The sequence below is a fragment of the Streptomyces altiplanensis genome (assembly GCF_053591575.1).
The window spans coordinates 57,342-115,012 of record NZ_JBSFUB010000003.1 but is presented as its reverse complement, the minus strand read 5'-3'; the positions used below and the strand labels follow the sequence as shown (position 1 = coordinate 115,012).

Sequence of the window (57,671 nt, the reverse complement as noted above, 5' to 3'; positions counted from 1 at the left end):
CGAGGCCCGCCTGCCCCGGAGCGACGTTCTTGTGCGCGCTGTCCTGCGGGATCGAGTACGGGAAGCGCACCGAAGTCACCGCTCCCGTCGCCAGCATCGCGCCCAGCAGCGCGAAGGACAGTCCGAGCGCCTCGGGAAGGGCCCGCCAGTCCCCCACCAGCGCCGCCGTGACCACGGTGACCAGCGCCGTGTACGGAAGCGTGATCACCAGCAGCGCCAGGGCGCGCGCCCGCAGTTCCTCGTACGCGTCCCGTGTGGTGGAGATCGTCGCCGCGACCATCCAGAAGGCGGACGTGTCCTGGCCGAACTGGTTGTACATCTGGATGCCGAGCATCCCGGCCGCGAAGCACGCGAAGTAGACCGTGCCCGTTCCCTGGAGCGCGTTGAACACCGGGACGATCAGCCCGATCGCCAGTGAAGTCACCCACGCGGCCTTGGTCTTGGGGTCCCGCCGCACGTACCGCAGGCTGCGCTCGATCACCGTGCCCGTACGCCCGCCGGGCAGGAACCGGCCGCCGAACCCCGGCGACGACTCCTTGCGGGCCGGCTCGGCGGCCTGGAGCGTCGAACCGTCCGGGGACGTCATCAGCCTGACGAGACTGCGCTCCCAGGACCACAGCAGCGCTGCCAGCGCCGCCACGGCCAGCAGCAGCTGGGCCGCGCCACGGCCGTACGCCCCGTCGCCCACCGCGTCCACGGCGCCGATCGCCGACGCCGGCGGCACCCAGCTCAGTACGTCCGCGACCGGATCGAGCCTCGCGAGCCCGCCCGCGCTGGAGAGCCGCTGCGCGCCGAAGTTGACCACCTGGATGCCGACGGCGATCACCAGGCCGCTCAGCACGGCCAGATCGCGCCCTTTGCGGCTGGTCAGCAGCCGCACGTTCGCCGCCGCCACGGCCCGCGCCAGCGCCACGCACAGGAGCAGCGTCAGCGCCACGGCGAGGACACCGACGGCGGCGGCCGCCGCGCCGCGCGCCACGGCGATCACCGTCCCCAGAGCCAGGCAGAACGTGAACAGCGGTCCGATGCCCACGAGTGACGCCGTCAGCAGCGCCCGGACCAGCGGCCGGGGCCGCAGCGGCAGCATGACCAGGCGGGACGGGTCGAGCGTTTCGTCGCCGCTGGGGAAGAACAGCGGCATCACCGCCCAGCCGACCCCGGCAAGGGCCGTCAGCAGCACCACGACGGTCACCGCGTGCTCGTTCCCGCGCAGCACGATCAGGCCGATCAGCTGGAGCGCCGCGAAGAGCAGCGCGAACACCGCGGACGCGATGTACGCGGCCCTGCGGCCGGACGACTGCCGCAGCCCGTTGCGCAGCAGCGACAGCTTCAGCCGTACGAAGACGGAGGTGATCCCGGGGACGCCCGGCGTGCCCTTCCCCGGAACGGCCGGTTCGCTCTTCCCGGGAACGGCCGTGGCGCCCGCGCTCACCGGGCGCCGCCGCCCAGCCAGTCGAGGCTCTCCCCGCTGTCCCGCCCGTTCGCGCCGACCAGTTCGAGGAAGGCCCGCTGGAGGGAGGGCGCGTCGCCCCGTACCTCTGCGAGCGTTCCCTGGGCGCGGATCTGCCCTCCCGCCATCACCGCGACCCAGTCGCACAGCGACTCGACGAGCTCCATCACATGGCTGGAGAAGACGACGGTCGCGCCGGACGCCGTGTACCGCTCCAGTACGCCGCGGATCGTCTGCGCCGACACGGGATCGACGCCTTCGAAGGGCTCGTCGAGGAAGAGCACTTCGGGATTGTGCAGCAGGGCGGCGGCCAGGCCGGTCTTCTTGCGCATGCCGGTCGAGTAGTCGACGACCAGTTTGTGCTGCGCGTCCGCCAGGTCGAGTACGTCGAGGAGCTGCGTCGCCCGCTTGTCGACCTCGTCGCCGGGCAGCCCCCGCAGCCGGCCGGAGTAGGCGAGGAGTTCACGTCCCGACAGCCGCTCGAAGAGCCGTAGCCCTTCCGGCAGTACGCCGATCCGGGCCTTGACCGCGACCGGGTCCCGCCACACGTCGTGCCCGCCGATCAGGACCGTTCCCGCGTCGGGGCGCAGCAGCCCCGTGACCATCGACAAGGTGGTGGTCTTGCCCGCCCCGTTCGGCCCGACCAGGCCGATGAACTTGCCCGCGGGCAGCTCCAGATCGATGCCGGCGACGGCGATCTGTTCGCCGAACCGCTTCCACAGGCCCTCTGCACGTACGGCGGCGGGCGGCGCAGTGTGCGCTCCGCCCGCCTCTTCCGGTCCCACTGCCCGGTCACGCATGCAGCACAGCCTCCAAGTGTCCCCGTCCCGCTACGGGGAACACCCTACGGTCGGCGTGTGCGCGCCGCGGCTGCCTCTCGCCCGCAGGAATAGGCGAGGGGACTGATCAGTTCCTCCACGTCCGGCAGCCACCGGTTGGCCGGTGTGGGGCGGCGCGCCCACTGCACCGCGCCCATCCCGCCGAGCCGGGTCGGAGGCGCCGCGACGTAGTCGCCCTCGCCCCGCGTCGTCAGGTCGATCGCGGTCGGTGTCCAGCCCAGCTTGCGTACCAGGTCGGGCACCTTGGCACCGGCTCCCGGCAGGACGAAGAACAGCATCCTGCGGTCGGGGGTGCAGGTCACGGGACCGAGCGTCAGCTCCATGCGCTCCATCCTGGCCAGCGCCAGGAACCCGGCCGACTCGGGTACGTCCAGGGCGTCGAAGGAGCGGCCCGTCGGCAGCAGGATCGACGCTCTCGGCTGTTTCGACCACAGGCGGCGTGCCGCGGTGGCGCTGCCCGTCGCCTGGGCCGCCCAGTCGGCGGTGGCGGGGTGCGCGCCGGGAGAGGCGCAGGAGGGGACGCCGCACGAGCAGCGCTCGACCCCCTCGTCCGCCTCCAGCCAGGTACCGGGGAACACGTCCCAGTGCCGTTCTTCCGCGTACCGCACGGCGCTGTCCAGCAGTTGATCGCCGCGCTGATGGGGGATCTGGGCGGCGTCCGTGACTCCGATGGTCTCTTCCACGAACAGCTCAACTCCCGCCGTCACCGCGGGTTACGGGCGTGCGCCGCCTTGCGGGAGGAGCATCGATCCTGCACGCGGGGCGCACCGGTGCATGGCCGGGGGCGCGCATGCGGCTGGAGGGCTGCGGGCGGGTAACCACAGGTACGGAAGCCCGGGAATGACGGCCAAAAGGCCGCCAATACCGTTCTCTTCCGGCATGTTCGGCATTCTCTGCATATCCGCCGGGCAGTGATCAGCGTGATTCAGTCCATGATTCACGGACCACTGCGGCACCAGGGGGTAGTCAATGGCAGCCAGGCCTCTCGTCGCCCGCCAGCCCAACGAACGGTTGCAGGCGCTCATTCAGGAAGCCGGGTGCTCCAACGCCGGGCTCGCCCGCCGCGTCAACATGTGCGGCGCCGAACACGGTCTCGACCTGAGGTACGACAAGACATCGGTCGCCCGCTGGCTGCGCGGACAGCAGCCGCGCGGGCGCGCACCCGGCATCATCGCCGAAGCGATCGGGCGCAAGATCGGCCGTACGGTCACGATCGACGACATCGGCATGGCCAACGGCAAGAACCTGACCTCCGGGATCGGCCTCCAGTTCTCGCCGACCGTGCCCGGCGCGATCGAGCAGGTCTGCGAGCTGTGGCGCAGCGACGTGGGGCGCCGCGATTTCCTGTCGGGCACGACGGTCGCCGCGTCGGCGCTCGTCGAGCCGAGCCGTGACTGGCTGATCACGGGCGCGGACACCCAGGTGGCCAGGACGGCGGGCGGCGGCCGGGTCGGCGCGTCGGACGTGGCGGCGGTACGGGCGACCACGGAAGCCCTCGTGGAGCTGGACCACCGCTTCGGCAGCGGGCACGTCAGGCCGGTCGTCGTGCACTACCTCAACAGCGTCGTGTCCGGTCTGCTCTCCGGTTCGTACCGCGAATCGGTCGGCCGGGACCTCTTCGCGGCGGTGGCGCGGCTGACGGAGCTGGCCGGTTACATGGCCGTCGACACCGGCCAGCCGGGGCTCGCGCAGCGCTACTACATCCAGGCCCTGCGGCTCGCCCAGGCGGCGGACGACCGCGGCTACGGCGGGTACGTACTGGCCGCGTCCATGAGCCACCTGGCCGCCCAGCTCGGGAACCCGCGCGAGATCGCGCAGTTGGCGCGGGCGGCGCAGGAGGGGGCACGGGGACGGGTGACACCGCGCGCGGAGGCGATGTTCTGCGCGGCGGAGGCGCGCGGGCACGCGCTGATGGGCGACGCGCGGGCCTGCGACGCGATGGCGGCCAGGGCGCTGGGCGCGCTGGAGCGTTCCGGGGACGGCACGGGCGACGACCCCGCGTGGATCGCGCACTTCGACCACGCCTACCTCTGCGACGAGCTGGCGCACTGCCACCGCGACCTGGGGCAGGGGGAAACGGCGGCGCGCCGCGCCCAGGAGGCCCTGGACGGTCATCCGGAAACGCGGACGCGGCGCCGGGCGATCGGTCTGGTCGTACTGGCCACGGCGCAGGTCCAGCAGCGCGAGATCGAGCAGGCCTGCGACACGGGCACGCGCGCGGTGGAGCTGCTGGGCACGGTGCGGTCGAACCGGGGGGCGGAGTACCTGGAGGACTTCCAGCAGCGGCTGGAGCCGTACCGCGACGAGCCCGCGGTGCGGGAATTCGGCGCCCGGCTGGAGATGCAGGCGGCGTAGGGACTTTTCCGGGAGCCCGGCGGGGCCCGGCTGGGCCCGGCGGGGCCCTGACGGGGTCCTTAACGGGGCCTTAAGGGCACAACCTGTCACAGGACTCCCCGCCGGACCTCCGGCGGTGTGTGTGGGGACGGTGGGCGCGTGGCAAAGGCGCGGTGTCACCCGGTAGCGTGAACCGACGGTTCCGTAGGTCCACACATACGTCCACACGTAGGAGTCCCGGTGACGCAGAGCGGACAGGGTGACGAGTCGCAGCTTCCCGCTGCGCGGCCGCCCGCGCACGAGGGTGTCGTGCTGCCCGCGGACGGCAGTGGCCCCTGGGTGCCCGGGGCACCCGAGGAGCGGGTGGCTCCGGCGGGTGGACAGCCGTGGGGCGGGCCGTGGGGCCCTCAGCAGCCCGCTGCCGCCCCGCAGCAGCCGCAGCAGCAGTACGGCGCGCCGCAGCCGCAGCCGCAGCCGCAGTACGGGACGCAGCAGTACGGCGCCCAGCAGCCCGGCGCTCTGCCGCAGCCGCAGCCGGGAACGCAGCAGCACCAGCCGCAGTACGGCGCGCAGCCCCTGCCCCAGCAGCCGCAGCCGCAGTACGGTGCCCAGCCGGCACAGCAGCCGCAGCAGCAGTACGGCTCCCAGCCCCTGCCCCAGCAGCCGCAGCAGCAGTACGGCGCTCAGCAGCCGCAGCCCCTGCCCCCGGAGGCCCCCGCCGGAGGCCCGGCGGGCGACGCGGACGCCACGCAGTACCTCCCGCCCGTGCCGCCGGCCGGACCCGGCGCCCTGCCGCCCGAGAACCCGGCGGACTCGACGCAGTTCCTCGGCCGGCACCAGAACGCGCCCGCGCCCGCTCCCGGTGGAGGCCCGGCGGGCGACGCGGACGCCACGCAGTACCTCCCGCCCGTGCCGAACGCCCAGGGCGTTCCCGAGGCGCCCGCCGGCGCCCCCTTCGGCATCCGCCCCGGCGGCCCCGAAGACCGGCAGCCGCCCGCCGAGTTCGACAACCTCTTCCGGGCCGGCACCGGGCCGCAGGCGGCGGAGGCCACCCGGCAGATGCCGCACTTCGACGGACAGCCCCAGGCGCAGCCTCAGCAGCAGCCGCCGTACCAGCAGCCGCAGTTCGGGGCCGCCCCCCAGGGCCGTGCCGCGCGCCGCAACGCCGCCGCGCAGGCTCCGGCCGCGATGCCCGTGCCTCCCGCGGCCCCCATGCCCGCGGCCCCCGCAGGGGGCGCAGGGGCTGCCCCGCGCCGGCGCAACTCGCCCTTGGTGCTGATCGCCGCGGTCGTCGTCGGCTGTTCCGTGCTCGGCCTCGGGGCGGGCGCGCTGCTCAGTGGCGGCGAGGAGGAGAAGCCCGAGGACAAGAAGCCGGTCGCCGCGGTGAGTTCACCGGCGGGCGAGACCTCGCCGCAGGCCGCCCCCGACCCGGCCGAGCCGCAGGCCGAGTCGCTCGACGCGCTGCTCGCCGACAGCAACGACAGCCGCGCCTCCGTCATCAGCGCGGTCCAGTCCATCGGGGCCTGCAAGAACCTGCCGAAGGCGGCGAGCGACCTGCGGGCCGCCGCCAAGCAGCGCAACGAGCTGGTGACCCGCCTCCGGGGCCTGGCCGTCGACAAGCTGCCGAACCACACCGAGCTTTCGGCCTCGCTCACCAGCGCCTGGAAGGCGTCGGCCGCGGCCGACAACCACTACGCCGCCTGGGCCGACCAGGTCGCGGGCAAGAAGGGCTGCAGGAAGGGGCACGCGCAGTCGACGCCGCAGCAGCAGGCGGGCAACCGCGAGAGCGGCAAGGCGTCGCAGGCGAAGAAGGAAGCCGTCGGCATGTGGAACGCGATAGCGAAGCGCTACGGCTTGACGGAGCGCGACGCCACGCAGCTCTGACCGCGGCCGGCGAGCAGGAGCCAGGACGGCAGGACGGCAGGAACAGGGAGGGGGACGGACGCCCGGTCCGGGCGTCCGTCCCCCTCCTCCCGTCTCCCGGTGCGTCAGCCCGCGGAAGGCGCCTGCACCAGCGTCTCGCCCACGTCCACGAAGCCCTCCTTCACCGACACCAGCCGTCCCCGGCGCACCACTTGGAACGTCACGTACCTGTTGACGATGCGCGGAAAGTCCCGTGCCGCCAGCAGGTGATCCAGGCGCCAGCTGAGCGTGGGCGTGAGGCCGCCCGTCTCCACTCCCTCGTTCTGGTTCAGGGCACCGACCACGTCGGACGCCGCAACGCTGTCCGTGCCGTCCTCCGCGAGCGATTCGATGATCCCCTTGAGCACGGTGTACGCGATCCAGGTGGTCTGCACCCCGGTGTCGGCCGGGTCGATCCGGTTGTCCGCGAAGGCGTGTTCCCGGATCACCTTGCGCATCGGGTCCCAGCGCGCGTCGCTCGCCACCGGGTACCAGCCCGTGACGTACGCACCCTCGAAGGGCCCGTCCTTGCCGCCCGTGCGGTCGAGGAGCGGCTGCCCGACGCTGCCGAGGACCGACGCGACCCGGACGTTCCCGTGAACCTCCGGCTCCAGCCTCCGGAACGAGTCGAAGAACGTCTCCGTACGGTCGCCGAGCACCGCCGTGACGCAGCCGGTCCCGGTCCCGTACGCGTCGAAGGCGCCCGCGCTGCTGAGCGCCTCCCGTGCCTGCGCGGTGTAGTCGTTCGCGTCCTCCGCCGCCAGGATGTCGGTGGCCGCCCTGCGGTCGCCCTCCGCGAGGCCCGAACCGAGGAGCGTCGCCAGGTCGTCACCGGCGACCGTGTCGGGGCGTACCAGGGCCACGCGGTCGCAGTCGCGGGCGAGCTGCCTGCCGCTGCCCGCGAGGAGGGCCGCCTGGCCGCCGTTGACGGGGTACGAGAGCGGGCTGTTGAACTCCTTGTCGGAGGCGCCGTAGCCGCCGAGGTAAGGGATTCCGGCGGTCTCCAGCGGCGCCATGAAGGCCCGGCCGTGCTGGCTGTACGAGCCGACGACCGCGATCACACCCTGCCGCACGGCCTGTTTGGCGCACTGGGCCGCGCCGACGGTGGTGTTGTGCTCGTTGCAGGTGACGACCTTGAGCTCGTGACCCGCGAGACCGCCGTTCGCGTTGGCCCAGCGGGCGTAGGCCTTCGCCATGGCGGGCATGCCCGGCATGTTCGTGGCCGGGGTTCCTTCGGGGGCCCACGTCATGACGGTCACGGGCTCCCTGGAGTCCCCCGAGGCCCCAGGGAGCAGTGCGCAGCCGGCGAGCATCGACGCCCCTACCGCCGTCGCCGTACCCGCGGCTATTAAGGCCGCGGCCTTCGAGAGAAATGTGCGGGGAGAGGAAGGGCTTCGCCGTCCGGTCATGTGCGCACACACTTCCGCCCCATGGGTAACGGAGGAGTGAGCATGTCTCAACGAAGAGTGACGCCGAAGTGAATTGCGGGGGCCCGTACGCCCGTGCCGTCAGGGAACGTACGATTTGCAACCGTGCAAGGTTCGATGAACTCTTCCCGTCGCGGCCGTCGCTCCCCCACCATGGGCGGCATGCCGCTCAATGACATGCCGTGGTGGCGCTGGCGCACGAACGTGCGATCCGCGCTGCACATGCTCTCCGACCCCGTCTTCCAGCAGCAGTGCTGGCTGGCGGGCATCGAGGGCTACGGAGACGTGACAGACGCCGTGTACCGGCTGGTCGAGGACACCTGGCTGGACAACTGGTCGGCCGAGAAGTACGTCGGCACGATCTTCCGGGACTCCCAGGAGGCCTCGCTCGTCGACGCCGCGGTCCTGCGGGTGCTGAAGATCATGCACCAGGTGGGCGCGGACGCCCCCGTTTCGGCGTACCTGGAGCACCACGCCTGGCCGGAGGCGGTACGGGCGGCGCGCGAGGCGCATGTACGGCTGGCGGCGAACGACGGGGACGACCCGGACACCGAACCGCGCACGCTGGAGGTCATCCGCATTCTGACCGGGGCGGCCTGACCTCCGCCGGATGTGGAATCCTCGGAGGCATGAGTGCCCCGCAGCCCGCCCCGTCCCTCCTGCCCCCGTCGGACCGGCCCTCCTCGGACCAGTACGTCCTCACCCTCTCGTGCCCGGACAAACAGGGCATCGTGCATGCCGTGTCGAGCTACCTCTTCATGACCGGATGCAACATCGAGGACAGCCAGCAGTTCGGTGACCACGACACGGGCCTGTTCTTCATGCGGGTCCACTTCTCGGCGGAGGCTCCGGTGACCGTGGAGAAGCTGCGGGCCAGCTTCGCCGCGATCGGTGACTCCTTCCGGATGGACTGGCAGATCCACCGCCCCGAGGAGCGGATGCGGATCCTGCTGATGGTCAGCAAGTTCGGCCACTGCCTGAACGACCTGCTCTTCCGGTCGCGGACCGGCGCCCTGCCGGTGGAGATCGCGGCGGTCGTCTCGAACCACACGGACTTCGCCGAGCTGGTCGGCTCGTACGACATCCCCTTCCACCACATTCCGGTGACGCGGGACAACAAGGCGGAGGCGGAGGCGCAGCTCCTCGAGCTCGTACGTTCCGAGAACGTCGAGCTGGTCGTCCTGGCCCGCTACATGCAGGTCCTCTCGGACGACCTGTGCAAGCAGCTGAGCGGCCGGATCATCAACATCCACCACTCCTTCCTGCCGAGCTTCAAGGGCGCCAAGCCGTACCACCAGGCCCACGCGCGCGGTGTGAAGCTCATCGGCGCCACGGCGCACTATGTGACGGCCGACCTCGACGAGGGCCCGATCATCGAGCAGGAGGTCGAGCGGGTGGGCCACGACGTGACGCCGGAGCAGCTGGTGGCGATCGGCCGCGACGTGGAGTGCCAGGCGCTGGCGCGGGCGGTGAAGTGGCACAGCGAGCACCGTGTCCTGCTCAACGGCCGCCGCACGGTGATCTTCGCGTAGGCGCGTAGGCGCGTAAGGCCGGTGAGGCGGGCCGGGCCCACGGGCCTACAGGCGGCTCAGGGACGCCGCCGCGAAGAGCACGTCGCGGATCGCCTCCCGGTCGCCGTTCTGTCCCGCCGCCGCGTCCTGCGGCGGCACGTGGCCCGAGGCCAGCTGGCAGAACTCGACGCCGTCCAGAGCGACATGGGCCACCTTGTGCGCGGCCGAGCCGACCGCCGCCGGGGAGTCCAGCGGGATGTACCAGTCGCCGCCGCCCGCGCCCTCGATCTCCAGGTGGAGCGAGCGGCCGGGCGAGCCCGGCGTCACCAGGTGCCGGGCCGGGGCCGCGAGACCGGCTCTGCGGCGGGCGGCGAGGGTCGCCGGGATCAGCCGGGCGGCCAGATCGATCATGCGGTTGAGGTGCGCGGCGGTCGGCGGCTCGTACGGATAGTGCACCGCGTCCGCGATGTCCTCGGCGTGCACCCAGCACTCGAAGGCGCGGTCCAGCAGCGCGTCGCGCAGGGGCAGGGCGAAGTCGCCGTACGAGACGGAGAGCTCGGCGGCGCCGCGGCCCGCGAAGGACACCGTGCGGATGAGGGCGTGGCTCTGCTCGCGCCACGGTTCGCGGACGGTGCGGGTCGGCGGGAAGCGGGAGGAGCGCCAGTACGACTCGGTGCGCTCCGACGGCGATTCCGGTCCTGCCGCGCCCATCGGGTCGTCGAGGCCGAGCGCCTTCGCGACCAGGCCGTCGACGGTCATCAGGTGGCCGATGACCCCGGCGACGGTCGTTCTGCGGGTCGTCGCCTCCTCGCCGGCGAACCACTTGAGGCGCACCGGCGCGTGCCACTCCGAGTCGCCGATGTCCCGCAGCAGGGCGTCCAGGCGCGCCGTCTCGGCGTCGTACGGCGTGGTCCAGCCGGGGACGGGGACGCGCGCGGGCCGGCGGCCCAGGCAGCCGTCGAGCACGCGGTTGCGCAGCAGCGGGTCGAGGTCCAGGCTGCGCTCGGTGTGGAGCAGGCCGACCGCGTCCCGCAGCCGCAGGGCCTCCTCCGCGCAGGGGGCGCACTCGGTGAGGTGGTCCTCGACCGCCTTGGTCTCGTCGGTCGCGCACGCGGACAGCGCCCAAGCGCCCAGCAGCGACTTGAGCACGTCGTGGGAGAGGGCCTCGGGCGGCGGGGGCGGGACCGCCACCGCCGCCGGCACGTCGAGGTCGTCCGCCGCCGCTCTCGGCGCCGGGATGCGCGGAGTCCGGTCCTCCGGCGGCTCCGGTCCGTCCGGCCCGTGTCCCCCGCTCATCCGTGCTGTCCGCATCCGGGAGGGAACGGCAGACCGTCCTGGTGGTGCGGGTTCGCCGTGGACAGCAGTTGCAGCCCGAGCCGCAGCCGCCTGCGCGCCTCGTCCTCGGTGACCCCCAGGTCGGCCGCCGTCTGCCGGTAGTCCCTGCGCTGGAAGTACGCGAGCTCCAGCGCGGCCCGCAGCGGCGCCGGCATCGACGTCACGATGTAGTCCGCGCGGGCGGCGGCCGAGGCCCTGCGGACCCTCTGCTCCAGCTCCTCCGAGGTGCCGTCGCCGCCGTCCGTCAGTGCCGCGGCCCCGGTCTGCCGCAGCCGCTGCACGGCCTGCCGGTGTGTGAGCCCGGCCACCCAGGACCTCATCGAGCCCTGTTTGGGGTCGTACGCGTCCGGGTTCTCCCAGACGTGACCGAAAACCTCGCGTGTGATCTGGTCGGCGGCCGCGTCGTCGTCGAGCACCCGGTGGGCGAGGCTGTGCACCAGCGAAGCGAACCTGTCGTACAGCTCGCCGAGCGCCGCCGCCTCGCCGCGCGCGAGCCGCTGCTGCATCCTGCGGTCCCAGCGAGGCGGTGCGTCCTTCCCCATGCGGCCCCCAGCCCTGTGATCCTGCCCACCACGTGCCCTGCGCCCCTCGTCACTCCTTTTCGAATGTAGTGCGAGCCGCTGACAACGCATGCCCCTTTACGGTAAGTGTGTCCGCGTCCCGGTCCGGGATGATAATGATCCGGCCCCTCGTTCCGGTCCTTCCGGGGCAGGGAGTGTTTCGTGGGAGAGCGGCGGGGCAGCCGCGAGTGGAAGGACGACTTCCGCATCGGCAGAACGAAAGGTCCGGACGCGTGACGCTGAAGGTGATCGAGGCCGAGCACAACGCCTGGGCCGTACTGCACGTCTCCGGAGAGCTGGATCTGGTGACCTCGCCCGCCGTCCGCCAGCACGTGCACGAAGCCGTCGCGCACGGCCGCCACCGCGTGGTGCTGGACCTGTCCGAGGTTCTCTTCTGCGATTCCAGCGGGGTCGGCGTCATGATCGCCGCCCGCCGTCTGATGCACTCCTGCGGCGGCGACCTGCGGCTGATCCTGCCCGCCCGCGGCGCGGTCGACGGTTCGCACGTCAACCGGGTGCTCGCGGCCCTCGGCGTACGCCGCCTCTTCGAGGTCTTCCCCGACGTGGCAACGGCCGCCGACGACGAGGCGCAGGCGCTCTCCGCCTGAGAGGGCGCCGGTCCGCCCGCCCACGTCGTACCCTCCCTCCATGGACAGCGCAGAGTACGAGCGCAAGACGGCCGCCCGCTTCGCCAGCTTCGACCAGGACGGCAACGGATACATCGACCGCGAGGACTTCAGTGCCGCCGCGGCGGCACTGCTGGCCGAGTTCGGCACGGCGGCCCGCTGCGACAAGGGACAGGCGCTCTACACGGGCGCCGAGGCCTTCTGGCAGGGCATGGCGGGCATCGCCGACGTGGACGGGGACCAGCGGGTCAGCCGCGAGGAGTTCGTCACGGGCGCGGTGAAGCGGCTGGGGGACAACCCGCAGCGGTTCGCCGAGATCGCCCGCCCCTTCCTGCACGCGGTGGTCGCCGTCGCGGCCGAGGAGGACGGCTCGGGAGTCGCCCCGCAGGCCGCGGCCCGGGTGCTGCGCGTGCTGGGTGTGGCCGAGGACACCGCGCAGGCCGTATCCACCGCGCTGGACGCGGACGGTGACGGTCTCATCGGCGAGGAGGAGATCCTCTCCGCCTTCGCCCGCTACTACTGCACGGCGGGACCCGACGACCCTGCCGGCCCCGCCGCCCCCGGCGCCTAGGGCGCACCGCCCCGCCGGGCCGCCGAGTCGGCCCGGCGGCTGATCCTGCGACTGGTGAGCGATTACCGTGCGTCGATATCGGGTTGTGTCCTTCGCGTGACTCGTCACGGCCCGGAGTCGGCGTGCGCTCCGGTACGCTCCGTGGGATGCGAGTGGTTGTGATGCGCAGCTGTCCCGGCGTCGCCCGTGTGGTGACTCCGGGCCGCGGGATGTGCGCCGCTCGCACCGTGCGGGGGCGCCCTGCGTGCCCCTGTTCGACTCCCCGCAACGTGCGTCGCACAGTATGCATCACGCGTACTCCTTCGCGCTGGAATATGCCCGAAGCGCTTGTTGCGGTGACTGTACGTCAACCATGCTGTCTCGTAAGGGAATCACGTTCCGTGACCCTGTGGAGACGCGAGGCGATGTGTCCGCCGGTTCGGATGGTGTGAGCGGTGCAGGTGCTTCAAGTGCAGTTGGAGGTAGGGGCCGACCCCGCCGAGGTGGGACGGGCCCGGAGGTGGGCGCGCTCACGGCTTGTCGGCTCAGGGATAAGGGCCGACGAGCCACTGGCCGAGACCCTGATCCTGCTCATCTCGGAGCTGGTCACCAACGCGGTCGTGCATACGGGCTGTCCGGCCGTACTGCGGATGCTCTTCGGCACCGCTGACGACGGCACGGTCCGGGTCGAGGTCGCCGACACCAGTGCCTGCCCGCCGAAGCCCCGGCACGCCGAGGGCGACGACACCAACGGGCGCGGACTGGAACTGGTCGACGGGCTCGCCGACCGGTGGGGCTGGCAGTCCGAGGGGGCCGGCAAGCGGATCTGGTGCGAGGTCGACCGGGGGGCGCCCGTGGTGACGACGAGGGCGTACGAGGCGGTCACGTACGAGCCGTCGTGCGCTGTCACCCACAGCGCATGACCCGCACATCACCGAACGGGTGTTGACGGCTCGTGACGGCCTGATGACCCTGGGGTGAGGCGGCCCGCCGCGAGGGGACGCCGAGGATCAGAGGCGTGCTGTACTGCCCGTCCTTGGCGAGTGCGGGCCGTGGTTCGGCGTCAGCTCCTCCGGGGCAGGAGGGGCAGGGACTGTACGCCGGAGCCGGGTGGCGGCCCTTGTGCCGCGCTCGGGGCGTGCGGAGGCGCGCCGCCACCCGGTTGCCCGAAGCGGGCGCACACCGACGGAGCGACGGCGGCCGCTCGTGCGTCCTCCTGGCGCGGAAGCGGCCCGGCGTACTCCTTGCCCCGATTAAACGGTGGCTGGTGTAGACCTCTACCTGATACATCTCTGCGCTGTGACGGACAAGCGTGCAGCGCCCCAGGAGAGTCCCGAGAAGGCGGCGGAGAGGACGCCAGGGCCGCGAGCGGCCTCCGGAACCCTCTGGAACCACAACTTCCGGCTCTTCTTCGTGGCCCGTACGGTCGCCGTCTTCGGCGACGGCATGGTCCCCGTCGCCCTCGCGGCGGGCCTGCTCGGCGCGGGCCGCCCCGGCTCGTCCGTCGGTTACGCCCTCGCCGCGTGGATCGGCCCCTTCGCGGTGCTGGTCCTCTTCGGCGGCGTACTCGCGGACCGCTTCACGCCCCGCCGGATGATGATCCTCGCGGACGGCCTGCGGCTGGTCGGCGCCTCGGTGCTCGCCCTCTCCTTCGCGGCCGGCAGTCCGTCGGTGTGGGTGGTGTACGGGCTGAGCGCGGTCAGTGGCGTCGGTGCCGCGCTCTTCCAGCCCGGGGTCGCCTCGGTCATTCCGCGCATCGCGCACGACGTGCAGGAGGCGAACGCGGTCCTGCGCGTCTGCGAGGCACTGACGACCATGGCGGGCCCGGCCTTCGCGGGGCTGGTGGCCGGCCTCTCCGGCGGGGCGGGCGCGGTCTTCGCCGCCAACGCCGCGACCTTCGGGGTGAGCGGGGTCTGCCTGTTCCTGCTGCGGCTGCCGCCGGCCGGCGATCCGGTCGGGCGCGGCTCACTGATGGCCGAACTGGTCGACGGCTGGCGCGAGTTCACGGCCCGCAGCTGGCTGTGGGGCGTCATCGCGATCTGGACGGTGTACGGGCTGACCGTGGCCGGCCCGATGCTGCCGCTGACGGCGGTCCTGGTGACCGAGGAGCACGGATCGGGGATGTACGGCGCGCTGATGGCGGTCAACGGCGCGGGCAGCGTCGCGGGCGGCCTGCTGGCACTGCGCCTGCGGCCGGGGCGCCCGCTGGCGGCGGGAGCGGTGGCACTGCTCGGGGTGGTGGTGGACCTGGTGGTGCTGGGACTCGGCATGCCCGTACCCGCCCTCGCGGCAGGGCAGTTCATCGCCGGCACGGCTTTCGCGTTCTGGCTGGTGATGTGGTCGACGACGGTCCAGACGCACGTCCCGGCCGACGCGCTGAACCGGCTGCACGCGTACGACGTGTCCGGATCGCTGCTGATGATGGCGGCGGGGCGGGCGCTGGCGGGTCCGGTGGCGGAGGCGGTGGGGGCGGAGAGGGTGCTGCTGGCGGGGGCGGTGGTCATGGTGGCGGTGGTCGGGGTGCTGCTCGGAGTCCGGCCGATCCGGGAGCTGCGGCGCATGGCGTGACACCGGACGGTCCGGTGCCCCGGTTCCTGCGGACGATGTCCTTCGGGCCGCTCGCCCGGGTTTTTCACGCCCCGGAAGCCCGCAAGCCCGCAAGCCCGGAAGCCCGGAAGCCGAGCGGCGTGGCCGGGCCTGCCGGCCGGCCCGCGCCACCAGGGGTGTCGTCACTCGGGTGCCTACGGCCAGAGCAGTTCCCGCACCCACTCCGCGCCGCCGTCCCGCCGGTACCGCAGCCGCACGTGCCGGCGCCCGGCGTCCCCCTGGAAGAACTCCACCTCGGCGGGGTCGACGACGTACAGCGTCCAGGTCGGTACGCCGGCCTCCGGCTCGGCCTGTGCCCGTTCCCACGCGGACTCCGACGCCCGCAGCAACTCCTCGTACTCCGGCAGGACTTCGCTCTGCCGTCCCACCAGCGCGGAGGCGAGCGCGCCCGTCGACCGTGCGTGCAGGTCGGCCCGGCTCTCGTCCGGCGCCCCGGTGGTCACCGCGCCCCTGACCCGCACCTGCCTGCCCTGCGCCGCCCAGTAGAACCCGAGCGCCGCGTGCGGGTGCGCGGCCAGCTGGCGGCCCTTGGCGCTGGTGGAGTGGGAGGCGAAGTGCCAGCCGCGGTGGTCCGCGCCGTGCAGCATCACGGTCCGTACGTCGGGGAGCCCGGCCTCGTCCACGGTCGCCAGGCTCATCGTGTGCGGCTCGGGCTGTCCGGCGGCGACGGCCTCGGCGAACCACTGGTGGAACAGGGGGAGCGGCTCGTGCGGTGCGGCGGCCGGGTCGAACGCGGGGAGTTCCGTGTCCCATACGCGCTGGGAGCGGAGCAGGTCCTGGAAGGTCATCCGGTCATCTCACACCATGCGTGCGGGAGCCGCACCACGGCTCCCGGCCGGGCGGGCCCGGCGGGAGCGGGCGGAGAATGCCGCAGCGGCGGACCGTGGCGCGGTCCGCCGCTGCGTAGACAGGACTGGGGGCAGGGCCCAGGGCTCAGCGACTCAGGGGTTCTTGGACTCCGGGGTCCGAGGGCTCGGGGTCTGCTTCGCGTGCTACTTCGTGGGCTTCTTGCCGGTGATGCCCAGGTGCACCAACAGGGCCAGATGGGGCTTGAGTTCGTTCTGCTTCACACCCCAGGACTGGAAGCCCTTCTGGTGCGAGGCGACCGCCGCCAGCATCGCGACGAGCGAGCCGGCCATCGCCGCCGGACTGATGTCCTTGTCGACCTTGCCCTTGGACTGGAGTTCCTTCACCGCGTCCGCAAGGGAGTTGGTCACGGAGTTCAGGATTTTCATGCGGATCTTGTGGAACCGCTTGTCGCCCTCCGCCGCGCCGAGGTCGACCACCCGGAGGATGGCGTCGTTCTTGCGCCAGAAGTCGAGGAAACCCTCGACGAGGTCTTCGGAGGTCGACCAGCCGGCCTTTCCGACCCAGGAACGGCCGGAGGCGAGTTCGGCCAATCCGGCGCCTTCTTTGGCCATTTCTTCCGCGATCTCGAGGACGGCGCCCTCCACATCGGGGAAGTACTGGTAGAACGTCGCCGGTGAAGTGCCCGCTTTCCGGGCCACATCGATGACTTTGACGTCCCGGTAGGGTGAGGAGCTGAGCATCTCACTGAGGCAGTCGAGCAGCTTCTGCCGCGTCGCCTGACCGCGTCGTCCGGCCACACGGCCATCGACGGTGCGCACTTGTCCTGTCATGCCGTCAGCTTACCGACGGGTGATCGGAGCGCGATTTGGCCGACTGCAAATGGGGAATCGGCCTGCTGCACCGGCCCGGCCGCGGTCTGTCTGCGGCCTGTCTGCGCTCGGCCTTCGGCCCTTGCCGGGCTCTTCTGTGACCCGTCCGCGAACCGCCGCCGGGGTTCGCGGGCCGGCTCCGACCCGAATAGTCTTATCAACAGCCTGTGGACAACTTCGGTGGAAAAGTCATGCGCCCCAAGGTGAATCCCCTCGCGATTGGCCAATTGTTCGATTTACTTTCCTGCGCGAAGAGCGGCGGCCCGTTAGTTTTGCGGTGATGGGCGCCACGCATTGCCCCGCCCTGTGTGACGGAAGGATCCGGGCCCATGGCCGTATATGCAGAAGGCATGCCGTGCTGGGTCGATGTGACGCTTGCCGACGTCGAAGCGGGCAAGCGGTTCTACGGTGCGCTGTTCGGTTGGACCTTCGAGGACCCGGGCGTCGACGACCGGGGGAGAGCGGTATGGGCCGGTTTCGCCAACGCCCTCAGCGACGGCAGGAAGGTCGCCGCCCTCGCGCCCAAGCGCGACGGGCGCCTGCCCACCGCCTGGGGCGTCTACTTCGCCACCGACGACGCCGTGGCACTCGCCCGGAAGATCAGGGACGCGGGCGGCCAGATGGTGACGGATCCGCTGCCCGTTCCCCCGCTCGGCACGATGGCCGTGGCCGCCGACCCGGGCGGCGCCGTCTTCGGTCTCTGGCAGGCGGGCAGCCACGCCGGTTTCGAGAAGCGGGACATGCCCGGCTCCTTCTGCTGGGCCGAGGTCTACGCGCGCGACAAGGAGCGGACCGACCCCTTCTACGAGACGGTCTTCGGCTTCCAGGGCTACGACCTCGAAGAAGCGGGCGAGGACTTCAGGACGTGGTCGCCCGCCGGCGCCGACCCCGGTCCCGACACGGCCATCGGTGGCCGCAGCGTCATGAGCGACGCCTTCCCGGCCGAGATGCCCGACCACTTCATGATCTATTTCGTGGTCGACGACTGCGACGAGGCCGCGTCGCGGACCGCCGGTCTCGGTGGCCGGATCCAGGCGCCGCCCTTCGACACGCCCCACGGGCGGATCGCGGTGCTCACCGACGACCAGGGTGCCGTCTTCGCCGTACTCGCCGAGCAGACCGGGCACGCCGAGTCCGCCGGGACCGCGGAGCACGCCGAGGTCACAGAGCATGCCGGGGCCGCAGAGCCCGCCGGGGCCGGTGAGGCCGCCGGATCCCGGGAAGCCGGAACCGGGGCGTAACGGGCCGGCGCGGAGCGGGCCGCCGCGGTTGTGGTGCGCGTGCGCGACCTGTCCGAATCCGGGTGAGACACCCCGTTCCGCCCCCGGGTTCGCCACCGCCGCTTCGGACAGGAAGAATCAGGGTGCGCACCGCTGGGTGGTGCCCAGTGGTGAGACGCTTCACGGGGCTGTGTTTGCGGCCTCGTACGGGGAGGTGGCAGGCAAGTTATGGATCAGCTGACGCAGCACGACCCGCGGCGGATCGGCCCGTTCGAGGTGCTGGCACGGCTCGGGGCCGGCGGCATGGGGCTGGTCTATCTCGCGCGGTCGGCGTCGGGCCGGCGCGTGGCGATCAAGACGGTGAGGACCGAACTCGCCGAGGACCAGCTGTTCCGCGTCCGCTTCACGCGTGAGGTGGAGGCCGCGCGGGCCGTCAGCGGTTTCTACACGGCCGCCGTCGTGGACGCCGATCCGCGGGCGGCGGTGCCGTGGCTGGCCACCGCGTACGTACCCGCGCCCTCCCTCGAAGAGATAGTGAATGAATGCGGGCCGATGCCGGCCCAGGCGGTGCGCTGGCTGGCGGCCGGCATCGCCGAGGCGCTCCAGTCCATCCACGGGGCGGGCCTGGTCCACCGCGACCTCAAGCCGTCGAACGTCCTGGTGGTGGAGGACGGGCCGCGCGTCATCGACTTCGGCATCGCGTCCGGCGTCTCGAACACCCGGCTGACCATGACCAACGTCGCCGTCGGCACGCCCGCCTACATGTCGCCCGAGCAGGCGCGCGACTCGCGCAGCGTGACGGGCGCCAGCGACATCTTCTCGCTCGGCTCGACGCTGGTCTTCGCGGCGACCGGGCACGCGCCCTTCCACGGGGCGAACCCGGTGGAAACGGTCTTCATGCTGCTGCGGGAGGGCCCGGACATCGAGGGGCTGCCCGACGAGCTGCGTCCGCTGATCGAGTCGTGCATGCAGCGGGAGGCCGTACGGCGGCCCAGCCCGGCCGACCTCCAGGCGCAGCTCTCGCCGCACCTCTTCGCCTCCGGCCAGGACGACAGCGGTACGGCGTCCGCGTGGCTGCCGGAGCGGGCCACGGCGATGATCGAGGAGCGGCGGGGCGGCCGCCCCGCGCTGCCGAGCGCGCCGTCGTCCCGGGCGCACTCCACACCGCCGAGACCGCCGGGACCGCCGCCGTTCGCCCCCGTGGCGTCCCGGGTCCAGTCCCCGCCGCAGTCCCAGCCCCTCTCCCAGGCCCCGGTCGCTCCGTCCCAGGCCTCTTCCGCCTCCTCCGCCGCTCCGACCTCTCCGGTCCCTTCCGCCTCTTCGGCGCAGGCGTACACCGGTGGCCACGCGGCTCACCCCCCGCAGCACGCCGTACGGCTGCCCGGGGCCAAGGTGCCGATCGGGCCGGGCCCCCGCGTGGCCGACGGCCGCACCGCCGCCGTCCAGGTGCCGGGCGAGCAGGCCACCGGGTGGATCAGGCCCCCGGCCGGGATCGTCCCCGGGAACGGCGCGGACGCCGCCACCGGCGCCGTACCTCCGTCCGTGTCGTCCGCGCCCCTGCCCCCGCCCCCGTCCATTCCGCCGCCCTCGCCGTCGGTGGACGGCGCCGGCCCCTCCGGGGGGTGGCGGCCGTGGCGGTTCCGCATGTCCAACGACGTGTGGGGGACGCCCGCCGTCGCGGACGACCTCGTCTACGTCACCTCCTTCGAGGTGCACGCCCTCGACGTGGCCAGCGGCCGGCGGAAGTTCAAGACGCGTGACGTCGCCTGGTCGATGGCGGTCGCGGGCGGGCGCATCCACGCCTCCGACGGCCCCACGCTGTACGCCCTCGACGCGGCCGACGGCCAGGAGCGGTGGCGGTTGCAGACCGACGCGTGGGTGTACTCCCTCAAGGTCGACCGCGGCACCGTGGTGACCGGCACGCGGGGCGGCGGCGTCCAGGCGTGGGAGGCGTCCAACGGCCAGAAGCTGTGGGAACTCACCGGCGCGCAGACCGACTTCGAGACCCCGGAGGCCGGTCCCGCCGTACACGACGACACGGTGTACGTGTGGCAGGACGCGAGGCTGCGCGCCCTCGACGCCCGTACCGGCCTGGAGCGCTGGTCGTACCCGATCGGCGACGCGGCGTCCTGCGGGGGAGTCCCGCTGCGGCTGACGCCGGCGCCGGACGGCTGTGTGTACGTCGCCGCCGGCACGCGGGTCCTCGCCATCGACGCGGCCGGCGGCCGTGTGCGGTGGCACTTCGAGGCCCCCGCGGTCTTCCTGAGCCCGCCCGCCTTCGCGCCGGGTCCGGCCGTCACGGGCGGCGGCGTCTACCTCGCCGACTACCTGGGCACGGTGTACGCCCTGGACGCCTCCACCGGCAAGGACCGCTGGCGCATCGCCACCGAGTCCCGCCAGTCCGTCGAGCCGGTGCTCGTCGCGGCGGGCAACATCCACGTGGGCAGCGGCAGCGCGCTCTACACCCTGGACGCGGTGACCGGCACCCCGAAGTGGCGCTTCGCGGCGGGCGGCGAGGTCGTCGGCGCCCCGGTCGTCTCCGACGGGCGCGTGCACTTCGGCTCGGCGGACCACTGCCTCTACACGCTGGACGCGAGCGGCGGCCAGCTGCGCTGGAAGCTCGCGACGGGCGGGGAGATCACCGGGTCGCCGGTGGCGCAGAACGGTGTGGTGTACGCGTGCAGCAAGGACCGGTGCGTGTACGCCCTGGACGCGGTGAAGGGCACGGCGACGGGCCGCACGTCGGGCACCCGGGCCTGAGCCCGCCGGCCTGCCGGTGAGGCGGGCACCGGCGGGACGGGCACCGGCGGGGCCTCCGCTTCCGCCGGAGGCCCCGCCGGTGCGGACCGCGCGGGTCTACGCGTCCGGGGTGCCGGTGTACGGGCATCCGGAGGGTGCGGGGTCCCCGGCCGGCGCCGGCACGGCCGCCGGTCCGGCACTCCCGCGGCCGCGTGTCCGGTCGCGGGAGGTCAGCCGCACCATGACGTCCCGCAGCGGACGCAGCGAGATCACCGGTGAGCCGTACTGCAACGCGTGGCCCGGGATCATGCTGATCCTGAACCTCTGGTTGATCATCGCCACGATGGTCCGCAGTTCGAGCAGCGCCATGGAGTTCCCGATGCACTGGCGAGGCCCCGCGCCGAAGGGGAAGTAGGCCATGCGGGGACGTTCCCGTACGGCCTGCGGGGTGAAGCGGTACGGGTCGAAGGCCAGCGGGTTGTCCCAGTGGCGGGGATTGTGGTGCGAGACCAGCGGCGAGACGAGGACGGAGGAACCGGCCTCGATGTCGTATCCGCCGAGGGTGTCCGGGCCGACCGCGGCACGCGGGAAGATCCAGATGGGCGGGTGCATCCGCAAGCTCTCGTCCACCACCATCTTCGTGTACGTCAGCGCGTCGGTGTTCTCGGCGTCCGGTGGTCCACCGCCCAGGACCCGGCCTATCTCACCGTCCAGCTCCTCCTGCACCGGCGGGTGGTTGGCGATCGACAGGAGCGTCCAGCAGAGCGAGACGGCGGTCGTCTCGTGGCCCGCCAGGTAGATGGTCAGGAGCTCGTCGCGGATCTCCTGGTCGGTCCAGGGCTCACCGGTGACGGGGTCCACGGCCTGTTCCATCAGGGAGATCAGCGAGCCGTCGCCGGTGCGCGCGTATGTCTCGCGGACGTCTGCGACCACCTTGTCGAAGACGTGGTGGATGCGGTCGATCTTGCGCTTGCGGTCGGTCGGAAGCCAGGAGGGCAGCATCTCGGACGCCGTGCCGCGCCGGAACATCACCTCGACCACGTCGTCGACGATCTGCTTGAGCACACGGGACGAGGGCTTGATGTCGTAGGCGAACAGCGAGCGGCTGAGGGTGACCAGGGTGAGCCGGAGCATCTCGGTCATCAGGTCCACGGGCTCGCCGCGCGCGGCCTTGCCGTCCCACTCGTCGAGCATCTCCTCCGTGGCCCGGACGATGTTCGGGACGATGCCGAGGACGGCGTTCTTCTGGAACGCGGGCTGGACGGCGCGGCGGTGACCGCGCCAGTACTCGCCGTCCGAGGTGAGCAGGCCCTTGCCCATGACCACGCCGAACTGCTCGTACAGCGGGCCGCGCACGTAGTTGCCGTGGTTCTTCACCAGCACCTGGTGCACCGCCTCGGGGCCGGTGACCTGGTGGACGGTCATCGGGCCGAGCCGCATGCGGACGACCTCGCCGTAGTCGCGTTGCAGACCCAGCAGGAACTCGGCGGTGTTGCGGCGCCAGGAGCCGAGGCTGCCGAGCAGCGGGACCCCCCTGGGGCCGGGGGCCGTGGCGGCGGCCCGGGGGGCGGCGGGCGTGGTGGCGGTCATCACTGGTCTCCTTGGTGTCGGGGCTGCGGCCCGCTCGGCGCTGTCCGCCGGGCGTCGGCGTTGTTCCGGGGCACGGGAAACACCCGCCGTACGAAGAGGTTGTCGAAGACGGCGTCCGGGGCCAGCCGGCGCAGCGCGATGGTGCTGCGGGCGAGGAGGCCGACGGGGTAGCGGGCGTGCGGGCGGGTGCTGCGGACGGCTTTCTCCACCACGCGGGCGACGTCGTCGGAGTGGATCGCGAAGGTGCCGGCCAGGGTGCGCCGGCTGCCGGTGTAGATGGCGTCGAAGTACTCGGCCGTACGCCGGCGGAAGTCCTCGTACTCCTCGCTGGCGGGTTTGAGGTTCGCCACGTAGGTGTCACCGAAGCTGGTGGTGCGTACCGGGCCCGGTTCGATGAGGACCACCCGGACGCCGAAGTCGGCGACCTCCAGCCGCAGGGCGTCGCTCAGGGCCTCGACCGCGTGCTTGGACGCCTGGTAGAAGCCCCCGCCGGGGACCGCGTAACGTCCGAAGACCGACGAGACGTTGACGATGGTCCCGCTGTGCGCAGCCCGCATCGCGGGGAGGACCAGCTGGCTGAGGCGGGCCAGACCGAACACGTTGGTCTCGAACTGCCGCCGCATGTCCTCCAGGCCGGCTTCCTCCACGACGCCGGACATGGCGTACCCGGCGCTGTTGACGAGCGCGCCGACCGAGCCGTGCTCCGCTTCGACGGTGTCGACGGCGTCGCGCATGCTGTCTTCGTCGGTGACGTCCAGGCGCAGTGTCCGTATGCCTTCGGCGGCCAGCGGGGCAAGTGTCTCCGGCTTGCGCGCCGTGGCGTATACGGCCGTCCCGGCCCGGTGCATCCGCAGTGCGCAGGCACGGCCGATACCGGAGGAACAGCCAGTGATCAGCACGGGAAGCGGTGCCGCCATCCCACTCTCCTATTCTCTGCCCCGACCGGCGGGGTATTTCCTGCGAGGGTGCCGTGGTGTCAATCGAGACGTGCGCAAGGAAGCATGAAGGGGCTGCGGGGAAATGCGGCTCGCGCATTCGAGGGGCAATTCATGCGCCACCGCATTGTTGCCGCAAAGCTTCGCAAGACCCTTTCTGGCATCAACTCCGGAAACCGGCAGTCCGTGGTGGACACGCCGGCGCCCGGGTTCACCTGCGTTGTTCTGCGGGGAGCGCGCGCTCCGTCCGGCAGGGCTGACGTCCCGGCCGGGGGCCGCGTCCGTCCCGGGCCCCACGTCCGGTCCCGGTCCCGGCCCCGGCGCCGTGCGGCACCGGGGCCGGGACCGGACGCGTTCAGCCCAGTGCCCCGAGCTGCTTGGCCAGTTCGAGCCCGTCCAGGGAGAACCAGCTCTCCACGATCAGCCCGTCCCGGAACTCGTCGATGACGATGCCGCTGACGGCGAACTCCCGGCCGATGGGCGGCACGCCCTCGTACGGCTCCCCGGTGTGGGTGCCCCGGGCGGTGAACCGGCTGACGACCTTGTCGCCCTCCAGGATCCAGTCGTCGACCGTCACGTGGAGGTCGGGGAAGGACGCGCGCTGGAGCCGCACCCACTCCTTGAGGTGTTCCACGCCCTCCTTGCCGTTCGGGGCCGTGCCGTGGCTGATGTGGGAATCGGCGGCGCCCTCGTAGATCACATCGAGATTTCCCTTGTTGAGGCACTCCTCGTAATAGCGTTCCAGTACCGCTTTGTTCTCGGCAAGCGTCGTCATGGCTGTATCGTCCTCTCTCCGATTGGCCCCGGAAGCCCTGAAACTGTCATCACGGGCGTCCCTGAGGTCATGCTTTTCACTTTCCAGACCCCGAGTGAAGGGTCCCCTTCGACGAGGGAATTCCCGTGCTCATGGGAATGGAGTGCGATACGTCCGACGGTCAGTGGGTCGACCGCGACCGACAGTCCGTTCCCCTGCGTCGCACACGCCCTCAACACGTTTTCCAACGCGGATACCGAAAGCGCGGTGCGCGGCGCGTGGAGCGCCGCCCACAGGTCATTGGGCGCGCACGGCCGCACCTCGGCGGTCCGGCGGCCGTCCGGCCCGTCGGACCAGGCGGCGGCCGGCACCACCGAGGACCGCCAGCGCAGCAGCGGCGGCCCCGAGCGCCAGGTGGTCGTCCGTGTCACGTCGGGGCGGGGCAGGGCGGGCGAGCGCCCGTCCCCCGGCTCGTGGATCACGCGCACGCTCGCCTCCGGCCCGTCCGCGCCGTCCCCCGGCCGCCTGAAGCGCACCTCGGTCACCCAGGTGTCCCCCTCGTGGACCCCGCGGACCTCCCGCTCCCACACGGTCGGGCCGGCGTCGAGCCGCAGCAGGTCCAGCGGTACGACCACCTCCTCCAGGCAGCTGACCCGCAGCGCCGGGTAGTCCTCCGGGACGATCCACTCCGCGCCCCGCACCGCGCTCTCCAGCAGGACGCTCACCGGGACCGCCTCGACGCCGTCCACCAGGAAATCCGTGAGGACCGGCGCCGTGTCGCGGTCGAACGTCACCCGCGACACCATCCGGGCGTGCGGCTGGTACGTGGTCACCTCCCCCAGGTGGAAGATCCTCGGATAGGTGCCGGTGAACCCGGGCAGGCCGGGCACGACCGGATAGTCGGTGGCCTGGCCGGGGCTCATCGCCCTGCCCAGCGGTCCCACGAAGGTGACTTCGCCGTCGGAGCCCGCCCGCAGCTCGTCCCGCCACTTGGCGAGGCCGTCGGTGATGTCGACGGCGGCCATGTAGCGCAGCGTCGCCGAGAAGTTGGAGATGAGCCCGATACGGTCCCAGGTCGGCCAGGCGAGCGTCATCACGGGGAAATCCGCCTGGCGGCTCGCCCACCGCCCCAGGCGCGCCAGCCCCTCGTTGGCGGCGGCGTACTCGAGCTGGCCGACCATGCCGCCGAGCCGCCCGGTGAGGGATCCCACGTTGCAGAAGAACTTGAGCCGGTGGCCCCGCAGTTCCTCGAAGAGGTGGACGAAACCCCCGATCTTGGTCCGGACGGTGCGCAGGATCTCCTCGTCCGTCTTCTTGGGCAGCCGCGCCGCGGTGTCCACTCCGGCGTTGTGCACGACGCCGGTCAGCGCGGCGCCTTCGCGGTCCAGCAGGGCGCGCACCTGCTCCCGGTCGGTGAAGTCGCACCGGGCGTAGTCGACGCGCAGCCCGCGGGCCCTGGCGTCGGTGATGTTGGTGGAGAGTTCCCACAGGCGGCGGATGCGGGCGATGTCCCGGCGGATCCCGACGGGAGACCGCCCCTGACGCCGGTCGGCCCACAACCGCGCCTCCAGCTCCTTGAGCCGGCCTTCGTCCGCGCCGAACCACGGCTCGTCCCCCGTGGGGAAGTCCTCCCGGCCGGTCACCACGACGCGCATGCCGTAGGTGTCCGCGAGGGAGCGGGCCAGTTCCCAGCCGATGCCCCGGCCACCGCCCGAGATCAGTACGCAGTCGTCGGCGCCGAGGGCGACGGCCGGCGCCCCGGCGGGGCGCGTGACCGGGGTGAGGGTCAGGCGCTGCCCGTCGCGGTAGCCGATCTCCAGCGCGCCGGGCCGGCCCAGCTCGGCGGCGACGATCCCCGGCAGGTCGCGGACCGACGCGAGACCGGTGTCGACGACGCGCGCGTTGCAGTTGGGCAGTTCACGGTGCAGCGTCTTCGCCAGTCCCGCCCAGATGCCGCCCAGCGGCTGGGCCAGGTCGTCCCGCGGGTGCTGGCCCATCCCGCCGCCCAGGTAGGTGACGGCCAGGTAGAACAGCCGCCGCGCCGAGGTCTCCGACGCCCAGTCCTCGTAGTGCTCGCGCAGTGCCGCGACGGTCTCCAGCAGCGGCCCGCGCCAGGCGTCCGCCGGGCCGTCGCCGCCGGGCGCGGGGGTACGGCCCAGGGTGAGGTCGACGATCGCGTCCACGGCGCCGCCGTCCGGCGCCGGGGCGGGTGCCCCGGCGCCGGGTGCGTACCGGCGTACCCGCGCTCCGCGCGCGGTCAGTTCACGCTCCACGCCGGCGGCGCTCTCCCGGTCGCCCCCGAGGAGGAGGACCCGCATCCCCACCAGCCGGGAAGGGTCCCCGGCGCTCGCCGGCAGGCTGGTGAGCTCCCATTCCATGCGGCTCACCGCCTGGACCGGAGCGTTGTCGTCCGCGCCCCGGGCGCCGGTGCCGGCGGGTACCGGCACCGGCGCCGGCGGCCTTTCCCGTACGGAAACCACGGTCCGTACACCTCCCTCGTCAGTCACGTTCGGCGTCGATGGCGACGGCTTCGCCGGTCCGGGCGTCGACGTAACCGATCAGGGTCGCCCGCATGTCCTTCATTTGCAGGAGCATCCGGCCGTCGGGGCGGGCGGCGACGAACCGGTTGTCGACCGGGACGGCTGCCAGGTCGAAGCCGGGGGGCGTCGCGTACAGGTCGATCCGGTCCGCGGCCCCGGCCAGGGACAGGTCGCTCGTCTCCTCGTAGAGGTCGATGCGGCGGATGGACAGCGGGGCGGCGACGGGTACGAGGTGGCCGTCGACCAGGTCCAGTACGCCGACCCTGGCCAGTCCGTCCAGCAGTACGCAGGGCACGGTGAAGCGTTCCCACGTCGGGTCGTCCGCCGGGAGCGAGGGGGCGTAGCGCGCCCGCTTGCCCTTGGGGTGGATGCGGGTGTCGGTGGTGGACACGAACGGGCCGGTGAGCCGCACCGGCGAGCCGGGCTGGTGGTAGGGGTCGGGGACCGGGGTGTCGTCGGCGGTGTCCCAGGGCTCCCACCGGGGAGCCGCCGGGAAGGCGTCGGCGAGCAGCACGCGGGCCGTGAAGTGCACACGGTCCTCGACGAGTACGACGCCGGCCGGTGAGACCACGTCCTCGGTGACCCGGACCTCGACGACGGTCGTGTCGCCCGGTGTTCCGGCGACCTTCGCGTAGATCCGCCTGGGCGCCGGGGGCAGGTCGCGGTAGACGCGCAGGAAGTGCTCGAACCGCAGGTCCTCGAAGGCGACGACGTGCCGGTCCGGCACCAGGTGCCGCGCGGCCTCGGCTGCCAGTTCGGTGACGAACGTGCCGGGCAGCGTCGGCTCGCCGCGCACGGTGTGGTGCTCCAGGTAGCCGTCGGTCTCCAGGTCGAAACGGCACTCGAACACCGCGGAGGTGCCGTCCGACGCGACCGTCCGGCGCAGGAAGAAGCCGCCGGGCGCGGGGGCGGGGTCCGGCGCGCCGGTGGCGGTGTCCGCCGCCGTCAGGTAGCCGGGGTAGAAGTGCTCCACCGTGGCGCGCTCGGCGTCTCCCAGGTGCACGAGGGAGGGCCGGCGGACCGGCGCGTGCAGTTCCTGCACGAAGTGGTGCACGCCCTCGGCCACCGGCATGCTGCTGTAGGAGCCGGCCCGCTCGTAGTACGCCTTGGTCAGTTCGTCGGCCCCCATGCCGACGCCGGCCCACAGCGTCCAGCCGACGGTGAATTCGCGGGGGTCGTCCGAGGTGGCCGCCGCGTAGGTGGCCGCACTGCCCAGGAAGTCGTTGGCCGAGGCGTAGTCGGACTCGCCGAGCTGCCCGAAGTAGCCCAGCAGCGAACCGAAGTTGCACCACAGCCGGGGAGGGGTGTCGCGCAGCGCGTACTTGAGGTTGAGGTAGGAGTCGACCTTGAGGTCGCGGATGGAGGTGAACTCGGCGAAGTCCTTGTCCTTGATGAGCGCCGACCGCTGGAGCCCGGCCGCGTTGACGAGCAGGTCGATCCGCCCCTGCTCGTGGAGCACCCGGCCGATGGACTTCTCCACCTGGGCGCTGTCCCGCATGTCGCACGGCAGGTACGTGACCCGGCCGGCACCGCAGTGCTCCTCCATCGCGTCGAGGTTCTGCCGGGCGGCGCGGGCGTTGAGCATCCGGTCGAAGGACTTGTTGATGTCCGCGACGGTCCGCTTCCCGCGCTTGGCGAGTTCGGACGAGATGTACGCCGCCCGGCCCGCCGCGAACTCCTCGTCGCTCCCGGCGAAGGTCGAGGCGGGGTAGCTGTCGAGCGCGTTGCTGCCGAACACGTAGACGCGGGGGGCGAAGTGCTCCGCGACCGCCTTGAGGACCTCGGCGGTGATGCCCCGGGCGCCTCCGGCGACCACGACCACGGAGTCCCGGTCCAGCGCCGCGGGCGTCGCGGCGTCCAGGACGTTCGGCTCCTCCCGCAGCCGGTGGACCCGGCGTACACCGTCGGCGTCGACGACCACGGGGAAGTCCCGGTGGGCCCGGCTCTCCTCCTCCGCGAGCCGGACCGCGGCGGCCGGGTCGGTGCCGGAGGTGAGCAGCGCGAAGCTGGTGCTGTCCGGGAGTTCCCTGCCCGCGCTCTTGAGCAGGCCGGTGAACAGGCCGGAGAAGGGGTGCGGGGTGCCGCCGGGCACCGCGTCGAGGAAGAGCATGAGGAGGGACGACCCGGCGGTGGACAGGCCGTCGTAGGCGTGCTGGACGGCCAGGTAGGCGAGGTCGTGCAGGGCGCGCAGGGGCGCGGACCCCTCGGTGAGGGCCCGGGACGGGGGCGCCGTACGGCCCAGGTCGCTCAGTACCCGCAGGTGGGTGACCGGCCGGTGACCGCGCGCCAGGACCTCGGCGACCGCCTCCGGGGTGATGTCCGGCAGGTGGTGCCAGCCGGGGCGGGGGGTGTCCAGCGGTGTGGTGGACAGGACGGTCAGCGCGGCCTCCGGGCCCGCCGCCCGGGCGAGCAGCGCGGGGGCGTCGGTGACGACGACGGCGCCGTCCGGCAGGAACGGTACGGGCTCCCGTACGCGCCGCGGCGGCGCGTCCTGGAGCACCGGGACCTGGCGGCGTACCCGCAAGGGGTCCTGTGCGCCGGTGCGGGTCGTGGACAGGAAGCTCCCGGGCACCGTGCCGGTGACGGCGGGCCGGTCGGTCCCGCTCTTCGCCGGGGCGGGTGCGGCGGGACCCGGGACGGTCAGCAGGAGCCTGGCCCCGGAGCCCTCCCCGCTGTCGTCGCAGGCGACCTCCACCGTGCCCGCGGGGCCGTGCAGGGCCTTGAGGACGGCCAGCCCTCCTGCCGCGCCCAGGTAACGGGCGTGCTCGGGCGCCGTGCACCGTACGGATTCCCGCTCGGGTACGGCGCCGGCCTGTGCGGCCGCGCTGTCGAGCGCTTCGTCGACGTACGCGAGGACCGGCAGGCCCGCGCTCTTCGCCCGCTCCTCGGTGGTCAGGGCGAACAGGAAGGCGCCCTCGGCCAGGTGCTGCTCGCTCTCCGGGAGCAGCTCGCCGATCAGGGCGCGGTACTCCGGGAGGCTGTTGCCGTTGATGCCGCCGGCGAGGGCGAAGTCCAGCTCGCCGGTGCGCAGGTAGCGGCCGGCCGAGGTGATCGACGACAGCGCGGAGGCGAAGCCGGAGTCCATCGTCATGTTCGGGCCGTTGAGGTCGAAGTAGTTCGACACCCGCGCGGAGATGATGTTGGGCATCTGGCCGGGGAACGCGTCCTCGTTGGACGCCGGGATCATCCCCCGGACCCGCTCGCGCAGCCGGTCGAGGACCTGCGCCGCCGCGGGGGAGCCGGCCAGCGGCGAATCGGCGAGCGCCCGGCCGACGTCGTCGAGGTAGCACCGGTTCGCGTACAGCATCGCGGCCCGGGTCGGGCCCATGTGGCCGACGAAGACACCGGTCTTGCGGGCCTGCTCGTCCCAGAACTCGGGCAGGCGGTCCCGGAGTTGGTGCGCGCACTGCAGGATCATCAGCTGGCACCGGTCCAGGGCCCGGATGGTCTTGGGCGGCAGCCGGACCTCGCTGAACGGCGGCGACGGGTAGTCGCCGCCGAAGCTGTCGAGCGGTTGCTTCCCGCCGGCCAGCCAGCGCGACACCTCTTCGTGCCCCGTCAGGCCGGGCAGGTGGGTCGACCAGCCGACGACGGCCACCCGGCTGTCGGTGTCCGGCTTCCGGGTGGCGGGGATGGTCCCCGCCGGGGCCGTTCCCGCCGGGGTCTTCGCTGCCGGCGCCTCGGTGCGGGGCCGGTTCTCGGAGACGATGAGGTGGGCGTTGGTGCCGCCGAAGCCGAACCCGGAGACGGCCGCGAGCCGGGGACGGCCGCTGTGCCGGGGCCACGGCGCCGCCTCGGCGGAGATCTCCAGTTCGGTTTCGGCGAGGCGGAAGTCCTCGCGGGGGTTGGTGAAGCGGTACTGACCGGGAACGGTCTGCTGCTCCAGACCCATCAGGTTCTCGATGAGCGAGACGACTCCCGCGGCCCAGCCGGTGTGGCCGATCAGGGACTTGTTGGAGGTGACGGCGGTCGGACGCGTCGTGCCGAAGTGCTCGCGCAAGGTGGTGAACTCCGCGAGGTCACCGGCGGGCGTTCCGGTCGCGTGCGCGTTGATCCAGTCCACGTCGGCGCCGTCGACGGCGCCGTTCTCCAGCGCACGCCGCACCGCCAGGCTCTGGCCGGCCGAGTTCGGGGCGTAGATCGCCTTGCCCTTGCCGTCGGAGGAGGAGCCGAACGCCCGCAGTACGCCGAGCACCTGGTCGCCGTCCTCCTGGGCCTTGCTCAGCCGCTTGAGGACGACCAGGGCCGCGCCGTCGGCGAAGATCACGCCGTCGGCGGCCTCGTCCAGGGCGTGCACCTTGCCGCTCTTGGACAGCCCCTGGAGCTTGGAGAAGAGCACGGTGCCGCGCGGGGCCAGGGCGAAGGCCCCACCGCAGACGGCGATGTCCTGCTTGCCCATCAGCAGGCCCTTGGCGGCGATGTCGATGGCGTAGAGCGACGAGGAGCACGCGGTGTCGACCATGTGGAGTTCGGTGGACGACGGCAGGATGCCCTTCATGGCCAGCTCGCCGACCCGGTGCGGCAGGAAGCGTGACGGGTTCTGCTCCCCGCGCCAGTACCGGCGGGTGAGCGACTCGTCGATGCCCTCACGCAGCGCGGCCCGCTCCCCGTCGGGCATCGCCAGGTCGTCGACGATGCCGTGGGCCGTCCGGGTCATGCTGGCGAGGACGCCGGCCTCCTCCAGGTGCTGGCTGCCGTCCGGGGTGTAGCCGACCACGAAGGAGCAGCTGTCGCTGTCGCTGTAGTGGACTCCGTCGAGTGCCTGGACCAGGCTGTGGCGCAGCCACTTGGTGGTCAGCTCCTGCTCTTCGGAACTCCCCTCCATCCCGTCCAGGGCACCCGGGACGGGTGTGAAGTCGGTGATGAACACACAGTGGTCGGCGTACGCCTTGTCCTCGGCCGCCGTGTCCACCGCGTGGAAACTCTCGTGCTGCCAGCGGTCCTGGGGGACCTTGACGAACAGCTCGTCGCCCGTCATGCGGAGCTTCCAGAACTCCTCCGGGCTGTTCGCCCCCGCGACGGCCAGCCCCATGCCCACGACGGCGATCGAGTCGTCACCGAACTCCGCCACGGGCTCGGGCTCGGGCTCGGGTTCCGCCCCGGGCTCAAGCCCGGGCCCGGGCTCGGTCCGCCGTCCGGCGGGGGCCTCTTCGGCGTGCTCTTCGAGGACCTCTTCGGTGTCCTCCTCGGTGTCCTTCTCCGTGACCGGCTCCGCGTCACGTCCCTCTGTCGCGGGAGGTGAGAGCAGGGCCGCGCCGAGCGTGAGCCCGCCGTCGGCGAGGACGACCTGACCGGTGATCCAGCGCGCGTCGTCGGAGGCGAGGAAGGCCACGACGGTGGCGAACTCCTCCGGCGTGCCGAGCCGCCCCCAGGGTGTGGCCCGCGCGATGACGTCCTGCATCTCCGCTGCCCGGGGGAACTTGTCCGCCACCTCACTGCTGAGCATGGCCGCGGACGCCGTGTTGACGCGGATGCCCAGCGGGGCCAGCTCCACGGCGAGGTACCGTGACGCGGCCTCGGCCGCGGCCTTCGCCGGAGCGCAGGCCAGGTAGTTCGCCATCACCATCTGCGAGCCGCCGAGCGCGGAGACGGTGACGACCGATCCACCACCGCCCCTGGCCATCAGCGGCGCGGCGGCGCGCGCACAGCGCAGCCCGCCCTTGTAGTTGGTCTCGAGTGCCTTGTCGAGGTGGTCGTCGGTGATCTCCTCCAACGGCAGCAGCGCGCCGTCCGCCGCGTTGTTGACGAGGATGTCGAGCCGGCCGTGCAGCCGGTCGATCTCCGCGAACATCCGGTCGACCTGTTCCTGCCGCGCCACCGAGGCGCGGACGAGGTCGACGCGGAAGCCTTCCGCGACCAGTTCGTCGCGTGTCCGCTTGGCCTGGTCGTGCGAGTGGAAGTAGTTGAGGACGATGGAGGCGCCGCGCGCGGCGAGTTCCCGCGCGACGGCTTTCCCCACCCCCTTCGAACCGCCGGTGACCAGGGCCACCTTGCCGGTGAGGTCTGTCATGGAACACGTGCCCTTCTGGGACGGGAGAACGAGCGGGAGCGGTCCGGGCCTCGTCAGCCGGTGGTGACGGGCTTCTGGCCGGCCAGCTCCGCGAGCACGAATTCGACGACCTTGCCCATCGTGTTGTAGTTGTCGATGCGGAAGCCCGACTGCCGTGTCGGCAGGCCGTAGCGCTTGGAGACGCGGGAGAGCAGCTCGACCTGCTTGACCGAGTCGACGCCGAGTTCGGCCTCCAGCTGCACCTCGTCCTCGAAGACCTCTTCGGGGTACTCCAGGGCCTCGGCGTACAGGGCCCGCAGCTCGGCGGCGACCTCCGCACGGGTCGGGACCCCCGCGGGGGCACCGGTCTCCTCGGCCGCGGACGAGGGCGCGGCGGACGAGGTCTCCGCGGACGAGGACTCCTCGGGCGCCGCGGCGGCTGCCCGCGCCCGCTGGTAGGCGACGAGGTCGCCGGTGACGCGCCGGACGACCTCGTCGCCGTGCTCGTTCCAGTACGCCTCGAAGACGTCGACGGGCACCGACGGAGCCAGCAGCCCGGCGAGCCCCGGGGTCCGGCCGGCGTCGGCCAGACCCGCGTCCGCCAGGGCCCGCACGGTGGCCTCGAGAGCCAGCCCTCCGTCTCCGTCGACCGCCAGCGAGGCCAGGACCCGTACGTCCGACCCCTTGGTCAGACGGGTGACCAGCTTGGACAGCGCGGCCCGGCCGCCCGCCTCCACGAACGTGGTGACACCGGCCTCCCGCAGGTGGCGCACGGCGGCGGCGAACCGGACCGGGGTGACGAAGTGCTCCGCCAGGCGGTCGGCCAGGGCGTCGTCCGGCTCGTAGTAGCGCTGGAGGATCGGCGAGTACACCAGGTTCCGCAGCGGGTACTGGTCCAGCTTGCCCACATAGGCGGCGAAGTCGGGGACCGCAGGTGCCAGGGCCGGGGTGTGGAAGGGGAAGGGCGCGTCGATCTCGATGGCGCCGATGCCCAGCTGTCCGGCGATCGCCACCACCCGGTCGAGGACCTCGCCCGGGCCGCTCACCACGGTCTGCTCGTCGTGGTTCTCGGTGGCGACGGCCAGCATCGGGTCGTCCAGCAGTTCCAGGAGCCGGCGGGCCCGGTCGGCGTTCGCCGACAGCGCCACCATGCGGCCCTCGATGCCGTCCTGCCGCTGGATCACCGCCACGCGCTGGGCGACGATGCGTACGCCGTCCTCGACCGAGAAGGCACCGGCGGCCACCAGGGCGGTGATCTCACCGAGGCTGTGGCCGACGAGGACGTCCGGCCGCGCTCCCTGGGCGGTCAGCACCTCGCAGGCGGCCAGGCCCGCGCCGTAGATGGCCACCTGGGAAGCCCACGGGTCGCCGTCGAGGAGCTCGCGCAGATCCGTCTTCTCCGGGCCGAAGAGCATGTCGGTTATTCGGCGCGAGAACAGGTTCAGGGTCTCCGTGTCGATTCGCTCGAAGACGCGCCGGACCTGCGGGTACTTGTCCTTCGCCATGCGGAGGGCTTCGCCGTCGAAACCCCCTTGGCCGGGGAAGAGGAAGGTGGTGCGCAGGTCCCTGGAAGTGTGGTCGGACATGGTGGTGCCTCCATGGTGGTGCCGGTGATGGGATGTGCGGGAATCACGAATTCGGTGATCGGTGATCGGTGATCTGTGATCGGTAAGCGGTGAGCGGGAATTCGGGGACTGCGGGCTCAGGTCAGGTACTGGCCCATGGGTCCGAGGTTCTCGGCGATCAGCCGGTCGCCGAAACGGGTGGCCGCGGGAATGTGCCGGGGGGCTCCGCGTACGAGCCAGCGCACCATCCGCAATTTCCAGCCCGGCCCGCTGCCCGGCTCCAGATGGTCGAGCAGGGCGTGGATGTTGGCCGCCGAGTAGAACTCCGAAGGGCTGACCATGGTGGCGAACATTCCGACCATCTCACGGCCGTGGGTGGGGCTGCGGCTCATCGCGCGAATGAACTCGATTTCCTCGCGGGTGTGGTTCGCGATCGTCGCGTGGTCGAGGGTGTAGCGGTAGTGGCCGGTGACCAGGTCGTCACGCTCCCGGCCGAAGCGGGCGAGCGCCGCGGGCAGCGGCTCGCTCCCGGAAAGGCCCGCGTCGAGGGCCTGCGCGAGGAGTTCGGCCCCGCGCAGCGCGTCGGTGATCCCCGCGGCGGTGATCGGGTCCCGGGTGTATCCGGCGTCCCCGGCCAGGGCCCAGCCGGGGCCGTGCGAGCGGCGCAGGAAGTTGGGTACCGCCCCCGTCATCCACCGGTCGACGCGGCTGGTCCGGCGCAGCAGTTCGGCCCGCTGCGGGTCCACTTCCTCGAACGCGGAGATGACCGTACGGTCCCGTTCCTCCTCGCTCGCCGCCTTGAAGTCGCCGACCGGCAGCGCCACTCCGACGATGGTCAGGCCGTCGTGGGTCGGCCAGGTGAAGGCGTGCTTGCCGGCGTGGCGGTAGGTGCGTACCCGCCCGTCGTGCGGCAGCCCCTCCCAGTAGGACCAGTGGCTCTTGTTGAGGACCGGGTGGGCGTCGTACTTCTCGGCACCGACCAGGCGGGCGAGCGTGGAATTGGAGCCGTCCGCCCCCACCACGACGCGGGCGCGCTCGACCACCGGGGTACGGTCCTCCGTCTCCCCCCGCACGCCGGTCACGGTGCCGTCGTCGTCCGTGACGAGCCCGCGGAGCGAGACACCCGCGCGCAGTTCCGCCCCGGCCTTGACGGCGGCGTCCAGCAGGATCCGGTCCAGCTTGCCGCGGTCCGGCGAGTACGCCTCGCCCACCCCGTCGACGCTCGGCAGACGGGCCATCAGTTCCACCGGGCCGCTGCGCAGACCGTACTCGTGAATGGGCGGGCAGCCGGTGGCCGTCAGCTCGTCGAGCAGCCCCCAGCGTTTCAGCCGGAGAATGCCCGGCGGGTGGACCAGGTTGGTCGCCGCCGCTTTTCCGCCCGGGAACACGGCCCGGTCGAGCAACAGCACTTTGTAACCCGCTTTTGACAGCAGCAGCGCTGTGGAGGCTCCGCTGACCCGTGCACCCACAACAACAACGTCGTACATCTCGACTCCCGGGCCAATCGACTGATGGGCGGATTCGTGACGACCGGTGGACCTACCGGTGCGAGGGCTCCAGCCGGCCGGCGTCCGGGGACTCTTCGGAGTCCCGGCTCCCGCTTTCCTGCCATGCGTCCTGCTGTTCCTTGGAACGGCGGGGGGCGGCGAGAATGGAGAGGCAGCCGAGGGCCGCGATTCCGGCGCCGATCCACGAGGCGGGAACCAGGCCGTCCACGAATTCCTGCGGGGAGCCGTATCCGCCCTGTGCGGTGAACACCGAGGTCAGTACCGCCACCCCGAGTACGCCGCCGAGTTCGCGGAAGGTGTTGTTGGCCCCGGAGGCGACTCCCTGGTCGCGCCGGGAGACGATGTTCATGGCCATCTCGGCGACGGGTGCGAAGAACAGCCCGAGTCCGATGCCGCCGAGCACCAGGCCGGGGACCTGGTCCGCGTAGTCGGTGTGCACGCGGGTCACCGAGGCGAGCCAGCCGAGGCCGACGGCTTCGAACAGCAGCCCCACGGCCACCACCAGCCGGTTGCCGAACCGTGCGGTCAGCAGGGCGGCGAGCGGAGCGACCAGGACGGGCATCGCGGTCCACGGCAGCATCCGCACACCCGCCTCCAGCGGCGAGAACCCCTGGATGTTCTGCATGAACTGGGTCAGCAGGAAGACCAGCCCGAACATGGCGGCGAACATCAGCAGGCTGGCGGCGTTGACCGCGCTGAACGAGCGGTTGCGGAACAGCCGCATCGGCAGCATCGGGTGGGGGGTGCGCACCTCCCAGGCGACGAAGGCCACGAGGAACACCGCCCCGCCGATCAGGTAGGCCAGCACCTCGCCGCTGGCCCAGCCGTGCTCGGTGGTCCGTACGAGGGCGTAGACCACGCCGAACATGCCGACACTCACCAGGACGGTGCCGACCGGGTCGAGCGGGCTTTCGGGGAGCCTGCTCTCGGCCAGCTTCCACAGGCTCAGCGCCAGCACCACGACACCGATCGGCACGTTCACCCAGAAGATCCACTCCCATGAGATCTCCTCGACGACGGCGCCGCCGATCAGCGGGCCGAGCGCGACCGCGAGACCGCTCAGCGCGCCCCAGATGCCGAGGGCGAGGCCGCGCCGGCGGGCCGGGACCGCGACGGTCAGCAGCGTCAGGGTCAGCGGCATGACGATGGCCGCGCCGAAGCCCTGCACCGCGCGGGCGATGATCAGCTGCTCCGAGGTGTCGGCCATCGCGCACGCCGCGGACGCGGCGGTGAACACCACGAGCCCCACCACGAACATCCGGCGGCGGCCGAAGCGGTCACCGGCCGCCGCGCCGGCCATGAGGAAGACCGCGAAGGCCAGGGTGTAGGCGTTCACCGTCCATTCCAGGTCCTGCAGGCTCGTGTCGAGGGACTCCTGGATCGCCGGCAGGGCCGTGATGACGACGAGGTTGTCCAACGCCGCCATGAAGACCGCGAGGCCGGTCACGAGGAGCGTCCATACGGAATGTCCGCGTGAACTGGACCTGCTTGACATGAAAGATCCTCCGTGGGGGTGGGTGGCACGGGTGCGCCGGAGAGGGCGGAACGGGGCCGTGGCGGTGGCGGGTCAGTACGTGGACAGCTGGTCCGGAGCGGCCGGTGTGTTCAGTGCGGCCGGTGGGTCCAGCGCGTCCAGCGCGTCCAGTGCTTCGCGCCACAGGGCCGCCAGCCGTTGCGCTCCCGGAAGCCTGCGGTCGTACAGGAAGCTCACCCGGACCCGGGAGCCGCAGGACAGCAGCGTCACGGACAGGGGATTGCCCGGCAGGAGCACACCGAGCGGGATCGCGTCCATCACGGGGTCGCCCTTGAAGCAAAGGTTCTTCGGCACGGTGTAGTTGGAGGCGTACAGCGGCGCCGAGCGGGGGCTGAGCAGGCGCCTGACGGTCCACCGGGTCACGGCGGACGGCAGCAGGGCGACGAAGGCCCTGCCGGCCGGCCGCAGACCGCTGGAGCGCATCCGGTGGGTGCTCTCGACGAGCTGGGCGAAAGCCTCGGCGGGCGGCAGGTCCCGGCCGGGGAGCACGACGGTCGCTGTGGTGAGGTGGTTGCCGACGGCCGCCTCCTCGCCCGTGTGGCGGGTGCTCAGCGGCATGCGCACCGGCACGGGGGCGGACCGGAATGCCGACCGTACGTCGTTGCCCTCCCCCGACGCGCTCCAGGCGGCCAGCGCACCCCACAGCGCCATGAGGAAGGTGTCGTTGACGGTGCCGCCGTGCTTCCTGCCCAGCCTGCTCAGTTCGTGCCAGGTGGCGCCGGTGCTGCACACGGCGAGGTGTCCGGGGCCGGGCCGGGGCGCCTTCGGCCACAACCGGGCGGGCACCAGAGCGCGCGCCAGCCCCGCGCCCACGCTGAGCGTCCCGCGCAGCAGCTCCACGGGCCCCGCGGTGAACAGCGGACCGTTCCGCTGCTCGTCCTGTCCCGCCCGCCCCGGCTGCCGGGGGGCACCGAACAGGACGGCGACGACGTGGGCCGCGCCCATTCCGTCCTCCAGGCCGTGGTGGACCCGGTAGCACACGGCGTACTCCCCGACGGCGTACCCGTGGACGAGGTGGACCGACCACAGGGGGCCGGACGCGGGCAACGGCTGACGGGCCAGGACGCCGAGCGCCTCGTCCAGCGTGGTCCCGGCCGGGAGCTCCACCTCCCGGACGTGGTCGCGCAGGTCGAAGCCGGGACTGGGAGCGCGGAACGTCCTTCGCCTTTCGCTGCCCGCCCGGTGGGTCAGCCGGGAGAGCCGGGGCAGCCGGTCCGCCAGGTGGTCGTGCAGCACGTCCAGCGAAGGAGGAGTCCCGTCGAACCGCAGGAACTGGCCATGGACCATGCCGATGTCCCGGTCCATGGCGAGGAAGACCTCGTCGATCGGGTTGAGTGGGTGTTCCACGATCCGCTCCCAGTCGAATGCGTCGAAGAAGGCCGGCGGGGGAACAGGGGCGAGGGCGGAAGGTGCGCGCCCGGGGCGAACGGGCGCGGCTCCCCGGTCCTCGCGGGGCGCGGTCATGAAGCGGTCCGGCCCGGTGCGGGCCGTACCGGTGCGGGCGGTCCCGGCCGCGTACGGCCCCCGGAGCGCCAGGACCCGGCTGGGCGCGACCGGTGGCCGTCACCGCCCCAGGCCGCCCTCGCCGGACCCGGCGCCACGGCCGGACCGGCGCCGGGGCGTCCGGCCACGGTGCTCAGCACCGCGACGACGGCGGCCAGTTCGACGTCGTCCGGGCAGCCCCGGACCACCTGGAGACAGGTGCTCACGGCGCCCGTCACGTCGGCGGGTTGCCGTGCTTGCGCGACGGCAGGTCGGCGTCCTTGGTACGCAGCACACGCAGCGCCTCGACGAGCGCGGAGCGCGTGTGCGACGGGTCGATGACATCGTCGACGAGGCCGCGCTCGGCGGCGTAGTACGGATGCATCAGATCCGTCTTGTACTCCTTGACCAGCCGGGCACGGGTCGCCTCCGGGTCGTCGGAGGCGGCGATCTCCCGGCGGAAGATGACGTTCGCCGCGCCTTCGGCGCCCATGACCGCGATCTCGTTCGTCGGCCAGGCGTAGGTCAGGTCGGCGCCGATGGACTGCGAGTCCATGACGATGTACGCGCCGCCGTACGCCTTGCGCAGCACCAGCGAGATACGCGGCACGGTGGCGTTGCAGTACGCGTACAGCAGCTTGGCGCCGTGCCGGATGATGCCGTTGTGCTCCTGGTCCACGCCGGGCAGGAAGCCGGGCACGTCGACCAGGGTGATCAGGGGGATGTTGAAGGCGTCGCAGGTGGAGATGTGCCGGGCGGCCTTCTCGGAGGCGTGGATGTCCAGTACGCCGGCCAGCACGGCGGGCTGGTTCGCCACGATGCCGACGGGCTGCCCGTCCATCCGGGCCAGCGCGCAGATGATGTTGCCCGCCCAGCCCGCGTGCACCTCCAGCAGCTCCCCGTCGTCGACGATCTCCTGGATCACCGCGCGCATGTCGTACGGGCGGCTGCCCTCGGCGGGCACCAGGTCGACGAGCGCGTCGGTCCGCCGGCCGGCGGGATCGCCCGTGCCGAGCACGGGGGGCAGCTCCCGGTTGTTGGAGGGCAGCAGGGACAGGAGGTGGCGCACCTCCTCCAGGCACTCCTCCTCGTCGTCGTAGACGAAACCGGCGACGCCGGAGACCGTGCCGTGGACGTCCGCGCCGCCCAGGCCGTTCTGCGTGATCTCCTCACCCGTCACGGCCTGGACCACGTCCGGCCCGGTGATGAACATCTGCGAGGTCTCGCGGACCATGAACACGAAGTCCGTCAGGGCGGGGGAGTAGGCGGCGCCGCCCGCGCACGGGCCGAGCATCACCGATATCTGCGGGATCACCCCCGACGCCCGGGTGTTGCGCCGGAAGATCCCGCCGTAGCCGGCCAGCGCCGAGACGCCTTCCTGGATACGGGCGCCCGCCCCGTCGTTGAGCGACACGAGCGGCGCGCCGGCCTTCACGGCCATGTCCATGACCTTGTGGATCTTCTCCGCGTGCGCCTCGCCGAGCGAGCCGCCGAAGATGCGGAAGTCGTGGGCGTACGCGAAGACGGTGCGGCCGTGGACCGTGCCCCAGCCCGTGACGACGCCGTCGGTGTACGGCCGGCGGTTCTCCAGGCCGAAGCCGGTGGCCCGGTGCCGGCGCAGCTGCTCGGTCTCGGTGAACGAGCCCTCGTCGAAGAGGAGGTCCAGGCGTTCCCGCGCGGTCAGCTTGCCCCGCGCGTGCTGCTGCTCGGTGGCGCGCGAGCCGGGTCCCCGCTCGGCGTCCAGACGTGTGGCGCGCAGGTTGCCGACGCTGCCGCGCATGTCCGGCGGCGCGGCCTCGGGGGCGTGAGGAGTGTGAGGAGGAGGTGGGGTGGGTGAGGGTGCCGGACTCCCGGTGAGAGCGGCGGGGCGGGCCGTCATGGGCGTGACCTTTCTCCGTCACCGTGGAGTGACGAGCGGAGGATTCATCGGAGCTGAATCCTCCGCAGGGTGCGTCCCGGAAAATTCCTGGTTAATTAGGCCGGATCTCCGGCCGCTGTTTTCAGGAAAACCCTATCGAGCGCCCATTCGGTCGGGAACTGTACCTTGGTACAGGTGGCGATATGTGTGGGCGACGAGGCCGGCTTGTAACCTGGATTCAACACGCAATTTACTCAGTACCTGAGCAACGTGGAACTTGACGGTCCGCTCGGTGATGTCGAGGTATTGGGCGATGCTGCGGTTGGAATATCCCCTTCCGAGGAGCCCGAAAACCTCCGCCTCGCGCCGGGACAGCAGCGCCGCCCGGTCCGACGCCTGCTGCCAGAGCGGCAGTCCGGCATCGCCTTCGGCGGTCTGACATGTGGCGCAGAGCACCGGACCGGCCTCCCCCTCTTTCTCCTGCGCGTACGAACAGGTGACTACGGTGCGGGTCAATTCAGCTCCCTCTGACAGCAGACCGAAGCTATCGGCGCTCCGGTTCTCCGGCTCTCCGCCCTTCGAGTATCAACTACCCGCAGTGGGGACTGTCAAGAAAGATAAAACTTTCCCGCAGGGTGAGAATGCGCAGGGCCCGGCTCTCCCGGCAGGCGAGAAACGGGCATCGTCTTTCGCCTGCCGAGAAAGCGGTATTTCCCGCTCCGTGAGAAAAGCGACTGGTCGGTCGAGGTAATGTGACAGCCAGGTTTCGCTGTTATTGCGTGACCGGTCGGCAGAGCCGCGGCCGTCGCACGCGGTTCAGTAGGAGCTGGGGGTCTCGGACGACCAGGCGCCGCAGCCGCCCGCCTCGGTGAACGCGGCGGCGGCCCTCCTGATGGGCTCGACGAGGCTGTCGGACCACTGCGGCACATCGGCCATGGGCTTGAGCACCAAGATGGACCCCATGATCAGCCCGTCCCAGAGGACCGGGGCCGCGCAGCCGCTCCAGCCCGCCGCGCACTCCTCGATCCCGATGGCGATCCCCTGCTCCCGCACGGTCTTGAGGGAGGCGAGCAGAGCCCCCTCGTCGCGGTACGCGCCCGGCCCGGCCTCCGCGGGGAGCGGCTCGGCGAGGACGCCCTCCTGGATCACCTCCGGGAGGTGGGCGAGGATCGCCCGGCCGGAGGCGCCCGTACGCAACGACTGGAAGATCACCAGCAGCGCGCGATGGCTGAGGTTGAGTTCGGACAGGTCGGAGTTGCCGACAGCCATGTCCAGGCACTGCTTCCTGGCGCCACCGAAGGGAGCCACGGCGAAGAGGAACACGAGCCCCCCGCCGGTGTCCGCGCGCAGCCTCTCCAGCACGCCGTGCGCGACCTCGGCGTTGGGCGCGTGTGTGAGCGCCTTCAGGCCGAGACGCGCGGCGCCGGAACCGAGCCGGTAGAGACCACGGCTCTCACGGAAGAAGATGCCGTCGTGGACGCCGGACTGCAGGATGCGGTGCACCGTGGAGTCGTCCAGCCCGGTCGCCTCGGCGAGCTCTCCGGGGCCGTGCACCTGCCCCAGGAGCTCGGTGAAGGCCCGTTGGACCCGGAAGACCCGGTTGGCGTGATTGCTTCCCCCTGTATTGCCACCCTTTGCCATGTTCCCCGTTCCCCGTTCCCCGTTGAGTACTACCTGGCGCCATGGCCGGCCGTGCCCGATGCCGCGATCAGTGTCAACTACCGACCATAGCCAGCCATTCCGAGATGCCGGCCTGGAGCGCCGCTCGTGTCCGGCCGTGGATGCGGCGTCTCCGGTCGTGGACGCGGCGTCCTCGCCGCCGAGGCCGTCGGCAACCGTGCGCGGTAGCGCTTCGAGGCCCCGGCGGCTTCCCGCGGTGGCGCGAAAACACCGGTGCGCGCACGCCCTGGTCGCGGCGAAGGGCACGGCGACGGGCCGGCCACCGGACACCCGCGCCCGACCCGCGCCCGACCTGCACCCGACCCGCGTCCGACCTGCGCCCGGCCGGTGGCATCACGGCGTCAGCGCGCCTGCAAACACACGTTTGCAGGCGCGTCCGGCACCGCACTAGGGTGACGTGCGCTCGTCAATCGAGCACCAGAATCTACGATTTCAACGGGGGTTGAAGCGTGCAGCTTCGCCATGTCCGCGCTGTCGCCGTTTTCGGTATCGCCGTCTTCGCACTGACCGGGGCCCGGGGCTCCGGCGGTGGCGGCTGCGACAACAGCAGCAGCGGCAGCAGCAGTTCGAGCAGTAGCAGCAGCGGCGGTTCGGGCTACGACGACGACTACTCCACGTCGGGCAGTTCCACCACGACCGGCTCCACCACTTCGGGGTCCGGCTCCAGCAGCAGAAGCAGGGACGTCAGGGACGTACGGATCGACTCCTGCGTGTACGACGTCTCCCGCGGCATGGTCGCCACCGTCAGCGCCACCAACAGCAGCTCGTCCCAGAACTACACCTACACCTTCACGGTCTCGTTCACCGACCCGAGCGGCACGAGCCTCGGCGACCGCTACACCACCATGCCGATGGTGCTGGCGGGGGCGACCGACAAGCTCGACGTCGCCACCCCGTACGTCCCCAAGGAGGGCGAGACCTCCGGCGGCAGGTGCACCCTGTCCAACGTCGAGCGCGTCGTCTCCTGACGCCCGCACACCCGGCGCGCGAGCCCGCAGCCGTCCGGCGGATGCGCGACGGTCTGCCGGTGGGATGGGCGGAGTGCGGCTGCCCCGGACGGCCCGGAGCCGGGCTGCCCATGCGGTGAGGACGGCGCCGGGGGCGTCCTTCCGGGCATGGAGCGCGGGTGCGGACCCCGGTGACGACCTCGCGGACAACGCGGCGCGGCCCACGCCGGAGGTCGTGACGAACACGGTCAATGCGTGTGCGGACAGGGGCTGTTCGGCTGCCGTCGCGGGGCCGGCTGCGGCGCCACGGGGAGGCTCGGTCATTGGCGGCCGCCGGACATGCGGCGGCCGCGGTGGCTCCCCCTCCGCGCCACCGCGGCCGTTCCCCGTCAGGAAGGTCTTTGTTACGCAGGCTCGCTCGTGGCGTGGTTGTCCTGCGGGGTAGCAGCACCGTCACCCGTGCCTGTGGCGTGGTTGTCCATGGTGGTGACGGCGTCGTCACCCGTGCCTGTGGCGTGGTTGTCCTGCGGCTTGAGGACGGGCTCGGTCTTCTTCGTCTCACTCATGATGGTCTGCTCCCCTGTGTGACTGGCTCTGCTCGATGGACCGGCGATGCCCGCCCGGCTGTTCCCCCGTGGACTGCCGGACGGGCGTCTCAGGGCCGTTCACCTTAGTGCGCGGCCTTCTCCGGCGATCCGCATGCCCCCCGACGCGACGGATCGACAGGTACGAGCATGCCGGGCGGTGATAAACGTTCAATGAACGCCCTGCACGGGGCGTCAGGCGGTGGCCACCGGTGCCAGGAGCGACCGGACGTCGGCTGCTTCCGGAGAGCTCAATTCCTCGTAGATGGCGACGGCTTCGCGCCAGCAGACCTGGGCCCGGCCGATCTGCCCGATCTGATGAAGAGCGCGACCGAGGACGGTGAGTACATTGCCGCGCCGCCACTCTCCGCCGATACCTCGGAGGATGGCGAGTGCCTGCTCCGCCCTGGCGGCCGCCGCTGCCGGCCGGCACGCCGCCAGGTCGACTTCCGCGATTCGGAACAGCGTCATCCCCTCCCACAGGCGCTGACGACTGTCGCGGAACACTTCCAGTGCCTCCATGAGCCTGTCCGTGGCATCGGAGAACTGTCCGGACTGAGTCAGCGCCAGGCCGAGGGCGTACCGGCCGTTCGCGCCCCGGAGGGAGTGCCCCATGGAGTCGTAGATATCGATGCCCTGCTGGGCGAGGGCGACGGCGCTGGCTGTCTGGCCCATTGCGAGGTGGACGCGTGACAGGTTGCACAGTGCACTGGCCTCGCCGGGGCGATTCTTGCCGAGGCGGAAATTTGCGATCGCCTGGTTCAGGTACCCCTCGCCGTCGGCGTGCCGGTTCTGATAGATCGCGATGATGCCCCTGTCGTTGGGGGCCCAACAGCTGGGGAGCGGGTCTCTTGCGTTCTCGGCAAGCAGCATCGCGCGTTGTGCGTCCTGATCGGCCTGGTCGAAGCGGCCGGCGACGAGGTGGACGTTGGTCAGCGCGGTGAGCGCGCGCCCCTCGGCACGCGCGTCGCCGCATGCCAGTGCTTTCTCGCGTACGGCCGTGGCCGCTGCCTCGTACTGTTTGGCGTTGGCGCCTGACTCGGCCAGGTCCTTGGCCGCCCACAGCAGGTCTACGGCCCGGCGGAGCATGCCGGGTTCGGAGGACTGCTGTACGCACGCCAGCAGGGAGTTGGCTTCGGAGTACAGCCAGTCCTGCGCGGTGTGACGGTCCGGAAACGCGAGGCCCGGAAACTCGGTGGGTTCAAGGTGGTCGGCCAGCCGGTCCCCCGGCCGTTCCAGCGCGTACACAGCCGCCGCCGTCGCCAGGTAGAAGTCCAGCAGCCGGGACAGCGCCCGCTCGCGCTCCGCCGGGGGCTGTTCGTCGCGTTCCGCGCAGGCACGCGCGTAGAGGCGGACCAGGTCGTGGTAGCGGTAGCGGCCGGGGGCCGCCGATTCCAGGAGGGACGTGTCGACCAGGGACTCCAGGAGGTCCTCCGTGGCCTGGAGGGGCTGGTCCAGTACGGCCGCCGCAGCGGCCAGGGAGATGTCCGGGCCGTCCGCCAGGCCCAGGAGGCGGAAGGCGCGGGCCTGCTGCGGTTCCAGCTGGCCGTAGCCGAGCTCGAAGGTGGCCTTCACGGCCAGGTCGCCGGCCCGGAGTTCGTCGAGGCGGCGGCGTTCGTCCGCCAGTTTCGCCGCCAGGACCGAGACCGTCCAGGTGCGGCGGGCCGCCAGGCGGGCGGCCGCGATGCGGATGGCCAGGGGGAGGAAGCCGCAGGCGCCCACGACGTCCAGGGCCGCCTCGCGCTCGGAGGCGACCCGTTCCTCTCCCACGATCTTCGTGAAGAGCTGGAGGGCCTCCTCGGGGGACATGACGTCCAGGTCGATCAGGTGCGCCCCCGCCAGGTCCACCATCCGCGCCCGGCTCGTCACCAGTGCCGCGCTCCCCGTCGTGCCGGGGAGCAGGGGGCGGATCTGCGAGGCGTCCCGGGCGTTGTCCAGGAGGACCAGGACGCGGCGGCCGTCGAGGGTCGAGCGGTAGAGGGCGGCGCGTTCGTCCAGGGTGTCGGGGACGGCGGTGTCGGGGGTGCCCAGGGCGCGCAGGAAGGCGCCCAGGACCGTTTCCGGTTCCGCCGCGCGCGAGTCCACGCCCTGGAGGTCGACGTACAGCTGGCCGTCCGGGAAGTGCGGGCGGGCCGCGTGGGCCACGTGCACCGCGAGGGTCGTCTTGCCCACGCCGCCGATGCCGGCCAGCGCCGACACCGCCATGACGCTGCTCTCGGCCGCGGCCAGGCGGTCGCCCAGTTCGCGTACGAAGGACAGGCGGCCGGTGAAGTCGGGCACGGTGGCCGGCAGCTGCGCGGGGCGTACGACCGCCGGCGTGGCCGACGGCGGCGGTTCCACCGGGCGGGCCAGGTCCGCGTCGGCCGCCAGGATGCGCTGCTGGAGGTGGGAGAGCTCGGGGCGCGGGTCCACGCCCAGCTCGTCGGCGAGCAGGCGGCGGGTGTCGGCGTACACCGCCAGGGCCTCCGCCTGGCGGCCGCTGCGGTAGAGGGCGAGCATCAGCAGCTCGCGCAGGCGCTCGCGCAGGGGGTGCGCGGCCGTCAGCGCGGTCAGTTCCGAGATGGCCTCCGCGTGGCAGCCGACCTCCAGGTCCAGGTCGAGGCGGGTCTCGGTGAGCTGGAGCCGCCACTCCTCCAGCCGGGCGCGCTGGTTCTCGGCGTACGGGCCCGGGACCGAGGCCAGCGGTTCGCCGTCCCACAGGCCGAGCGCCTTGTTGATCAGGGTCCGGGCCTGGTAGCGGTCGCCGGAGGCGCGGCACTTCTCGGCGTCGGCGGCCAGCTCCTGCGCGACGGCCAGGTCGAGGGTGCCGGCGCCCGCCCTTATCGCGTACCCGCCCGACTCGCTGACCAGGACCTCCGGGTCCAGTGCCTTGCGCAGCCTGGAGGCGTACGTCCGTACCGCCGCCAGCGCCTGCGACGGCGGGTCCTCGCCCCAGATGCCGTCGATCAGCTCGGCCGCCGTCACGGTCCGGCCGTCGCGGAGCAGGAGGGCGACCAGCAGGGCGCGCTGCTGCGGCGACCCGGTACTGAGGGGCTCGCCGCCGCGCCAGGCGCGGACGGGCCCGAGCACACTGAAGCGCACGGCGTCGCGCTGCGGGGGCCGGTCCTGGTGCCGGTTCTCGCGCCGGGTGCCCTCGCCGGGCTGCGGACCGGATGCCGGAGCCCGCTGCTCCGGTACCCGAGGTACGCCGTCCATCGCACTCCCCCTGCCTCTGCTGCCGCCGACGGTCTGCCCCACCGCCCAGTCGCAACAGTCAGTTTGCCTTGTCCGTGGCGAATGCGGCAGCACCGGAAGACGCCTCCCCATTACCTCCCCACCACCGGTCGCCCGCACCGGACGAACCCTCCGGAAACACGTACGGGAAACTTTCGAATCGGGCAAAATGGACAGTGTTGCGGTTTCCGCACCTCGGAAGTTCCTTTAATGGCCTACAAATGTTCATCGTCTGCTCTTCATGGCCTTTGATCCGCAACCAATAGGCCGCTCAACGCCGTGAGAAGCAAGGATCTTTGGAGTGGAGTCAAGTGCTCCGGATATGGAAAACGCACCGGTTAACGTCCCGTTTATGACTCAGGTGGATGCCCGGCCTCAGGCCGGAGACACGGTAAGGGGCGTCCGCGCCCCGGACGGCGCGGCCGTACGCGACAAGGGCCTCAGCAGTAAGTCCGTCGGGCTCATGGGCAGTGCCGTCATCGGCATCTCCACGGTCGCCCCCGTGTACTGCCTCACCTCGACCCTCGGTTCGACCGCGGGCGAGGTCGGCCTGCAGATGCCGGCCATCTTCCTGGCCGGCTTCCTGCCGATGCTGCTGGTCGCCTTCGCGTACCGCGAGCTCAACCGCGCCATGCCGGACTGCGGCACCTCCTTCACCTGGACGGTGAAGGCGTTCGGGCCGCGCGTCGGCTGGATGTGCGGCTGGGGCCTGGTGATCGCGACGATCATCGTCCTCTCGAATCTCGCAGGCGTCGCGACCTCGTACTTCTGGCTCCTCGCCGGACAGCTCACGGGCAGTGACGCGATCAGCGCCCTGGACGACAACAAAGCCGTCCACATCCTCACCTGCCTCACCCTGATCGCCATCGCCACGGCCATCAGCTACCGGGGCATGACCGCCACCAAGGGCGTGCAGTACGCCCTGGTCGGCCTCCAGCTCGTGGTGCTCGCCCTCTTCGTCGCGATGGCCTTCCAGAAGGCCGGCAGCGGCACCTTCGACACGGGCCTGGACTTCTCCTGGTCCTGGATGAACCCGTTCGCCGTCCAGTCCTTCGCCGCCTTCACGGCCGGCCTCTCCCTGTCGATCTTCATGTACTGGGGATGGGACGCCTGCCTGACCGCGAACGAGGAGACCACCGGCAGTACCAAGACGCCGGGCCGCGCCGCCCTCATCGCGATGCTCGTCCTCGTCGCCTCCTACCTGGCCACCGGCATCGCCGCCCAGATGGCCGTCGGTTCCGGCGACAAGGGCCTCGGACTCGCCAACCCGGAGAACTCCGACAACGTCTTCGCCGTTCTCGGAGAGCCCGTCATGGGCCTCGTCCTCGGCATCTTCCTCTCGCTCGCGGTCTTCGCCTCCGCCGCCGCCAGCCTCCAGACGACCTTCATCCCGGTCGCCCGCACGGTCCTGGCCATGTCCGCGTACGAGGCGCTCCCGGCGTCCTTCGCCAGGGTCCACCCGCGCTTCAAGTCCCCGGGCCGCGCGACGGTCGTCGCGGGCGTCGGCACCGGTGTCTTCTACTCGGTGATGACCCTGCTCAGCGAGAACGTGCTGATCGACACGATCTACGCCCTCGGTCTGATGATCTGCTTCTACTACTCGATCACCGCGTTCGCCTGCGCCTGGTACTTCCGTCACGAGCTGCTGGGTTCCGCCCGCGACTTCGTCTACAAGGGCCTGTGCCCGGTCCTCGGCGGCGTCCTGCTGACCGGGGTCTTCGGCAAGACCCTGTACGACATGTGGGACCCGGCGTACGGCAGTGGCTCCGCGGTCGGCGGCGTCGGCTCGGTCTTCGTCATCGCCGTCGGACTGCTGCTGCTCGGTGTCGTGCTGATGCTGGTCATGCAGCGCCGCAGCCCGGCGTTCTTCCGCGGCGAGGTGCTGACGAAGGAGACCCCGGCGCTGGTTGTCGAGGACTGACCCCGCGGAGTCCGCCCGGCCGGGCGGCGCACCGACGACGTACCCGAGTCATGACAGGCCCGGGGAGCCGGACACGGCTCCCCGGGCCTGTCCTCGTTGTGCGGGTGCGGGTGCGGGTGCCTGTGCAGGGGGAGGGGGCGCCGGGGCGCTCAGGCCGGGACGCGGTCGAGGAAGCCGGCGATCAGTGGGGCGATCTCGGGCAGGTGGTCCTCCAGGGCGAAGTGGCCGGTGGCGAAGAGGTGGAGTTCGGCGTCGGGCACGTCGCGCAGGTAGGCGCGGGCGCCGGGTTCCGGGAAGAAGGGGTCGCCGGTGCCCCAGGTGATCAGCGTCGGCGGGTGGTGCTCGCGCAGCCATGCCTGCCAGGCCGGGTAGGCGGCGATGTTGTTCTTGTAGTCGTAGGCGAGCGAGAGCTGGGCCTGCGCGCGGCCGGGCCGGTCCAGGAAGTACTGGTCCAGCAGCCATCCTTCGGGAGCGACGAGTTCGGGGTCCGTGGTGCCGCCTTCGTACTGGGCGCGGGTGGCGTCCAGGGTGAGCAGACCGAGGACGGTCCGCTCGGCGCCGGGGGTGTCCGGGGTGAGCGCGGTGAAGTCCCGGGCGGCCTCCGACAGCCCCTCCTCGTACGCGTTGCCGTTCTGCACGATCAGGCCGGCGATCCGTTCCGGGTGGCGCAGCGCGAGCCGGAAGCCGACGGGGGCGCCGAAGTCGAAGACGTACATCGTGAAGCGGGACAGGCCGAGCTTCTCGACGAAGCCCTCCGTGATGTCGGCCAGCCGCTCGAAGGTGTGGGCGAAGCCGTCGGGGGCCTCGGTGTGGCCGAAGCCGGGGTAGTCGGGGGCGATGAGCCGGTAGTGCGTGCCCAGGGTGTCGATGAGGCGGCGGAACTGGTGCGAGGCGGAGGGGAAGCCGTGCAGGAGCAGCAGGACGGGGGCGTCGGCGCGCTCCGGCAGGGACTCCCGGTAGAAGACCTCGACCCCGTCGACGGTGATGCGCCGGTGGAGCGTCCGGGCCGGGACGGCGAGCCGGGCTGCGGTACGGGGTGCCATGTCACATGCCTCCTGAGTGAGAAGATGCATTAGTTGTAACGACGCATGACTAACGTGTCAATGCGCTTGTGTAGCATTAGATTTATGCGTGAGAGCGAGCCGCTGACCGGCGAGCCCCTGGCCCTGGACCTCGTCAACACCCGCCCGGCCGGCCAGGAGGGCCGCACGGACCTGATCGGCACCCCGCAGCGGCTGGCCGCATGGCTGGCGCGGGAGGCGGACCGGCTGCCCGCCGGCATCCGCGACGACGTGCCGACGTCGGCCGACCTCGCGGCGGTCCATGCGGTGCGGGCCCACACCGAAGCCGCCGTCCGTGCGCTGCTGGACGGGAGCGCGCCGCCCCCGGCCGCCCTGCGGGGGCTGACCGAGGCCCAGCGTGCGGCGCCGTCCACGCGCGAGCTGGCCTGGGACGGCGCCGCCGTCACGGCTTCCCTCCGCCGCGTCGGCCCGCTGGGCACGCGTCTGGCCGCTCTCCTCGCGGAGGCCGCGGCCGATCTCCTCGCCGGCCCCGCGGCAGGGAAGATCAGGGAGTGCGAGGCCGACGACTGCGTGATGCTCTTCCTGCCGGCGCACCCGCGCCGCCGGTGGTGCTCGCCGTCCCGCTGCGGCAATCGCGCCCGCGTCGCGCGCTACTACCAGCGCCACCGATCCGCTGGTACCGCCGGAGAATGAACGAACCCGGCCGACGGCACGGAATCGGCTCCGGCCGGCCGCAGGGCGACGACGAGGAGCTCCCGCATGCGGATCGCCACCACGATCTTCCTGACCGACGAGACGATTGCCCCGGTACGGCTCGCACGCGAGCTGGAGCAGCGGGGGTTCGCCGGTCTGTACCTGCCCGAGCACACCCACATCCCGGTGTCCCGCGAGTCCCCGTACCCGGCGGGCGGTGAGCTCCCGCGCGAGTACGGCCGTACGCTCGACCCCTTCGTCGCCCTCGGCCAGGCCGCCGCGGTCACCGAACGGCTCGGCCTGGGCACCGGCATCACCCTGGTCGCCCAGCACGACCCGATCGACCTGGCCAAGCGGATCGCGACCCTGGACCACCTCTCCGGCGGACGCTTCACGCTCGGCATCGGCTACGGGTGGAACCGGGAGGAGGCCGCGGACCACGGCGTCGAGTGGCGCACGCGCCGCGAGCGGACGCGGGACCGGATGGCGCTGATGCGGGCGCTGTGGGCGGCGGAGCCGACGGCGTACACGGGCGGAACGGCGTCCGTACGGGCGTCCTGGGCCTACCCGAAGCCGGCCGGCGCCGCGCCCCGCACGCTGATCGGCGGCGGCGCCGGTCCCCGGCTGTTCGCGCACATCGCCGAGTACGCGGACGGATGGCTTCCGGTCGGCGGCCGGGGCCTGAGGGAAACGGTGCCGGTGCTGCGCGAGGTGTGGGAGAAGGCGGGCCGGCCCCCGGAGGACCTCCAGGTGGTTCCGTACGCGGTGATCCCCAGTCCGGGCAAGCTGGCGCACTACGCGGACCTGGGCGTCACGGAGGTGGTGCTGCAACTGCCGCCCGCGGCCGAGCCGGAGGTTCTCCGCGTACTCGACGAGTACGCCGCGTTTATCTGAGCGGCGGCACGCTTTTCGCCGCAGCCCCCTGTGCCCGGCGGCCGGGCGCCGCTACCTTGGCCTCTTCGGCATGGACCGCGCCCGGCCGCACGGCCGGACCTCGGGGGAGAGGCAACGCACATGCAGAGAAGCCCGTTCAGCATCGTCGCGATCGTTTTCGGCGCGGTGGCCCTGTTCTTCTGTCCGCCGCTGTTCGGCGTCCTCGGCCTGGTCTTCGGCGGGATAGCCAAGTCCAAGGACGAGCCGCTCGCCGTGACGGGTCTGATCGTCGCGGCGATCGGACTGGTCGTCGGCATGATCCTGGGATTCGTCGTCTTCAGCTCGATGTCGGCCCCCTGACCGGCGCTCCCGGCACCGCCGCCGGGTCCGGGCGCAACGGTCCGTGCCGGTGCGCGCTCGTATGCTCGGACGCATGACGACGAGCGCACCGCAGGCAAACGGGAACGGCCACCAGGACGGGAACGGCCACCAGGACGGGGACGGCCCCGGGAACGGTCGCGGTGCCGGAGCGGGACCCACCGCCAACAGCATGCGGCGCGCGCTCAGGCGTGCGCGGGACGGGGTCGCGCTCGACGTCGCCGAGGCCGCCGTACTGCTCCAGGCGCGCGGCGGTGACCTCGAGGACCTCGCCGCCTCCGCCGCGCGGGTGCGTGACGCGGGACTGGAGGCAGTCGGCCGGGCCGGGATCATCACGTACTCGCGCAAGGTGTTCATCCCGCTGACGCGCCTGTGCCGGGACAAGTGCCACTACTGCACCTTCGTGACCGTTCCCGGGAAGCTGCGGCGCGAAGGGCACGGGATGTTCCTGTCGCCCGACGAGGTGCTGGACATCGCGCGCCGCGGCGCCGAAACGGGCTGCAAGGAAGCCCTGTTCACCCTCGGCGACCGGCCCGAGGAGCGGTGGCCCGAGGCGCGGGAGTGGCTGGAGGCCGAAGGGTACGACGACACTCTCGCGTACGTACGGGCCATGGCGATCCGGGTGCTCGAGGAGACGGGGCTGCTGCCCCACCTCAACCCCGGTGTCATGTCGTGGACCGACCTCCAGCGGCTCAAGCCCGTCGCCCCCTCCATGGGCATGATGCTGGAGACCACCGCCACCCGCCTGTGGGCGGAGCCCGGCGGGCCGCACCACGGCTCCCCCGACAAGGAGCCCGCCGTGCGGCTGCGCGTGCTGGAGGACGCCGGCCGCTCCAACGTCCCCTTCACGACCGGGCTCCTGATCGGGATCGGCGAGACGTACGAAGAGCGGGCCGACGCGCTCTTCGAGCTCCGCAAGACCGCCCGCGCCTACCACGGCATCCAGGAAGTCATCGTCCAGAACTTCCGCGCCAAGCCGGACACCGCCATGCGCGGCATGCCCGACGCCGAGCTGGAGGAGCTGGCCGCCGCCGTCGCCGTGGCCCGCCACATCCTGGGACCGAGCGCCCGCATCCAGGCACCGCCCAACCTCGTCGACGCCGAGTACGCGCTCCTCATCGGCGCCGGCATCGACGACTGGGGCGGCGTCTCGCCGCTCACCCCCGACCACGTCAACCCCGAGCGCCCCTGGCCGCACATCGACGAGCTGGCCGCCAGGACCGCCGCCGCCGGCTTCGAGCTGCGCGAACGGCTCACCATCTACCCGGAGTTCGTCCGGCGCGGCGAGCCCTGGCTCGACCCCCGGCTGGTCCCGCACGTACGGGCGCTCGCCGACCCGGAGACCGGGCTGGCGCGCGAGGGCGTGCGCCCGCGGGGACTGCCGTGGCAGGAGCCCGACGAGGGCTTCACCGCGACCGGCCGCACCGACCTGCACCGCACCATCGACACCGACGGACGCTCCTTTGACCGCCGCGACGACTTCGACGAGGTGTACGGCGACTGGGACGCGCTGCGCGAGGCCGCCGCCCCCGGCATGGTGGCCCAGCGCATCGACACCGACGTACGGCAGGCGCTGCGGCAGGCCGCGGACGATCCGACGAAGCTGAGCGACGACGAGGCGCTGGCGCTGCTGCACGCGGACGGCCCGGCGCTGGACGCCCTGACCCGGATCGCCGACGAGCTGCGCCGCGACGTCGTGGGCGACGACGTCACGTACATCGTCACGCGCAACATCAACTTCACCAACGTCTGTTACACCGGCTGCCGTTTCTGCGCCTTCGCCCAGCGGCGCACGGACGCCGACGCCTACACGCTGTCGCTGGACCAGGTCGCCGACCGGGCCCAGCAGGCGTGGGAGGTCGGCGCGGTCGAGGTGTGCATGCAGGGCGGCATCCACCCCGACCTGCCGGGCACGGCGTACTTCGACATCGCGCGCGCCGTGAAGGAACGCGTCCCGGGCCTGCACGTGCACGCGTTCTCGCCGATGGAGGTCGTCAACGGCGCCACCCGCACCGGCATGTCCATCCGGGACTGGCTGACGGCGGCGAAGGAGGCCGGGCTCGATTCGATCCCCGGGACCGCCGCCGAGATCCTCGACGACGAGGTGCGCTGGGTCCTCACCAAGGGCAAGCTGCCGACCGCCACGTGGACCGAGGTCGTGAAGACCGCGCACGAACTGGGCATCAGGTCCTCGTCGACCATGATGTACGGGCATGTCGACCAGCCGCGCCACTGGCTCGGCCACCTGCGCACCCTGGCCGCCATCCAGCAGGCCGCGTTGTCCAAGAACGTCGGCGGCTTCACGGAGTTCGTGACGCTGCCCTTCATCCACACCAACGCGCCCGTCTACCTGGCCGGCATCGCCCGGCCCGGCCCGACGGACCGCGACAACCGCGCCGTCACCGCCATGGCCCGCCTCCTCCTCCACCCCCACATCACCAACATCCAGACGAGCTGGGTGAAGCTGGGCGCGGAGGGCGCGGCCGAGATGCTGCGCTCCGGCGCCAACGACCTCGGCGGGACGCTGATGGAGGAGACCATCTCCCGGATGGCGGGCTCCAGTTACGGTTCGTACCGTTCCGTCCAGGACCTCGTCGCGATCGCGGACGCCGCGGGCCGTCCCTCGAAGCCGCGCACGACGCTGTACGGCGACGTACCGCAGGAGCGGCAGCGGGCGGCGGCCGCGTCGGACGGGCACCTTCCGGAGTTGCTTCCGGTGCTGGAGTGAAGCGGCATTAAGGGAGCGTAAAGATTGCCGGAACCCGGCAATGTTTTCTTCCGGTCACGCGTGAGACGATCCCTTCTGTTCAACAGGTCGGCGCGCACGGGGGAGGGCGGCGGATGACTGTTTTTCTTGGTCTCGGCATTGCGGGGATCGTGCTGCTGGCTCTCTCGCTGATCTTCGACGGGATTCTCGAAGGACTGTTCGGGGGAGTCCTCGACGGCCTCTTCGACGGCCTGCTCTCGCTGCCCGTGATCGCCGGGTTCCTCTCGATGCTCGGCTTCGGCGGCGCCATCATGCTCGGCACCACGGGGCTCGGGGCCGGCGCGGCCACGGGGGTCGGGGTGGCGGCGGGGATCGCGGCGGGCCGGCTCGCCTGGAAGTTCAGCCGTGCGCTGATGCGCGACCAGACCGACGCCACCCCGCGCGGCACCGACCTCGTCGGCACCGCCGGATCCGTCGTGACCGCGATCCCCGCCGACGGGTACGGCGAGGTGATGCTGCGGCTCGGCGGGCAGCCGGTCAAACTCGCGGCCCGGAGCGAGGTGCCCGTCGCGCGGGGCGCCGAGATCTGGGTGGAGGCGTCCCTGTCGAGCACCTCGGTCGCGGTGCGCCCCGTCGAACGCTGACACCGCCGCGCGCCGCCCCACAGTCCTGCGTACCACTCCAACTGCTGCCGTCCCCTGGGAAGGCAGGGGGGAATTCCTCATGAGTCCAGTCATCGTCGCCGTCGTGGGAGTCGTCGTACTCCTCGTCCTGCTGGCCCTTGTCGTCATCACGCGCTACAAGGTCGCCGGCCCCAGCGAGGCCTTCATCATCACCGGCCGCCGCGGCAAGACGTCCGTCGATCCGGTCACCGGCCAGACCTCCACCGACAACAGCGGCCAGAAGGTCGTCGTCGGCGGCGGCGTCTTCGTCGTGCCGTTCGTCCAGCAGAAGTTCACCCTGGACCTGTCCAGCCGGCACATCCCGATCTCCGTGCGCGGCGCCGTCACCCTGCGCGGTGTGAAGGCCAACCTCGAAGGCGTCGCGATCGTCAAGGTCGGCGGCAGCGAGGACGCGATCCGGGCCGCCGCCCAGCGTTTCCTCCAGCAGCAGGACGGCATCGTCGGCTTCACGCAGGAAGTGCTGTCCGGTGCGCTGCGCGCCATCGTCGGCCGCATGTCGGTCGAGGACATCATCCGCGACCGGGCCGCCTTCGCCGGGCAGGTCGCCGAGGAGGCCGAGGCGAGCCTCTCCGGGCAGGGCCTGATCCTCGACGCCTTCCAGATCCAGGACATCACCACCGAGGGCTCCTACCTGGAGGACCTGGGCCGCCCCGAGGCCGCCCGCGCCCGCCAGGAGGCCGACATCGCCGAGGCCATCGCCAAGCGGGCCTCGGAGCAGGCCCGGCTGAAGGCGGCCGAGGAGATCGCCATCGCGGAGCGGACCTTCTACCTCAAGCAGGCCGAGATCCGCGTCGAGACCGAGGCCGCGGCCGCCAAGGCCAACGCCGCCGGCCCGCTCGCCGACGCCGCGCGCCAGCAGGAAGTCCTCGCCGAGCAGGAGAAGGTCGCCGAGCGCCAGGCCGCGCTGACCGACCGCGAGCTCGACACGAAGGTCCGCAAGCCCGCCGACGCCGCCCGTTACCAGGCCGAGCAGGAGGCCGAGGCCCGCCGTATCGCGCAGGTCAAGGAGGCCGAGGCGGACGCCGAGCGCGCACGCCTCACCGGTGAGGGCGAGAAGCTGCACCGCGCGGCGCTCGCCGAGGCCGTACGGATCGAGGGCGAGTCGGAGGCCGCCGCCATCGCCGCGAAGGGCTCGGCGGAGGCCGAGGCGATGCGCAAGAAGGCCGACGCGTTCGCGCAGTACGGCGACGCGGCCGTCCTCCAGATGCTCGTCGAGGTGCTGCCGCAGGTCGTCGCCAAGGCGGCCGAGCCGATGAGCGCCATCGACAAGCTGACCGTGATCTCCACGGACGGCGCGAGCCAGCTGTCCCGTACGGTCACCGACAACGTCGCCCAGGGCATGGAGCTGCTCAGCTCCGCCACCGGGGTCGACCTCGCCGAGCTGCTCAAGGGCGTCACGCAGCGGGGAGCGAAGCCGGCCGCCACCGAGCAGGCCGGGGCGAACGGCAAGATCCAGATCACGGACTGATCCGCGCGGCGCGGCCTCCCTCGCCGGAAGGGCTGGAACCGAACCCTCCGGCGAGGGGGCCAGGCCGCCGAGCCGCGGAACACCTGCCCCCTGAATACCCTCTTCCCCTTCGGTTACAGTGCTGCGCCGGACGGCGGACGGCAGGCGTCGGCCACGGGGAAGGGCAGAAGCGGTGAGCGCACCAGTCACATCCGTATGGGGCCGTGCCGAGCAGCAGGACTTCCGCAGCCGGGTACGCGGCTGTCTGCTCGGCGGCGCCGTGGGCGACGCGCTCGGCGCCGGCGTGAGCGCCCTGAGCCTGGACGGGATACGCGCGGCCCACGGCGCCGACGCCGTCACCGACCTCGTCCCCGCCTACGGCAGACGCGGCGCCGTCACCGCCGGCACCCAGCTGACGCTCTTCACGGTCGACGGCCTCATACGGGCCCAGGTGCGCCGCGACACCGGCGCCTGGCACCCGCCCACCGACATCCACCGCGCACACCTGCGGTGGGCCGTCACCCAGCGCGACTGGGGCCCGGACGAACGACGCGAGGACATCGGCTGGCTCGCCCGCGAGGAGTGGCTGTACGCCCGCCGCGACCCCTCCCGCGAGTGCCTGACCGGCCTCGCCGACGAGACCATGGGGACCCTCGAACGTCCCAGGAACCCCACGGCCCGCGACTTCGGCGCCGTCACCCGCTCCGCGCCCTTCGGGCTCCTCGTCGGGTGGGATCCCCAGCTCGTACTCCAGCTCGCCGTCGAGTGCGCCGTCCAGACCCACGGCCACCCCGCCGCGTACCTCTCGGCCGGGGCGTTCTCCGTCGTCGTGCACGGCCTGGCGCGCGGCGAGAGCCTCGACGCGGCCGTCCAGCGGGCCCTCGCCCTGCTCGCCGCGCGCCCGGGGCACCAGCCCGTCACCGACGCCCTCAAGCACGCCCTCGGCGCCGTACGCCAGGGGATCCCCTCCCCGGCGCGCGTGGAGTCCC

43 protein-coding genes (2 of these 43 cut by a window edge) are annotated in these 57,671 nt (G+C 72.0%); 19 read left to right on the top strand and 24 right to left on the bottom strand.

Features of this window, described 5'->3' with window-relative positions:
- The 3 genes in view from ACWD0Y_RS02190 to ACWD0Y_RS02180 are tightly spaced (at most 44 nt apart) and all read right to left on the bottom strand, a layout consistent with a single transcriptional unit that may run on beyond the window.
- A protein-coding gene (locus ACWD0Y_RS02190; protein ID WP_450258574.1) for a transporter crosses the window boundary here: on the bottom strand, positions 1 to 1,432 show its 5' portion. It extends 227 nt beyond the left edge of the window; the window shows 1,432 of its 1,659 coding nt (coding positions 1-1,432); the start codon lies at positions 1,430 to 1,432; its stop codon lies off the left edge, out of view.
- Complete coding sequence (locus tag ACWD0Y_RS02185) at positions 1,429 to 2,250, bottom strand: ABC transporter ATP-binding protein (RefSeq protein ID WP_450258573.1); 822 nt, start codon at positions 2,248 to 2,250, stop codon at positions 1,429 to 1,431. The genes ACWD0Y_RS02190 and ACWD0Y_RS02185 overlap by 4 nt, the downstream gene beginning before the upstream one ends.
- 44 nt (positions 2,251 to 2,294) lie before the next feature.
- On the bottom strand, positions 2,295 to 2,978 hold the full coding sequence (locus ACWD0Y_RS02180) for a bifunctional DNA primase/polymerase (RefSeq protein WP_450258639.1): 684 nt from the start codon (positions 2,976 to 2,978) through the stop codon (positions 2,295 to 2,297).
- Between the two features lie 280 nt (positions 2,979 to 3,258).
- On the opposite strand from ACWD0Y_RS02180, the gene ACWD0Y_RS02175 reads away from it, so the two are divergent.
- Both ACWD0Y_RS02175 and ACWD0Y_RS02170 read left to right on the top strand, forming a co-directional pair.
- Positions 3,259 to 4,644: a transcriptional regulator gene (locus ACWD0Y_RS02175; protein ID WP_450258572.1), complete on the top strand. Its 1,386-nt coding sequence runs from the start codon at positions 3,259 to 3,261 to the stop codon at positions 4,642 to 4,644.
- Between the two features lie 219 nt (positions 4,645 to 4,863).
- Positions 4,864 to 6,507 carry a hypothetical protein gene (locus tag ACWD0Y_RS02170; protein ID WP_450258571.1) on the top strand — a complete coding sequence of 548 codons (1,644 nt, stop codon included), beginning with the start codon at positions 4,864 to 4,866 and terminating at the stop codon, positions 6,505 to 6,507.
- Between the two features lie 104 nt (positions 6,508 to 6,611).
- On the opposite strand, the gene ACWD0Y_RS02165 is transcribed toward ACWD0Y_RS02170, so the two are convergent.
- Positions 6,612 to 7,934, bottom strand: coding sequence for an ABC transporter substrate-binding protein (locus ACWD0Y_RS02165; protein WP_450258570.1), 1,323 nt, complete (start codon positions 7,932 to 7,934; stop codon positions 6,612 to 6,614).
- 135 nt (positions 7,935 to 8,069) lie between these two features.
- On the opposite strand from ACWD0Y_RS02165, the gene ACWD0Y_RS02160 reads away from it, so the two are divergent.
- The gene (locus ACWD0Y_RS02160; protein ID WP_450258569.1) at positions 8,070 to 8,552 is read left to right on the top strand and encodes an SCO4402 family protein; all 483 of its coding nucleotides are present in this window, start codon (positions 8,070 to 8,072) and stop codon (positions 8,550 to 8,552) included.
- 29 nt (positions 8,553 to 8,581) lie between these two features.
- Complete coding sequence (gene purU, locus ACWD0Y_RS02155) at positions 8,582 to 9,484, top strand: formyltetrahydrofolate deformylase (protein ID WP_450258568.1); 903 nt, start codon at positions 8,582 to 8,584, stop codon at positions 9,482 to 9,484.
- A 45-nt stretch (positions 9,485 to 9,529) separates the two neighbouring features.
- Here purU and ACWD0Y_RS02150 read toward each other — a convergent pair whose 3' ends face one another.
- Complete coding sequence (locus tag ACWD0Y_RS02150) at positions 9,530 to 10,759, bottom strand: maleylpyruvate isomerase N-terminal domain-containing protein (protein ID WP_450258567.1); 1,230 nt, start codon at positions 10,757 to 10,759, stop codon at positions 9,530 to 9,532.
- Complete coding sequence (locus tag ACWD0Y_RS02145; RefSeq protein ID WP_450258566.1) at positions 10,756 to 11,340, bottom strand: sigma-70 family RNA polymerase sigma factor; 585 nt, start codon at positions 11,338 to 11,340, stop codon at positions 10,756 to 10,758. Before ACWD0Y_RS02145 ends, ACWD0Y_RS02150 begins: the two co-directional genes overlap by 4 nt.
- A gap of 251 nt (positions 11,341 to 11,591) precedes the next feature.
- On the opposite strand from ACWD0Y_RS02145, the gene ACWD0Y_RS02140 reads away from it, so the two are divergent.
- The 4 genes from ACWD0Y_RS02140 to ACWD0Y_RS02125 all read left to right on the top strand — a co-directional run bounded on the left by ACWD0Y_RS02140 (position 11,592) and on the right by ACWD0Y_RS02125 (position 15,102).
- Positions 11,592 to 11,966, top strand: coding sequence for an STAS domain-containing protein (locus ACWD0Y_RS02140; protein ID WP_093800374.1), 375 nt, complete (start codon positions 11,592 to 11,594; stop codon positions 11,964 to 11,966).
- Between the two features lie 40 nt (positions 11,967 to 12,006).
- Positions 12,007 to 12,555, top strand: a complete 549-nt coding sequence (locus ACWD0Y_RS02135) for an EF-hand domain-containing protein (protein ID WP_450258565.1) — start codon at positions 12,007 to 12,009, stop codon at positions 12,553 to 12,555.
- A gap of 434 nt (positions 12,556 to 12,989) precedes the next feature.
- Positions 12,990 to 13,457: an ATP-binding protein gene (locus tag ACWD0Y_RS02130; RefSeq protein ID WP_450258564.1), complete on the top strand. Its 468-nt coding sequence runs from the start codon at positions 12,990 to 12,992 to the stop codon at positions 13,455 to 13,457.
- A gap of 376 nt (positions 13,458 to 13,833) precedes the next feature.
- Entirely contained in the window at positions 13,834 to 15,102 is a 1,269-nt protein-coding gene (locus ACWD0Y_RS02125; protein WP_450258563.1) for an MFS transporter, read from the top strand.
- Between the two features lie 173 nt (positions 15,103 to 15,275).
- Here ACWD0Y_RS02125 and ACWD0Y_RS02120 read toward each other — a convergent pair whose 3' ends face one another.
- Together ACWD0Y_RS02120 and ACWD0Y_RS02115 are read right to left on the bottom strand one after the other, a co-directional pair.
- A complete protein-coding gene (locus tag ACWD0Y_RS02120; RefSeq protein WP_450258562.1) occupies positions 15,276 to 15,929 on the bottom strand; it encodes a pyridoxine/pyridoxamine 5'-phosphate oxidase in 654 nt (217 codons plus the stop codon).
- 204 nt (positions 15,930 to 16,133) lie between these two features.
- Positions 16,134 to 16,781 carry a TetR family transcriptional regulator gene (locus ACWD0Y_RS02115; RefSeq protein ID WP_093800379.1) on the bottom strand — a complete coding sequence of 216 codons (648 nt, stop codon included), beginning with the start codon at positions 16,779 to 16,781 and terminating at the stop codon, positions 16,134 to 16,136.
- 368 nt (positions 16,782 to 17,149) lie between these two features.
- Between ACWD0Y_RS02115 and ACWD0Y_RS02110 the strand changes: the two genes are divergently transcribed.
- Both ACWD0Y_RS02110 and ACWD0Y_RS02105 read left to right on the top strand, forming a co-directional pair.
- Positions 17,150 to 18,061 carry a VOC family protein gene (locus ACWD0Y_RS02110; RefSeq protein WP_450258561.1) on the top strand — a complete coding sequence of 304 codons (912 nt, stop codon included), beginning with the start codon at positions 17,150 to 17,152 and terminating at the stop codon, positions 18,059 to 18,061.
- A gap of 207 nt (positions 18,062 to 18,268) precedes the next feature.
- Entirely contained in the window at positions 18,269 to 20,800 is a 2,532-nt protein-coding gene (locus ACWD0Y_RS02105; protein WP_450258560.1) for an outer membrane protein assembly factor BamB family protein, read from the top strand.
- A 96-nt stretch (positions 20,801 to 20,896) separates the two neighbouring features.
- Here the strand turns inward: ACWD0Y_RS02105 and ACWD0Y_RS02100 are convergent, their stop codons facing one another.
- From ACWD0Y_RS02100 to ACWD0Y_RS02040, 13 genes are all read right to left on the bottom strand, one after another.
- Positions 20,897 to 22,369 carry a cytochrome P450 gene (locus tag ACWD0Y_RS02100; RefSeq protein WP_450258559.1) on the bottom strand — a complete coding sequence of 491 codons (1,473 nt, stop codon included), beginning with the start codon at positions 22,367 to 22,369 and terminating at the stop codon, positions 20,897 to 20,899.
- Complete coding sequence (locus tag ACWD0Y_RS02095) at positions 22,369 to 23,286, bottom strand: SDR family NAD(P)-dependent oxidoreductase (RefSeq protein ID WP_450258558.1); 918 nt, start codon at positions 23,284 to 23,286, stop codon at positions 22,369 to 22,371. Before ACWD0Y_RS02095 ends, ACWD0Y_RS02100 begins: the two co-directional genes overlap by 1 nt.
- A gap of 373 nt (positions 23,287 to 23,659) precedes the next feature.
- Positions 23,660 to 24,079 (bottom strand): ester cyclase, encoded by a 420-nt coding sequence (locus ACWD0Y_RS02090; RefSeq protein WP_450258557.1) that lies wholly within the window; start codon positions 24,077 to 24,079, stop codon positions 23,660 to 23,662.
- The gene (locus ACWD0Y_RS02085; RefSeq protein WP_450258556.1) at positions 24,076 to 26,505 is read right to left on the bottom strand and encodes a KR domain-containing protein; all 2,430 of its coding nucleotides are present in this window, start codon (positions 26,503 to 26,505) and stop codon (positions 24,076 to 24,078) included. Before ACWD0Y_RS02085 ends, ACWD0Y_RS02090 begins: the two co-directional genes overlap by 4 nt.
- 52 nt (positions 26,506 to 26,557) lie before the next feature.
- Positions 26,558 to 32,608: an SDR family oxidoreductase gene (locus ACWD0Y_RS02080; RefSeq protein WP_450258555.1), complete on the bottom strand. Its 6,051-nt coding sequence runs from the start codon at positions 32,606 to 32,608 to the stop codon at positions 26,558 to 26,560.
- A gap of 53 nt (positions 32,609 to 32,661) precedes the next feature.
- A complete protein-coding gene (locus tag ACWD0Y_RS02075; protein WP_450258554.1) occupies positions 32,662 to 34,173 on the bottom strand; it encodes an acyltransferase domain-containing protein in 1,512 nt (503 codons plus the stop codon).
- A gap of 116 nt (positions 34,174 to 34,289) precedes the next feature.
- Positions 34,290 to 35,639 (bottom strand): NAD(P)/FAD-dependent oxidoreductase, encoded by a 1,350-nt coding sequence (locus ACWD0Y_RS02070; RefSeq protein ID WP_450258553.1) that lies wholly within the window; start codon positions 35,637 to 35,639, stop codon positions 34,290 to 34,292.
- Between the two features lie 52 nt (positions 35,640 to 35,691).
- On the bottom strand, positions 35,692 to 37,155 hold the full coding sequence (locus ACWD0Y_RS02065) for an MFS transporter (protein WP_450258552.1): 1,464 nt from the start codon (positions 37,153 to 37,155) through the stop codon (positions 35,692 to 35,694).
- Between the two features lie 72 nt (positions 37,156 to 37,227).
- Positions 37,228 to 38,658: a wax ester/triacylglycerol synthase domain-containing protein gene (locus ACWD0Y_RS02060; RefSeq protein WP_450258551.1), complete on the bottom strand. Its 1,431-nt coding sequence runs from the start codon at positions 38,656 to 38,658 to the stop codon at positions 37,228 to 37,230.
- Complete coding sequence (locus tag ACWD0Y_RS02055) at positions 38,655 to 38,885, bottom strand: acyl-CoA carboxylase epsilon subunit (RefSeq protein WP_450258638.1); 231 nt, start codon at positions 38,883 to 38,885, stop codon at positions 38,655 to 38,657. The genes ACWD0Y_RS02060 and ACWD0Y_RS02055 overlap by 4 nt, the downstream gene beginning before the upstream one ends.
- Positions 38,886 to 38,911: 26 nt before the next feature.
- Positions 38,912 to 40,456: an acyl-CoA carboxylase subunit beta gene (locus tag ACWD0Y_RS02050; protein ID WP_450258550.1), complete on the bottom strand. Its 1,545-nt coding sequence runs from the start codon at positions 40,454 to 40,456 to the stop codon at positions 38,912 to 38,914.
- A 231-nt stretch (positions 40,457 to 40,687) separates the two neighbouring features.
- On the bottom strand, positions 40,688 to 41,050 hold the full coding sequence (locus ACWD0Y_RS02045; RefSeq protein WP_450258549.1) for a response regulator transcription factor: 363 nt from the start codon (positions 41,048 to 41,050) through the stop codon (positions 40,688 to 40,690).
- 300 nt (positions 41,051 to 41,350) lie between these two features.
- Positions 41,351 to 42,175 (bottom strand): IclR family transcriptional regulator, encoded by an 825-nt coding sequence (locus ACWD0Y_RS02040; RefSeq protein WP_450258548.1) that lies wholly within the window; start codon positions 42,173 to 42,175, stop codon positions 41,351 to 41,353.
- 488 nt (positions 42,176 to 42,663) lie between these two features.
- Between ACWD0Y_RS02040 and ACWD0Y_RS02035 the strand changes: the two genes are divergently transcribed.
- Positions 42,664 to 43,182, top strand: coding sequence for a hypothetical protein (locus tag ACWD0Y_RS02035; protein WP_450258547.1), 519 nt, complete (start codon positions 42,664 to 42,666; stop codon positions 43,180 to 43,182).
- Positions 43,183 to 43,565: 383 nt separating this feature from the next.
- Here ACWD0Y_RS02035 and ACWD0Y_RS02030 read toward each other — a convergent pair whose 3' ends face one another.
- Both ACWD0Y_RS02030 and ACWD0Y_RS02025 read right to left on the bottom strand, forming a co-directional pair.
- Positions 43,566 to 43,727 (bottom strand): hypothetical protein, encoded by a 162-nt coding sequence (locus ACWD0Y_RS02030; protein ID WP_450258546.1) that lies wholly within the window; start codon positions 43,725 to 43,727, stop codon positions 43,566 to 43,568.
- Positions 43,728 to 43,940: 213 nt separating this feature from the next.
- The gene (locus tag ACWD0Y_RS02025; protein WP_450258545.1) at positions 43,941 to 46,940 is read right to left on the bottom strand and encodes an AfsR/SARP family transcriptional regulator; all 3,000 of its coding nucleotides are present in this window, start codon (positions 46,938 to 46,940) and stop codon (positions 43,941 to 43,943) included.
- Positions 46,941 to 47,310: 370 nt separating this feature from the next.
- On the opposite strand from ACWD0Y_RS02025, the gene ACWD0Y_RS02020 reads away from it, so the two are divergent.
- Complete coding sequence (locus ACWD0Y_RS02020) at positions 47,311 to 48,879, top strand: APC family permease (protein WP_450258544.1); 1,569 nt, start codon at positions 47,311 to 47,313, stop codon at positions 48,877 to 48,879.
- Positions 48,880 to 49,028: 149 nt separating this feature from the next.
- Here the strand turns inward: ACWD0Y_RS02020 and ACWD0Y_RS02015 are convergent, their stop codons facing one another.
- Complete coding sequence (locus ACWD0Y_RS02015; protein ID WP_450258543.1) at positions 49,029 to 49,922, bottom strand: alpha/beta fold hydrolase; 894 nt, start codon at positions 49,920 to 49,922, stop codon at positions 49,029 to 49,031.
- Positions 49,923 to 50,006: 84 nt separating this feature from the next.
- On the opposite strand from ACWD0Y_RS02015, the gene ACWD0Y_RS02010 reads away from it, so the two are divergent.
- From ACWD0Y_RS02010 to ACWD0Y_RS01980, 7 genes are all read left to right on the top strand, one after another.
- Positions 50,007 to 50,594: a CGNR zinc finger domain-containing protein gene (locus ACWD0Y_RS02010; RefSeq protein ID WP_450258542.1), complete on the top strand. Its 588-nt coding sequence runs from the start codon at positions 50,007 to 50,009 to the stop codon at positions 50,592 to 50,594.
- A 66-nt stretch (positions 50,595 to 50,660) separates the two neighbouring features.
- Entirely contained in the window at positions 50,661 to 51,488 is an 828-nt protein-coding gene (locus ACWD0Y_RS02005) for a TIGR03619 family F420-dependent LLM class oxidoreductase (RefSeq protein ID WP_450258541.1), read from the top strand.
- 120 nt (positions 51,489 to 51,608) lie between these two features.
- Positions 51,609 to 51,827, top strand: coding sequence for a hypothetical protein (locus ACWD0Y_RS02000; RefSeq protein ID WP_176710287.1), 219 nt, complete (start codon positions 51,609 to 51,611; stop codon positions 51,825 to 51,827).
- A gap of 73 nt (positions 51,828 to 51,900) precedes the next feature.
- Positions 51,901 to 54,573 (top strand): bifunctional FO biosynthesis protein CofGH, encoded by a 2,673-nt coding sequence (locus ACWD0Y_RS01995; RefSeq protein ID WP_450258540.1) that lies wholly within the window; start codon positions 51,901 to 51,903, stop codon positions 54,571 to 54,573.
- Positions 54,574 to 54,686: 113 nt separating this feature from the next.
- Positions 54,687 to 55,196, top strand: a complete 510-nt coding sequence (locus ACWD0Y_RS01990; protein ID WP_450258539.1) for a hypothetical protein — start codon at positions 54,687 to 54,689, stop codon at positions 55,194 to 55,196.
- A 79-nt stretch (positions 55,197 to 55,275) separates the two neighbouring features.
- Positions 55,276 to 56,703, top strand: coding sequence for a flotillin family protein (locus ACWD0Y_RS01985; RefSeq protein ID WP_450258538.1), 1,428 nt, complete (start codon positions 55,276 to 55,278; stop codon positions 56,701 to 56,703).
- Between the two features lie 172 nt (positions 56,704 to 56,875).
- Positions 56,876 to 57,671 carry the 5' portion of an ADP-ribosylglycohydrolase family protein gene (locus tag ACWD0Y_RS01980; protein WP_450258537.1) on the top strand. 320 nt of this gene lie beyond the right edge of the window, so only the first 796 of its 1,116 coding nucleotides appear in the window; the start codon lies at positions 56,876 to 56,878; its stop codon lies off the right edge, out of view.

Bases quoted from the DNA above. Each gene is read 5' to 3' on its own strand.
- ACWD0Y_RS02185 (WP_450258573.1), bottom strand. From the start codon at position 2,250: ATGCGTGACCGGGCAGTGGGACCGGAAGAGGCGGGCGGAGCGCACACT.
- ACWD0Y_RS02175 (WP_450258572.1), top strand. From the start codon at position 3,259: ATGGCAGCCAGGCCTCTCGTCGCCCGCCAGCCCAACGAACGGTTGCAG.
- ACWD0Y_RS02165 (WP_450258570.1), bottom strand. From the start codon at position 7,934: ATGACCGGACGGCGAAGCCCTTCCTCTCCCCGCACATTTCTCTCGAAG.
- ACWD0Y_RS02160 (WP_450258569.1), top strand. From the start codon at position 8,070: ATGAACTCTTCCCGTCGCGGCCGTCGCTCCCCCACCATGGGCGGCATG.
- purU (WP_450258568.1), top strand. From the start codon at position 8,582: ATGAGTGCCCCGCAGCCCGCCCCGTCCCTCCTGCCCCCGTCGGACCGG.
- ACWD0Y_RS02150 (WP_450258567.1), bottom strand. From the start codon at position 10,759: ATGAGCGGGGGACACGGGCCGGACGGACCGGAGCCGCCGGAGGACCGG.
- ACWD0Y_RS02145 (WP_450258566.1), bottom strand. From the start codon at position 11,340: ATGGGGAAGGACGCACCGCCTCGCTGGGACCGCAGGATGCAGCAGCGG.
- ACWD0Y_RS02135 (WP_450258565.1), top strand. From the start codon at position 12,007: ATGGACAGCGCAGAGTACGAGCGCAAGACGGCCGCCCGCTTCGCCAGC.
- ACWD0Y_RS02120 (WP_450258562.1), bottom strand. From the start codon at position 15,929: ATGACCTTCCAGGACCTGCTCCGCTCCCAGCGCGTATGGGACACGGAA.
- ACWD0Y_RS02115 (WP_093800379.1), bottom strand. From the start codon at position 16,781: ATGACAGGACAAGTGCGCACCGTCGATGGCCGTGTGGCCGGACGACGC.
- ACWD0Y_RS02110 (WP_450258561.1), top strand. From the start codon at position 17,150: ATGGCCGTATATGCAGAAGGCATGCCGTGCTGGGTCGATGTGACGCTT.
- ACWD0Y_RS02105 (WP_450258560.1), top strand. From the start codon at position 18,269: ATGGATCAGCTGACGCAGCACGACCCGCGGCGGATCGGCCCGTTCGAG.
- ACWD0Y_RS02100 (WP_450258559.1), bottom strand. From the start codon at position 22,369: ATGACCGCCACCACGCCCGCCGCCCCCCGGGCCGCCGCCACGGCCCCC.
- ACWD0Y_RS02095 (WP_450258558.1), bottom strand. From the start codon at position 23,286: ATGGCGGCACCGCTTCCCGTGCTGATCACTGGCTGTTCCTCCGGTATC.
- ACWD0Y_RS02090 (WP_450258557.1), bottom strand. From the start codon at position 24,079: ATGACGACGCTTGCCGAGAACAAAGCGGTACTGGAACGCTATTACGAG.
- ACWD0Y_RS02080 (WP_450258555.1), bottom strand. From the start codon at position 32,608: ATGACAGACCTCACCGGCAAGGTGGCCCTGGTCACCGGCGGTTCGAAG.
- ACWD0Y_RS02075 (WP_450258554.1), bottom strand. From the start codon at position 34,173: ATGTCCGACCACACTTCCAGGGACCTGCGCACCACCTTCCTCTTCCCC.
- ACWD0Y_RS02070 (WP_450258553.1), bottom strand. From the start codon at position 35,639: ATGTACGACGTTGTTGTTGTGGGTGCACGGGTCAGCGGAGCCTCCACA.
- ACWD0Y_RS02065 (WP_450258552.1), bottom strand. From the start codon at position 37,155: ATGTCAAGCAGGTCCAGTTCACGCGGACATTCCGTATGGACGCTCCTC.
- ACWD0Y_RS02060 (WP_450258551.1), bottom strand. From the start codon at position 38,658: ATGACCGCGCCCCGCGAGGACCGGGGAGCCGCGCCCGTTCGCCCCGGG.
- ACWD0Y_RS02050 (WP_450258550.1), bottom strand. From the start codon at position 40,456: ATGCGCGGCAGCGTCGGCAACCTGCGCGCCACACGTCTGGACGCCGAG.
- ACWD0Y_RS02040 (WP_450258548.1), bottom strand. From the start codon at position 42,175: ATGGCAAAGGGTGGCAATACAGGGGGAAGCAATCACGCCAACCGGGTC.
- ACWD0Y_RS02030 (WP_450258546.1), bottom strand. From the start codon at position 43,727: ATGAGTGAGACGAAGAAGACCGAGCCCGTCCTCAAGCCGCAGGACAAC.
- ACWD0Y_RS02025 (WP_450258545.1), bottom strand. From the start codon at position 46,940: ATGGACGGCGTACCTCGGGTACCGGAGCAGCGGGCTCCGGCATCCGGT.
- ACWD0Y_RS02020 (WP_450258544.1), top strand. From the start codon at position 47,311: ATGACTCAGGTGGATGCCCGGCCTCAGGCCGGAGACACGGTAAGGGGC.
- ACWD0Y_RS02015 (WP_450258543.1), bottom strand. From the start codon at position 49,922: ATGGCACCCCGTACCGCAGCCCGGCTCGCCGTCCCGGCCCGGACGCTC.
- ACWD0Y_RS02010 (WP_450258542.1), top strand. From the start codon at position 50,007: ATGCGTGAGAGCGAGCCGCTGACCGGCGAGCCCCTGGCCCTGGACCTC.
- ACWD0Y_RS02005 (WP_450258541.1), top strand. From the start codon at position 50,661: ATGCGGATCGCCACCACGATCTTCCTGACCGACGAGACGATTGCCCCG.
- ACWD0Y_RS02000 (WP_176710287.1), top strand. From the start codon at position 51,609: ATGCAGAGAAGCCCGTTCAGCATCGTCGCGATCGTTTTCGGCGCGGTG.
- ACWD0Y_RS01995 (WP_450258540.1), top strand. From the start codon at position 51,901: ATGACGACGAGCGCACCGCAGGCAAACGGGAACGGCCACCAGGACGGG.
- ACWD0Y_RS01990 (WP_450258539.1), top strand. From the start codon at position 54,687: ATGACTGTTTTTCTTGGTCTCGGCATTGCGGGGATCGTGCTGCTGGCT.
- ACWD0Y_RS01985 (WP_450258538.1), top strand. From the start codon at position 55,276: ATGAGTCCAGTCATCGTCGCCGTCGTGGGAGTCGTCGTACTCCTCGTC.